The 57,671-nt window shown below is 62.8% G+C and carries 48 protein-coding genes (1 of these 48 running past the window's edge); 30 read left to right on the top strand and 18 right to left on the bottom strand.

Translation table 11 applies throughout. The features are described from left to right. Together J5J06_14585 and J5J06_14580 are read left to right on the top strand one after the other, a co-directional pair. A protein-coding gene (locus J5J06_14585) for a hypothetical protein (protein ID MCO6438319.1) crosses the window boundary here: on the top strand, nt 1-685 show its 3' end. Its footprint begins 1,151 nt before the window's first position; only the last 685 of its 1,836 coding nucleotides appear in the window; its start codon lies beyond the left edge, outside the window; the stop codon is at nt 683-685. A gap of 783 nt (nt 686-1,468) precedes the next feature. Further along, on the top strand, nt 1,469-2,251 hold the full coding sequence (locus J5J06_14580; protein MCO6438318.1) for a hypothetical protein: 783 nt from the start codon (nt 1,469-1,471) through the stop codon (nt 2,249-2,251). A 279-nt stretch (nt 2,252-2,530) separates the two neighbouring features. Here J5J06_14580 and J5J06_14575 read toward each other — a convergent pair whose 3' ends face one another. After that, nucleotides 2,531-3,379, bottom strand: a complete 849-nt coding sequence (locus J5J06_14575; protein ID MCO6438317.1) for a hypothetical protein — start codon at nt 3,377-3,379, stop codon at nt 2,531-2,533. Nucleotides 3,380-3,879: 500 nt separating this feature from the next. On the opposite strand from J5J06_14575, the gene J5J06_14570 reads away from it, so the two are divergent. The 5 genes from J5J06_14570 (at nt 3,880) to J5J06_14550 (ending at nt 7,613) form a co-directional block, all read left to right on the top strand. Beyond that, nucleotides 3,880-4,338, top strand: a complete 459-nt coding sequence (locus J5J06_14570) for a hypothetical protein (GenBank protein MCO6438316.1) — start codon at nt 3,880-3,882, stop codon at nt 4,336-4,338. Between the two features lie 17 nt (nt 4,339-4,355). Then, nucleotides 4,356-4,841, top strand: coding sequence for a GNAT family N-acetyltransferase (locus J5J06_14565; protein MCO6438315.1), 486 nt, complete (start codon nt 4,356-4,358; stop codon nt 4,839-4,841). A gap of 139 nt (nt 4,842-4,980) precedes the next feature. Beyond that, entirely contained in the window at nt 4,981-5,637 is a 657-nt protein-coding gene (locus J5J06_14560; protein ID MCO6438314.1) for a helix-turn-helix transcriptional regulator, read from the top strand. Continuing rightward, entirely contained in the window at nt 5,637-6,479 is an 843-nt protein-coding gene (locus J5J06_14555) for an SRPBCC domain-containing protein (protein MCO6438313.1), read from the top strand. The genes J5J06_14560 and J5J06_14555 overlap by 1 nt, the downstream gene beginning before the upstream one ends. 294 nt (nt 6,480-6,773) lie before the next feature. Next, nucleotides 6,774-7,613, top strand: coding sequence for an SRPBCC domain-containing protein (locus J5J06_14550; protein MCO6438312.1), 840 nt, complete (start codon nt 6,774-6,776; stop codon nt 7,611-7,613). A gap of 94 nt (nt 7,614-7,707) precedes the next feature. Here the strand turns inward: J5J06_14550 and J5J06_14545 are convergent, their stop codons facing one another. Continuing rightward, complete coding sequence (locus J5J06_14545; protein ID MCO6438311.1) at nt 7,708-9,306, bottom strand: clan AA aspartic protease; 1,599 nt, start codon at nt 9,304-9,306, stop codon at nt 7,708-7,710. A gap of 163 nt (nt 9,307-9,469) precedes the next feature. Here J5J06_14545 and J5J06_14540 point away from each other — a divergent pair, with 163 nt between their 5' ends. Beyond that, nucleotides 9,470-10,210, top strand: a complete 741-nt coding sequence (locus tag J5J06_14540; GenBank protein MCO6438310.1) for a methyltransferase domain-containing protein — start codon at nt 9,470-9,472, stop codon at nt 10,208-10,210. A gap of 169 nt (nt 10,211-10,379) precedes the next feature. Here J5J06_14540 and cls read toward each other — a convergent pair whose 3' ends face one another. Genes cls through queA form a run of 3 tightly spaced genes read right to left on the bottom strand, consistent with a single transcriptional unit; the run spans nt 10,380 to nt 13,851 of the window. After that, nucleotides 10,380-11,816, bottom strand: a complete 1,437-nt coding sequence (gene cls, locus J5J06_14535) for a cardiolipin synthase (GenBank protein ID MCO6438309.1) — start codon at nt 11,814-11,816, stop codon at nt 10,380-10,382. A 45-nt stretch (nt 11,817-11,861) separates the two neighbouring features. After that, entirely contained in the window at nt 11,862-12,698 is an 837-nt protein-coding gene (locus tag J5J06_14530; protein ID MCO6438308.1) for a sulfite exporter TauE/SafE family protein, read from the bottom strand. Nucleotides 12,699-12,726: 28 nt separating this feature from the next. Beyond that, nucleotides 12,727-13,851 (bottom strand): tRNA preQ1(34) S-adenosylmethionine ribosyltransferase-isomerase QueA, encoded by a 1,125-nt coding sequence (gene queA / locus J5J06_14525; GenBank protein ID MCO6438307.1) that lies wholly within the window; start codon nt 13,849-13,851, stop codon nt 12,727-12,729. Between the two features lie 95 nt (nt 13,852-13,946). On the opposite strand from queA, the gene J5J06_14520 reads away from it, so the two are divergent. From J5J06_14520 to J5J06_14510, 3 genes are all read left to right on the top strand, one after another. Beyond that, nucleotides 13,947-14,882 carry a hypothetical protein gene (locus tag J5J06_14520; protein ID MCO6438306.1) on the top strand — a complete coding sequence of 312 codons (936 nt, stop codon included), beginning with the start codon at nt 13,947-13,949 and terminating at the stop codon, nt 14,880-14,882. A 192-nt stretch (nt 14,883-15,074) separates the two neighbouring features. Then, entirely contained in the window at nt 15,075-15,410 is a 336-nt protein-coding gene (gene trxA / locus J5J06_14515; GenBank protein MCO6438305.1) for a thioredoxin, read from the top strand. Nucleotides 15,411-15,651: 241 nt separating this feature from the next. Next, nucleotides 15,652-16,206, top strand: a complete 555-nt coding sequence (locus J5J06_14510; GenBank protein MCO6438304.1) for a hypothetical protein — start codon at nt 15,652-15,654, stop codon at nt 16,204-16,206. Here the strand turns inward: J5J06_14510 and J5J06_14505 are convergent. Then, nucleotides 16,203-16,493: a twin-arginine translocase TatA/TatE family subunit gene (locus tag J5J06_14505; GenBank protein ID MCO6438303.1), complete on the bottom strand. Its 291-nt coding sequence runs from the start codon at nt 16,491-16,493 to the stop codon at nt 16,203-16,205. The two genes, J5J06_14510 and J5J06_14505, sit on opposite strands and share 4 nt — an antisense overlap. Nucleotides 16,494-16,818: 325 nt before the next feature. Between J5J06_14505 and metG the strand changes: the two genes are divergently transcribed. From metG to rplU, 5 genes are all read left to right on the top strand, one after another. After that, on the top strand, nt 16,819-18,555 hold the full coding sequence (gene metG / locus J5J06_14500) for a methionine--tRNA ligase (GenBank protein ID MCO6438302.1): 1,737 nt from the start codon (nt 16,819-16,821) through the stop codon (nt 18,553-18,555). A 49-nt stretch (nt 18,556-18,604) separates the two neighbouring features. After that, nucleotides 18,605-19,063: a hypothetical protein gene (locus J5J06_14495; GenBank protein MCO6438301.1), complete on the top strand. Its 459-nt coding sequence runs from the start codon at nt 18,605-18,607 to the stop codon at nt 19,061-19,063. A 36-nt stretch (nt 19,064-19,099) separates the two neighbouring features. Further along, on the top strand, nt 19,100-20,878 hold the full coding sequence (locus J5J06_14490) for a carbamoyltransferase (GenBank protein MCO6438300.1): 1,779 nt from the start codon (nt 19,100-19,102) through the stop codon (nt 20,876-20,878). A 57-nt stretch (nt 20,879-20,935) separates the two neighbouring features. Next, nucleotides 20,936-21,094: a hypothetical protein gene (locus J5J06_14485; GenBank protein MCO6438299.1), complete on the top strand. Its 159-nt coding sequence runs from the start codon at nt 20,936-20,938 to the stop codon at nt 21,092-21,094. A 160-nt stretch (nt 21,095-21,254) separates the two neighbouring features. Continuing rightward, nucleotides 21,255-21,572 (top strand): 50S ribosomal protein L21, encoded by a 318-nt coding sequence (gene rplU / locus J5J06_14480; GenBank protein ID MCO6438298.1) that lies wholly within the window; start codon nt 21,255-21,257, stop codon nt 21,570-21,572. Here the strand turns inward: rplU and J5J06_14475 are convergent. The 3 genes from J5J06_14475 to J5J06_14465 all read right to left on the bottom strand — a co-directional run bounded on the left by J5J06_14475 (nt 21,547) and on the right by J5J06_14465 (nt 27,294). Further along, on the bottom strand, nt 21,547-21,960 hold the full coding sequence (locus tag J5J06_14475; protein ID MCO6438297.1) for a hypothetical protein: 414 nt from the start codon (nt 21,958-21,960) through the stop codon (nt 21,547-21,549). The two genes, rplU and J5J06_14475, sit on opposite strands and share 26 nt — an antisense overlap. Before the next feature lie 494 nt (nt 21,961-22,454). After that, nucleotides 22,455-24,959 carry a cache domain-containing protein gene (locus tag J5J06_14470; protein MCO6438296.1) on the bottom strand — a complete coding sequence of 835 codons (2,505 nt, stop codon included), beginning with the start codon at nt 24,957-24,959 and terminating at the stop codon, nt 22,455-22,457. Between the two features lie 238 nt (nt 24,960-25,197). Continuing rightward, nucleotides 25,198-27,294, bottom strand: a complete 2,097-nt coding sequence (locus J5J06_14465) for a chemotaxis protein (protein ID MCO6438295.1) — start codon at nt 27,292-27,294, stop codon at nt 25,198-25,200. Between the two features lie 482 nt (nt 27,295-27,776). On the opposite strand from J5J06_14465, the gene J5J06_14460 reads away from it, so the two are divergent. From J5J06_14460 to J5J06_14420, 9 genes are all read left to right on the top strand, one after another. After that, on the top strand, nt 27,777-29,120 hold the full coding sequence (locus J5J06_14460) for a carbohydrate porin (protein MCO6438294.1): 1,344 nt from the start codon (nt 27,777-27,779) through the stop codon (nt 29,118-29,120). A gap of 171 nt (nt 29,121-29,291) precedes the next feature. Beyond that, a complete protein-coding gene (locus tag J5J06_14455; protein MCO6438293.1) occupies nt 29,292-30,743 on the top strand; it encodes a carbohydrate porin in 1,452 nt (483 codons plus the stop codon). Nucleotides 30,744-30,856: 113 nt separating this feature from the next. Continuing rightward, nucleotides 30,857-31,066, top strand: a complete 210-nt coding sequence (locus J5J06_14450) for a hypothetical protein (GenBank protein MCO6438292.1) — start codon at nt 30,857-30,859, stop codon at nt 31,064-31,066. Between the two features lie 242 nt (nt 31,067-31,308). Further along, the gene (locus tag J5J06_14445) at nt 31,309-31,911 is read left to right on the top strand and encodes a M48 family metallopeptidase (GenBank protein MCO6438291.1); all 603 of its coding nucleotides are present in this window, start codon (nt 31,309-31,311) and stop codon (nt 31,909-31,911) included. A gap of 225 nt (nt 31,912-32,136) precedes the next feature. Beyond that, on the top strand, nt 32,137-32,307 hold the full coding sequence (locus tag J5J06_14440; GenBank protein MCO6438290.1) for a hypothetical protein: 171 nt from the start codon (nt 32,137-32,139) through the stop codon (nt 32,305-32,307). Nucleotides 32,308-32,709: 402 nt separating this feature from the next. After that, entirely contained in the window at nt 32,710-33,744 is a 1,035-nt protein-coding gene (locus J5J06_14435; protein MCO6438289.1) for a hypothetical protein, read from the top strand. 201 nt (nt 33,745-33,945) lie between these two features. Then, on the top strand, nt 33,946-35,265 hold the full coding sequence (locus tag J5J06_14430) for a PQQ-like beta-propeller repeat protein (GenBank protein MCO6438288.1): 1,320 nt from the start codon (nt 33,946-33,948) through the stop codon (nt 35,263-35,265). A 583-nt stretch (nt 35,266-35,848) separates the two neighbouring features. Continuing rightward, nucleotides 35,849-40,432: a hypothetical protein gene (locus J5J06_14425; GenBank protein ID MCO6438287.1), complete on the top strand. Its 4,584-nt coding sequence runs from the start codon at nt 35,849-35,851 to the stop codon at nt 40,430-40,432. 112 nt (nt 40,433-40,544) lie between these two features. Further along, the gene (locus J5J06_14420; protein MCO6438286.1) at nt 40,545-41,153 is read left to right on the top strand and encodes a hypothetical protein; all 609 of its coding nucleotides are present in this window, start codon (nt 40,545-40,547) and stop codon (nt 41,151-41,153) included. Between the two features lie 80 nt (nt 41,154-41,233). On the opposite strand, the gene J5J06_14415 is transcribed toward J5J06_14420, so the two are convergent. The 3 genes from J5J06_14415 to J5J06_14405 all read right to left on the bottom strand — a co-directional run bounded on the left by J5J06_14415 (nt 41,234) and on the right by J5J06_14405 (nt 42,349). Continuing rightward, nucleotides 41,234-41,473, bottom strand: a complete 240-nt coding sequence (locus J5J06_14415; protein MCO6438285.1) for a hypothetical protein — start codon at nt 41,471-41,473, stop codon at nt 41,234-41,236. A gap of 149 nt (nt 41,474-41,622) precedes the next feature. Further along, complete coding sequence (locus J5J06_14410; protein MCO6438284.1) at nt 41,623-41,868, bottom strand: hypothetical protein; 246 nt, start codon at nt 41,866-41,868, stop codon at nt 41,623-41,625. A gap of 343 nt (nt 41,869-42,211) precedes the next feature. After that, on the bottom strand, nt 42,212-42,349 hold the full coding sequence (locus J5J06_14405; GenBank protein MCO6438283.1) for a hypothetical protein: 138 nt from the start codon (nt 42,347-42,349) through the stop codon (nt 42,212-42,214). 383 nt (nt 42,350-42,732) lie between these two features. Between J5J06_14405 and J5J06_14400 the strand changes: the two genes are divergently transcribed. The 3 genes from J5J06_14400 to J5J06_14390 all read left to right on the top strand — a co-directional run bounded on the left by J5J06_14400 (nt 42,733) and on the right by J5J06_14390 (nt 47,305). Next, complete coding sequence (locus J5J06_14400; protein ID MCO6438282.1) at nt 42,733-43,017, top strand: hypothetical protein; 285 nt, start codon at nt 42,733-42,735, stop codon at nt 43,015-43,017. Nucleotides 43,018-43,213: 196 nt separating this feature from the next. Next, complete coding sequence (locus J5J06_14395; protein ID MCO6438281.1) at nt 43,214-44,851, top strand: hypothetical protein; 1,638 nt, start codon at nt 43,214-43,216, stop codon at nt 44,849-44,851. Nucleotides 44,852-44,872: 21 nt separating this feature from the next. After that, nucleotides 44,873-47,305: a serine/threonine protein kinase gene (locus tag J5J06_14390; protein MCO6438280.1), complete on the top strand. Its 2,433-nt coding sequence runs from the start codon at nt 44,873-44,875 to the stop codon at nt 47,303-47,305. 178 nt (nt 47,306-47,483) lie between these two features. Here J5J06_14390 and J5J06_14385 read toward each other — a convergent pair whose 3' ends face one another. Both J5J06_14385 and J5J06_14380 read right to left on the bottom strand, forming a co-directional pair. After that, nucleotides 47,484-47,828, bottom strand: coding sequence for an RNA-binding protein (locus J5J06_14385; protein ID MCO6438279.1), 345 nt, complete (start codon nt 47,826-47,828; stop codon nt 47,484-47,486). Between the two features lie 233 nt (nt 47,829-48,061). Beyond that, a complete protein-coding gene (locus J5J06_14380) occupies nt 48,062-51,073 on the bottom strand; it encodes a hypothetical protein (protein ID MCO6438278.1) in 3,012 nt (1,003 codons plus the stop codon). Between the two features lie 194 nt (nt 51,074-51,267). Here J5J06_14380 and J5J06_14375 point away from each other — a divergent pair, with 194 nt between their 5' ends. After that, on the top strand, nt 51,268-52,812 hold the full coding sequence (locus tag J5J06_14375) for an AbgT family transporter (protein MCO6438277.1): 1,545 nt from the start codon (nt 51,268-51,270) through the stop codon (nt 52,810-52,812). A gap of 74 nt (nt 52,813-52,886) precedes the next feature. Further along, nucleotides 52,887-53,636, top strand: a complete 750-nt coding sequence (locus tag J5J06_14370; protein ID MCO6438276.1) for a hypothetical protein — start codon at nt 52,887-52,889, stop codon at nt 53,634-53,636. Nucleotides 53,637-53,651: 15 nt separating this feature from the next. Here J5J06_14370 and J5J06_14365 read toward each other — a convergent pair whose 3' ends face one another. From J5J06_14365 to J5J06_14350, 4 genes are all read right to left on the bottom strand, one after another. Then, nucleotides 53,652-54,647, bottom strand: coding sequence for a serine/threonine protein kinase (locus J5J06_14365; protein ID MCO6438275.1), 996 nt, complete (start codon nt 54,645-54,647; stop codon nt 53,652-53,654). A gap of 478 nt (nt 54,648-55,125) precedes the next feature. Then, the gene (locus tag J5J06_14360; protein ID MCO6438274.1) at nt 55,126-55,722 is read right to left on the bottom strand and encodes a hypothetical protein; all 597 of its coding nucleotides are present in this window, start codon (nt 55,720-55,722) and stop codon (nt 55,126-55,128) included. A 222-nt stretch (nt 55,723-55,944) separates the two neighbouring features. Continuing rightward, nucleotides 55,945-57,081 (bottom strand): carbamoyltransferase HypF, encoded by a 1,137-nt coding sequence (locus J5J06_14355; GenBank protein ID MCO6438273.1) that lies wholly within the window; start codon nt 57,079-57,081, stop codon nt 55,945-55,947. Continuing rightward, a partial coding sequence (locus J5J06_14350) for a CBS domain-containing protein (protein ID MCO6438272.1) occupies nt 57,081-57,671 on the bottom strand: 591 nt, incomplete at its 5' end. The genes J5J06_14350 and J5J06_14355, both read right to left, overlap by 1 nt.

Here is a 57,671-nt window from a genome sequence, read left to right as displayed (position 1 = left end):
CAGCTTCGCCGCGCTGGGGCTCATCGGGCGGTTCGTCACCTCGGCACTGGGGAGCACCCGCGCGACGATCCCGCGCTTCCGTGTGAGTTGGCCCGCGACGACGGTCGCGGCGTTGTTGGTGCTCGTACACGGGCTTATCGCCCCGGCCGCAAAGCCCTTTCGCGCCGCCATGCCCCTGGGACCGCAGCGCATCACCGGGCAGCTCGAAGTCGGCGCAGCGCTACCCAACGACGTGGAACACAAGGACGTGATCATCGTCAATCCGCCGAGCGCCTTTCACATCGGCTATCTTCCCGTCCGCCGTGCCTTGGCGGGCGACCCGATCCCCGCCCACGTTCGCGTCCTCGGATCGAGCATGGACGGACTGACCCTCAAGCGACTCGACGAGCGCACGCTGGAAGTCACGCCCGAAGGCGGCTACCTGAGGAGTCCCTTCGACCGCGTCTTCCGCGGTCCGCAGGTCGCGTTCAAAGGGGGCGAGCACATCGAACTTCCCGGCGTGACGATAGAAGTGGGAGAACTGAACGGCGAGGGCCTCCCCGCGTCGGCCACGTTCCGTTTCTTCCGCCCGTTGGAAGACGCCTCGCTCCTGTGGCTTCAATGGCACGACGGCCGGTTCGTTCCCTTCACCCCGCCCGAAGTGGGCAAGAGTGCCACTCTTCCGGCACCTGTGCCGAAGTGGTAACGTGGGTATCCGCGTGGTTGAGTTTGTCATTCGCGAGAATCGAAAGTCCCGCAGGGTTCGCCATGCGGACCATCTTCGTAGGGTGCGTCCCCGACGCACCTCTTCTGAGCCGCAGGCTTTTGCCTGCGCAGTCCGTCGGAGTGGGGGGCCGTCAGAATCGGAATGAGTACGGGTCGAAGGAAATGCATTTGGATTGATGCCAAGGAATGCAGAGAGATTTGGAAAGAGAGAATCGCGAGGTTCTTAGCCTCGTACAGGCATTGACAGGCTGTGTCTCGTGGAACATGCGTCAGGTCACGCTCGAATTGCTGCCACAGGGAGGCACTTTCATCCGCTTCGTACTCGAACGCGATGATCCTGACGATCGAGAAGAGATTGACGAGATAGTCGCCGACTTTGCGGACTATGCTGGAGGTAAGGGTGAACTAAGAGTCGAGATAATATGCGATCCTCGACCATTTCGCGAGCTAGAGCAGCCCGGCCGAGTAGTATATTGTCGCAAGGAGAGGTGAAGTTCTCCCAGCCCAAATCCTTGAGCCAGTCCCGTAGGGCCCGCGGTTTGCATGCCTCAATGATGTACCGTCTTTCTTCCGGCCTCTGCCCTCCGACCTTGGGCCATCGCACTCGCAAGCGCGATACGCACCTTGGCTACACCCCGAAGGGGTATAAGATCATAGCCGTGGGCAAGCGCAGCGCCGCCCACGGAATGCAGTGCATTCCAATACACCGACCCCGAAGGGGTCCTACCGGACGCGCCTGAAACGAAGCAACGGTGAACCGGAGTTGTTATCTACCGAATCAACCTCGTTCGACACATGGTCACCGGACTTCAGCTCGTCCGGCCAGCAGAACCCGACATGGACCCGCGCCGTCACCTGCGGCCAGGTACTGTGCAATTCCATGGAGCGCGTCGAGTGGGCGGGGGGAAACCCCGTGCAGGTGCTCTTGTGTGAGCAATGTGGCTGCGCGGGTTGCAACAGCCACGGCTATGTGCAAATCACGCGATTGAGTGACTCGATCATCTGGACACGCCCGGTCTTTGACTCCGACATCGGCGGTGCCTATCGCTGCCTTGATGCGCTCGGAGGAAATGGTGCAATCCACGTTCCCGAGACAATATGGACGGAATGGCAGCAGCGATTTGATTCCCTTCCGGACCTATCCGTATTTCCTCGCACGACGCGATCCGAACTGATCGACGCCTGGTTGCTGGAGATGCCTCCTTGTTATCGCGCTGCCGAGGGCGTTTCGGCTGGTGACCTGACCGTGTCGCCGCTGGCCCGCGCACGACTACTGATCCCGAACGCGCGAGATCGGCTCCTGGCCTGCACTTCGATGGATGTTCCAGCGGCCCAGCGCTTGCTGGATCGGATTCTAAAGTGGGCCGAGAGCGGACCCGCAGCGCCGATAGATGGCGCGATTCGACGTCGTGATGTCGAAATGGAAGCGCTTTATCTCGACGGGCATGGAACCGAAGATTGGCACGCGTTTGCTATCGCGGGTGGCAACGTCTATTTGGCCTTCGGAGCCGACTGGGTGCTTGATCCCCCCGTGACGGACCACTGAATTCGTCCGGCTGCTCCAATCGCTGGCCTTCTGTCCCCGTAAGCGGCCGACCCGACTGACTGAATACGCCAACGTTTAACTGCTATCGAGCAGTGCTCCCTCAGTTTACAACCCTGACATCTTCCGTCCTCGCGCAATATGACGCTAGCCGTCCGTGTTCATAAGCTAATAAGTAACGTGAAAGCCTCGCGCAAAGCGCAGCGCATGTTATCCTCGAGATCGTCGCGCATCGAGATCTGTTCTCAACGACTTTGGTGCCCCTATCGTAGCCGATCGCAATCAAGGCGATCTTGCCTCTGACGCAGATCGTTCGGGGACGACATCCTTGGGCAACTTCGCTCGAATATGCCAGACAGGCGGGGACTCGGCGGTGGATTCCTGCAACAGCAGCGTCCAAATCTGATGGACGCTATCGAAGACGCGTCTGTCCTGCGGAAGCTCTTGTCGGTCCCGCCATGATCCAACCCAAAACGTATCAAAAACAAGTTGGCCTTGCCCTCCGTCGGTTTGCCAGGAGACCGTCAGAATGGCAACGTCATCCCCCGCCCAGGCAACATCGGTTGCGGGAATCGGCAGTTCCGACAGCCGGTTTGCCAGTTCCAGTACATTTCGTGTCTGGGGCCGGATGGGATCTCGTTCAATGGCGTAGGGTGCAACGGCCGCGCCAACGGCTTGAATCGAGTCCTTCACCCAATCGCATAGGACGTCACACTCCGGCCATTGTCCCATATCAACCGTTAAAGCCCGCTTCCAATAATTCGTCACGAATCGCACGCGGCCGTCCTCCAGACGCAATAGAGCGGACGCGAATTTTCCAAAAACTTCGCTGTCTTCACTAATGATGACCCACTCGCGAGGTCGCAAACTGGCTATGCGATAAAGAAACTCATCAGTGTCGTTCACGCAGGAGTCCGCGATCCGGAGTACCTCCGCGCGAAAATCGTCATGAGACGGCAATATGACCCATCGATGAGCATTCTCCGCCGTCAAGACCCAATCAACCGCGGGGGACGCACAGCCGACGCCGGCAAAGACGAGCCACGTCGGGAGAAACATGCAATGCCAGACACATCGAAGCCGCAGAATGCGTCGCTCCAGATGGATACCGCGTTCATTTTGTTTTCTCATTGCTTCCCTCCTTCCGACGCTTGGGCGGGATGTCTGCACCGCCCTCGGGGTCGCATATATCCTCTTTTCTATCTTGATCGCATTTTCGTGGGAGCCGCCCTGCGGACCAAGTTTAGATCCGTTGCCTCGGGCCCCTGCGTGGACTGGGTTATGAAAGCCATCAAGCAAATCATACCGTCGCGCAAACACTCTGCCGCGCGGCGTTTCGACAAGGCGAAGCGTGCTGCAATACTCCAACCCGCTGCCCGACCTTTGGCGTCCCGGGTTCTCCTTACAACCCTGACATATCCCGCCCTCGCGCAATATGACGCTCGCCGTCCGCGTTCATATGCTAATCAGTAACCTGAAAACCTCGGCCAAGGCACGGCCGGGGAGAGGCAGTCCGGCGGACATCCTCCACACGCGTGCCGAGCCGCAGGCTCCAACCGCGCGGCCTCGCGACCGCCGATTGTGATCGACGAACTCGCACGTATCCGAGAAACCCATTGGAAAGGCTCAGCATGACCTCACAACAAGAGAAACAATTCACGGAAGCATTGATGAAACTGGAGACGGCATTGGAGAAACCCGTCATCCCCGGCGAAATGGAGTCGTGGGCCCGTGACGTACGGAACGAGGCGGCTTCCTTCGATCACCTGCTGCGCGAACGCGTGGCCGGCGCCCACGCCGAGCTCTATGCAAGCATCACCGATGAGGATCAGGGCTTGTTTCGCCGCGTCGAGCAGTTGCGACAGGAGGATTTCGACATCCGCAACGCCTACGACGCGTTCCTTTCCGAGGCGTCCACGTTGTGCGAGAATGCTTCCCGGGCCGAGCCGCAGGAGGCACCGGCAGAAAGTCGTATAGCCCAAATCAGTGACAACGGCTTGGCACTGGTGATCCGTATCCGCAAGCAGGAACTGGCGCTGCGGACGTGGCTGGTGGAATCGGCCTTCCGCGACCGCGGCGTGCAGGATTAGCGCTCGTTCGAAACCAGATGAGTGATGCGATCATAACCATTCGCCGGGCCGCGAGTTACGACCACGAGGCCATCACGCGTTTCAACATCGCCATGGCCCTGGAATCGGAGGGAATGAGGCTCGATCCCGCGACGGCCGGGGAGGGCGTCCGTGCGGCGCTGAACGATCCGCAGCGCGCAATCTATTATGTGGCAGAACTTTCTGGCAGCGTCGTCGGCCAGACGATGGTCACGCTGGAATGGAGCGATTGGCGCAACGCCTTCTTCTGGTGGATTCAGAGCGTCTACGTCGAGCCGACCGCGCGGGGCAAGGGCGTGTTCCGGGCCCTCCACACCCATATCCGCGACGAAGCCAAATCAAGCTTAAACATCTGTGGTTTAAGGCTTTATGTTCACACCGGGAATCGCGGGGCGCAGGCCATCTACCGTCGCCTGGGGATGACGGAATGCGACTACCGGCTGTTTGAGGAGTCGTGGCCGCGTGGCGGTCGAGCGTCAGTCTGAGTTTATCTGATAGCTTTCCGCTTTACATTTGAGTGTGTCCATAAACGGGCGCTTGCCCGGCGTCGCGCTCGTTTTCGCGCATTTTTTGAAAAATAGAATTGTCTTGACAAATTTTTTTGTCAAGACTAATTTCCCTGTCATGAGTGCTCTGCCGGTTCAGATTCTCGACTCCGTTGACCAGGCCGCCGCGCTGATGGACCCGGCCAGAATTCGACTCTTGCGCGAACTGCGCGAGCCGGATTCCGCGTCCGGATTGGCCAAGCGCACGGGTCAACCGAGACAGCGACTTAACTATCACCTTCGCGAACTGGAACGCGTCGGACTCGTGAAGCTGGTGGAGGAGCGGCGCAGGCGAAACTGCACGGAGCGCATGTACCAGGCGACGGCGCGGGCGTACCTGGTCAGTCCGGAGGCGCTTGATCACTTTGGGCGGGAGCCGGAAGTCGTTCAGGATCGATTCAGTTGGGCGTACCTGGTGAGCCTGGCCGCGCGAGCGGTGCGCGATCTGGCGGTGCTGCGTCGGCGGGCGGATCGCGCGGGAAAAAAGCTGGCGACGCTGGCGCTGGATGCGGATGTGCGGGTGGCTTCGCCAAGGGAGCTCACCGAGATCATGGAGGGGCTGACGGCAGCCATCCAGGCCCTGGCGAAGACGTACCACAATGAGAGCGCGCCGGGCGGGCGGACGTTTCGGGTGATGGTCGGGGCGTACCCCGCGATCACGCGCGACGAGGAGGAGAGCGAAAACGAGGGCGGCGATGAAACGGCGCCCGCAACCCAGAGGCCGGAGGAGAAGTGATGAGTGCGAGTGCGAAGCCGAGAACGTTCGAGATGTCGCTGGATATCGCGGCGCCCGTGGAGGATGTATGGAAGGCGTTGACGGAAGCGAAGGAACTGACGCGATGGTTTCCGCCCGAGGCGCGGGTGGAGCCGGGAGTGAACGGTTCCGTGTATCTCGCCTGGGGTGAGCAGGCGCCGTTCGTCTGGAACTGCAAGATCACGGCGTGGGAGCCGAATCGGCACGTGCGCTGGTCGGAGGAGCTTCATCCGGGCGGGGACAAGAGCCGCGCGGCCGTGCCCGTGAGCATGGATTTTCACCTGGAGGGAAAAGGCGGGTCGACGGTGCTTCGGCTGGTGCATTCGGGATTCACCACGGACAGCGCGTGGGACGCGTACTTTGACGGGATCAGCCACGGCTGGGCGTTCGAGCTGCGTTCCCTCCAGCACTACGCGGAGAACCACTTCGGGCAGGATCGGCGCGTGGTGTGGGTGCGGACGCCGGTGGCGGAGAACTATGCCGGGGACACGGCGCGGCTGATCGGCGAGAAGGGGGCGGTGCTTCGCGGGCGCCTGGAAGGGCTCAAGGCGGGCGATGGGTACGAGGTCGAGCTTGTCGATGGTGACGACACGTTGACACTCAAGGGCCGGGTCGTGCGGATCGGGCTGCCCCGGATTTTCGCGGGTACCGTGGACAACCTGAACAACGCGCTTTTCCGCTACGAGGTGGAGACGTGCGGGGGAACGGGGCCGCATGCATGGTGGTGGCTGGCGACGTACGGCCTGCCGGAGAAGACATTTGCGGATGTCGATCGCCGCTTCCGGGCGGCGGTGGAGCGTGCGTGTCCGGCGGGGGTGAAGTGAATGGGGAATGCGGAAGGAGCGGTTCGTCCGCCCGCTGGGCGGAAGGGAGGAGGCACGGAGCCACGAAGCCACGGAGGCACGGAGGCACGGAGGCACGAAGGCACGGAGGAAGAGGACGGCACCCGTTGAAGAGGAGCGTCGGGGGACGTGACCCACGGTGACGAGAAGAGGTGCGTCGGGGACGCACCCTACGAAGATAGTCCGCACGGCGGACCCAACGCGGAAGAAGAGGTGCGTCGAGAGGCGCCGTGCCGTTGACGAGGCGATTCTTAAATCAACCAGGGGGTGAACCTGATGTCGTCGAGTAACCGTGCGTTTGAGATGAAGGTCGAGATTGATGCGTCGGCCGAGGACGTGTGGAAGGCGCTGACCGATGCGAAGGAACTGGCGCGCTGGTTTCCGCTCGAAGCCCAAGTGAAGCCGGGGCTCAATGGCTCGATCTTTCTCTCGTGGGGGCCGAACTGCCAGGGAACCGGGGAGATCACCGCGTGGGATCCGCCGCGACACTTCCAGTGGACGGAGCCATCGCACCACTTCGAGTGGACGGAGTCGTTGCCTCCCGGTGAGGGAGGCAAGGTGGTGCCGGTGTGCGTGAATTTCTACGTCGAAGGCCGCGGCGGGCAGACGTCGGTTCGGCTGGTTCACTCCGGAATCGGTGCTTCGGAGAAGTGGGACGCCTACCTGGATTCGATCACGCGCGGGTGGAAGTTCGAGCTGCGCGGCCTGCGGCATTACCTGGAACACCATCGCGGAAAGGACCGCGACGTGATCTGGATTCAGCGGCGGGTGCGCGGGGAGGCGAGCGAGATTGCCGCGAAGGTGATCGGGCCACAAGGCGGCATTCTACGGGGAGAGGTGTCGGGGCTGGGGGAAGGTGACCGGTACCGGCTGTCGGCTCCCGATGACGCGTCGATCGTGTTTGAGGGCGAAGTGCGGGTGAACGGTCTGCCGCGGTCGTTCTGCGCGACGGTGGAGAACCTCAACAACGCGTATCTGCGGTTCGAGGTCGAGGGCGGCGGGGATGAGAATGAGGTCTGGCTTTGGTTGTCGACGTACGGCGTGGATGCGGCGACGCGAAGCGCCATCGAGCGAGCGTGGCGATCGCGGATTGAGGAGTTGATGCCTGAGGAGTGAGTTGAAGAGGTGCGTCGGGGGACATACCCGACGATCAAGAGAAGAGGTGCATCGAGATGCACCCTACTGGAAGTTCCTGCGGCCTGATCCCCGACTACAGGCCGCAGGAACTGTCCGCGATGCCGTTGCCGCTGTAGCAGCGCATGAAGGCGGCCGCTTCCTTCAGATCGAGATCGCCGTCGCCGTCGCCGTCGGTGTGGAAGCAATCCGGACTGAGGGCGACGCCGGGCCCGCCCATGCAGAAGTTGAAGAGTTCGTAGTCGTCCTCGGCAACGTGCTTGCTGAGGTTGAAGTCCCCGTAGGCGAAGGGGATGGGGTCGGAAACGAGGAGGAAGCCGCCCGAAATCTGGGGGACCGGCGGGTCCGGCGCCAACATGACATTCCGATTCGCAAAGAAGTTCATGCCGAGAATACCGTCAATGTCAACACCGCCCGGCCCTACATCAATGTCGAGAACGATGAACGGGGCCTGCGAAAACTCAAGCGCACCGCCCAGGGCGTTGATTCTCACGTAGTCGAGGAAGTAGGCGGGGATGTTCGTGGCCAGGCCACCGATTCCACACACGTCGACGGTGAAGTCAGGCGTAAAAGGCAGGCTGAGTTGGGCTGCGAAGTTGCGCGTAATGACCGAGCTTTGTGCGCCCGTATCCACCAGTACTTTCATGGGGCGAGCAGGGTTATCCGGGGTGGACGGTCCCTCTCGTACGAGCAATTCCAAGTAGAAGCCACCTCCGGCCGGGAGAGACAAAGCAGTTGGGGACAAGAACGTCGGGGTAAAGGGGATCGCGTCTTCATCGAACGGATCGGGAAAGTAACTCGCGGTTGTAATGAACAGGCCGATGGCGCTCTCAAGGTCCAGCCCAATTTCGCGCGTAAACTCATATTCAGGCGACGGCGGTGGATCAAAGATGTCGAAAATGTGCACGTCAGGGCTTGTATAGGTCTCGCCTGCCACCGTGACGGAGCGCGGTGACTCCACAAGAATGGCGGTATTATAGAAGGCAATAAATGGCATGCCGATTAAGGCGCTTACAAGCTCTCCGAACCCGCAATCAATCGGCGGGGCGGCTAATCCGCAGACGTTTGAGTGACCTACCAACGCAGTAGTATCCAGAGTGTCGGGTGCGGTTACGGCGGAGAGCCCAGCGGCAAAAAACCCGATGGGCATAGTGACGTATCCGACATCGGTCCCACTTATGCCTGTCAGGTCAATAGGATTGGAGGTAAGGTTCTCGCCGGTGAGTCCCAAGCGCTGGGCCGCGCTCCCGGCAACAATCGTCCCGTCCGCCCCACTGTCGAGATAACCCACGACGAATTGCGGATAGGCGAACGGGTTAAGCGAATTCCCGACGTAGCTGGACTCCAGCTGGTGGCCGTATTCGTCGGCTCCGACGGGCATGCGAGCGTCGGAGGTCGCGACGGCCACGAGCGGAGAGAATCCGGCGAGGCGGGGTTGGGGATGCGGCAGGGGCGTGGCGAGGGGGCTTGACCCGGCCAGCGGCGACTTCTGCGGATCCCAGTGAATGCCGACGATGGTCTGCTTCCCGCCGAGGCGGATGTTCACGTCACGAGATTTCGAAGGCGCGTCGGCGGCAAATGCGGCGGCGCCGGGCAGACACAGCGCGGCCGTGGCGATCGCCGATGCGATGCTGCGGCGGACTCTATTGTCGAAACTGCGGATTGCGACCCGCATGATGCTCCCTCCCGGTTGCGGCGGGCGCGAGGCGCGGCCGAGGGGCGCTCGCGACCGTGTTATTGTAGGGCTGGACCAAGCGTCCCGTCCGGGTTATCGCTCTATTTGCGTTTTGGGGCGGGTTTCAAGGGCTAATTCGATTCTCATTGAAAAGTGAACGCTCATGCTTGGATCGATGACATTTCGGGGCGGGGTCTGGGTGATACCGGCGATGCTGGTGGCGGTGGTGGTGGCCGGAGGGTGCGCCTCGGCGGATCGGGGTACGGCTGCGGCGAAGGAGGCGAGTGTTTGGCCGGGGATCAATGATCCGTACTTCGAGGACCCGAGCGTGGAGACATGGGCGCAGCGGTTCGAGGTGGAATCGCGGGAGGTGTACGTCCAGCGTGGGGCGATCGTGGCGGCGATGGGGCTCAAGCCGGGGATGGAGGTGGCGGACATCGGGGCGGGGACGGGGGTGTTTACGTGGATACTGGCCGAGGAGGTGGGAACGACGGGGCGGGTTTATGCGGTGGACATCATTCCGGAGTTCGTGAAGCACGTGGGCAAGGAGGCCGGTCATCGCGGCATGCCGCAGGTGCAGGGCGTGCTTTGCAGCGATGACGACGTGGAGCTTGCGCCGGGGACCATCGACGCGGCGCTGATCGTGGATACGTACCATCACTTCGAGCATCCGTTGTCGACGATGCGTTCGCTGCATCGGGCGCTGCGTCCCGGGGGCGAGGTGACGGTGGTGGACTTCCGGCGGGTCGAGGGGGAGAGTCGGGCGTGGGTGATGGAGCACGTTCGCGCGGGGCGGGAGACGGTGATCGCAGAGATCGAGTCGGCGGGGTTCACATGCATTGATGACGGGTCGAAGTCGGGGTTTCTCGAGGAGAACTACCTGATCCGGTTTCGGAGGGAGTAGAGGGATTTCGGCATTCGCCGGAAGGAAGAGGCCGGGTGGGCAAGCTGTTGGTGCATCGAGATGCGGCCTACCGGCTCGAGAGCAGTGGCACACCGCAAAGCCGAAGAGCATGCCCACGAGGCGTGGGCATGGCACCCGAGGAAAAGGTGCATCGAGATGCGGCCTGCCGCTAGAGCTGGGGTGACAGGAGCTTGGCAGTCCCGTCGCGAAGGCGCTTCCACATGGGGCGGGTGTCCATTTCCTCGAGGGTTACCTGGTGGCATTTCGCGGCGTCCTCGTCGAGCCAGGCGGCCATCTGGCGGGCTAATTCCACGTCATAGGCTTCCACGTTGAATTCGAAGTTGAGTCGGAAGCTGCGGCGGTCGAGGTTGGCCGAGCCGAGCAGGACCCAGCGTTCATCGACGACCATGAGCTTGGTGTGGACGAAGGGCGGGGGGCGGAGGTAGACGCGGATGCCGTGTTCGAGGAGCTGCCAGAGATAGGCGTCGGCGGCCCAGCGCATGAAGATGCGGTCCATGTGGGAGGGGAGCAGGAGGGAGATGTCGACGCCGCGGAGGGCGGCGGTGACGAGGGAGGAGACGAGGGAGGAGGTGGGGACGAAGTAGGGGGTGGTGATACGCACGCTGGAGCGGGCTGCGGCGAGGGCGGATTCGAGGAGGAGGTGGATGATCTGGAAGTCCTCGTCGGGACCGCTGGAGATGCCGCGGCAGAGGGCGGGGCCGGCGTTGGGGAGGGCGTTGAAGTAGCCGTCGCCTTCGAGCGTTGTGCCGGTGGCGGTGGCCCAGTCCTCGATGAAGGCGTGTTGCAGCTCGGCGACGATGGGTCCGGTGAGGCGGAAGTGGAGGTCGTGGACGCGGCGGGGATCGCTGCGGTGGGCGAGGTGGCGCTTGGAGATGTTCATGCCGCCGGTGAAGCCGGTGCGGCCGTCGACGACGAGAATCTTGCGGTGGTTGCGGAGGTTCAGTCGGAGGCGTCCGAGGGGGAAGCGGAGGGGGTAGAAGGCGGCGACCTCGGCGCCGGATTTTTTCAGGCGGCGTCCCATGCGGGAGAAGACGCCGAGTGCGCCGATGCCGTCGATGAGCACGTGAACGCGGACGCCGCGATGAGCGGCTTGGTCGAGGGCGTCGGCGAATTCGTGCCCGACCTCGTCCCAATCGAAGATGTAGCTGGTGAGGGTGATGGTCTGCTCGGCGGAGGCGATGGCCTCGAGCATGGCGGGGTAGGCCTGTTCGCCGTCGAAGAGGGGTTCGATGCGGTTGCCGGGTACGAGGGGAAGGCGGGTGATGCGATCGGAGGCAAGGCGAAGGCCGTCGAGATGGGCGACGCTGTCGAAATAGACGTCCTCGTCGCGATCGTATTTGGCGGTATTCTCAAAAAAGAAGGGACGGTCACGACGGCCGAGATGCTTGAGGGCTTTGCGCTCGACACGATTGATGCCCACGACCCAGTAGAACCAGGGACCGACGATGGGAAAGGTGAAGCTCAGCAGCACCCAGATGAGGGCGCTGCGGGAGTCGCGCTTGAAGACGACGGCGTGGCCTGCCGCCCAGAGGCCGAGCGTCAGCCAGGCGATGGTGAAGATCCAGTAGCGCAATTCCTCGGACATCGGGAGGGGAGTCTACCGGCGCGCCTTCGCGGTGGTCCAGCGCGATCAGCCGGTGGTCGAGATGCCTGACCAGACGACACCGGCGACCATGCGCAGCGCCGCGGCCGCCAGAAGGATGAAGAAAGCGACCTTGACGAACCTGAGCGGCAATCGGTGGGTGAGTCGGGCCCCGAAGAGACTGCCGAGGATGGCGGTGGGAATCAGGACGGCGGCAAGCTGCAATGGAGAAGTCCAGTCGGAGTGATCGGTGGCATAGGCGAGGTTCTTGAGCGTGGCGCCGACGGCGCTGGTGGCGATGATGAGGGCCGCGGAGTTGGCGATGGCGCGGCGCAGCGGGATGCTCAAGAGGCGGCGCTGGAGGGGGACGGCGATGATTCCGCCGCCGACGCCGAGGAGGCCGGCGATCAGACCGGTGGGTACGGCGACGATGGCCGCTTCGCCCCAGCGGATTCGCGGGCGGCTTTCATCGGGTGACCGCGTCGAAATGTCCGCTCGATCGTGGGCGAAGAGGCGCGAGAGTTCGTATGCGGAAACGGCGATGAGGAAGATGCCGAACAGGGCCCGCAGGTATACCTCACGATCGCCTGCGAAGATGGGGAGTTCGCTGAGGAACACGCCGACGACCACGGCCACGAGGGCGGAGGGGACGATCCGCAGCACGGACCATCCGTCGAGCGCTCTTGCTCGTCGATGCTGGTAGACGGCGGGAACGACAACGAAGAAGTTGAGAATCATCGCGGCGGCCTGGTAGCGGTGCTGGTCGGGGCCGAGCACGAAGGTCAGCGCCGGAATGGCCACGATGCTGCCGCCCACGCCGAGCATGCCTCCGACCGTTCCGGTCAGGAGGCCGATGAGCATTTCGATGGTCAAGGTCCAGAACAACGAGCTACCTCTGTCGGGTGCATGGGGTTCACAGGATCAGCATGGCATCGCCGTAGCTGAAGAAACGATACGCGTTTTGGATTGCGTGGCGATAGGCTCGCCTGGTGAGCTCCACGCCGGCCAGGGTCATCACGAGGGCCAGGAGTGTGCTGCGCGGCAGGTGGAAGTTCGTCAGGAGCACGTCCACGGCTTTGAAGCGGTAGGGCGGATGAATGAACAGCGCGGTCGAGCCGTGAAGGTCGATCACATCGTCGGATTTCAAAGCCTGTTCCATGGAATCTGCCACGGTTTCCAGCACGCGTGCACTCGTGGTCCCCACAGCCACGACGCGACCGCCACGTGTCCTGCATGCTTGAATCGCCCGCAGCACGTCGGCGGAAATCTCGTAGCGTTCGCTGTGCATCTGGTGCTGTTCGATCCGCGAGGTCGTTAGTGGTTTGAAGGTCCCGACACCGACGTGAAGGGTCACGCACACGGAATCGATGGCGCGGTTGTTCAGCTCGGAGAGAAGCGCCTCGGTGAAGTGCAGCCCGGCGGTGGGTGCGGCGATGGAACCGGGATGGCGGGCGTAGACGGTCTGGTAGCGCGAGCGGTCCATTGCGTCCTGCTCGTCCGGCTCGGTTGAACGGCGGATGTAGGGGGGTAGGGGCGTACCACCGACGCGGGCGAGGGTAATTTCCGGCGGATCGGTGACGTCGAGCTCGACGCGCCAGTGTCCCTCGCCAAGGCGGGCGAGCAGGCGCATGGATGGCGAGGGAGTCACCGCGGAGACGAATTGAAGAACTTCGGCTTCGCGCAGCCGGCCGCCGCCCTGGAGCATGACCCGCCATCGGCCGGGGGCTTCCTCTTCGACGAATAATCCCGGCAGCCGCCCGCCGGTTTGCCGTTTGGTCAGGAATCGGGCCGGCAGAACCCGGCTGTCGTTCAGAACCAGGAGGTCGCCAGGGGAAAGCAGTGCGGGCAGATCGAGGATGGACCGGTCGAGCAGATCGCCGGTATTGCGGTTAACAACGAGGAGGCGGGCGTCCTCGCGACGGGCGGGCGGATGCTGGGCGATGAGTTCGTCGGGCAGGACGTAGTCGAGATCGTCGATGCGAAACGTCTCCGCGGAGGTTGAATCGCCTGAGGGTGATCGCGGAGGCGCGTGGTCCATGATGCGAGGTTGTGGGGGGATGGCGGTCCGGCGTCAAGGGAGGGCTCTCGCGTACGCGTGGTCGATGGTCCGGCGCCATGCTACGATCGGCCGGCATGAAGCGGTGGGTCAACATCCACAGCGGGCCCGTGGCGTGGCTGATTTACGTGCTGGTGCGGTGCGTGATCGCGCTGATGCAGTGCTTTCCGATCGAGTGGAACCTGCATACGGCGCGGCTGCTGGCTCGCTGCTGGGCGGCGATTATGCCCCGCCACCGTGAACGGGCGGTCCAGCACCTTCGCATGGCGTACGGATCGTCTCTTCCGCACGGTGACATCGAACGACTGGCGGATGCGTGCCTGGCGAGCACAACGATGTTCGCCGTCGAGGTGCTGTGTATGCCGCGTCGGATCACGGCCTCGACGTGGGCGCGCTACGTGCGACTGGTGAACTTTGAGGGACTGCTGGAGCAGATTGTCAGCGGGCGGGGGTGCATTCTGGTTACGGGGCACTATGGCTCGTTCGAGTTGCTGGGGCACGTCATGGCGGCGCTGGGGTTGCCAGTGACGGCGGTGATGCGTCCGCTGGACAACAAGTATCTGAACGGTTGGCTGGTGCGGACGCGGCGGCTGCGCGGGCTGGAACTTCTCGACAAGAAGGGCGCGGCGTTGCGCTCGCGGACGGTTCTCGAAAACGGGGGGATGATCGGATTCATCGGGGACCAGGACGCGGGGCGCAAGGGGGTGTTCGTGGATTTCTTCGGGCACGCGGCGTCGACCTACAAGTCGATCGGGCTGCTGGCGATGGCGACGCGCCGCCCGGTGGCGATCGGATGCGCCCGTCGCGTGGGGTGGAAGGCGCAGTACGACTTCGTGGTGCAGCGGGTGATCATGCCGGAGGAGTGGGAGGCGCAGGATGATCCGCTCCGGTGGATCACGCAGGCGTACACGGCCGGTATCGAGCAGTTCGTTCGTGAGGCGCCGGGGCAGTATCTGTGGATCCACCGCCGATGGAAGACGCGTCCGAAAGCGGAACGAAGCGGGCGGAATTGACCATTTTTCCGCACGAATCTAGAATCCGACCCTGCTGCGGGGCTGGGGGCCACGGGTTGCGGCGGCGCGATTCTGCAACCCATGGTGGTGACGCAGCATCAGAGAGGACGAGTTTCGAGAAGATTTGTCTGTCCCATTTCCGGGGCGCAAAAGGCTTTGTGAACCGACAACCGAAAGGTGGAAAGGTGGCCAATGGCTGGCGGAAACACGCTTCAATTCACCGATCAGAATTTCGAAACCGACGTACTGCAGAGTGAGGCGCCCGTGTTGGTGGATTTCTGGGCGGAGTGGTGCGGGCCCTGCAAAGCGCTGGGTCCGGTCATTGACGAGCTTGCCAACGACTACGAAGGCAAAGTGAAGGTCGGCAAAGTGAACACGGATGAGAACTCGGGGCTGTCGCTGCGCTACTCGGTCAGCGCGATTCCGACGGTGATTCTCTTCCATAAAGGCGAAATCGTGGATCGGTTCGTCGGCCTGAGGAGCAAGAAGGATTTCAAGACCCTGCTGGACCGGGTCGTGTCCGTCTAGGCGGGGATTCAACGGCAGGTTGAGGAATTCGTGTCGAGACATGCGGATCCGCGGGCCCTGGGGCTTGCGGGTCCGTTTTGTTTTAGGGTGCCTTCCGCGGGCGGGAGGGGTGAATCCACGTGTCCCGATAACGGCCGTGACATGTTTTTGCTTTCGCGCTTAGAATGTTCCTGGCAGGGAGGGCGGTCCGGGGACGTTGCCGCCGCTCAGCGAGGGGAAGGCCGTGTCACGCGGATCCATTATGGTTGAGCATCAGAGCAACACGCTGCGCGATCTCGTCCGGCACGTGGGTCGCTACCCGGAAGAGGCGTACCACTTCGTTCGGGAGGGTCTGGGCTTTGCGGCCGAGCGCACCCACGGCGAGGAGACGGAAGCCCATCGCCTGCTTCAACATTATCTTGTCGTTCACCAGTTGGATTGGAACGATCTGATCGCCCAATATCACGCGGGTCAGCTTCCCGAGGGGGTGGTCGGTGCCATCGACGCGGCGGGAGGCTGCGAGAAGCTCAATCGCCATGTCAGCGGGCGGGAGCTCTGTTGGGGGCTTCGCGACTTCGCCGTTCTGCGCTGGGGGATGATGGCCCGCTCAGTGCTGGAATCGTGGAACATTCGCGGGACGAAGGACTTCGGGCGCATCGTCTTCGGGTTCATCGAATTCGACATGATGCAGAAGCAGGATTGCGACCGGATCGAGGACTTCGACAGCGTATTCGAATTCGGCGAGGCCTTCGATCAGGCGATCTGCCTGGACAAGCCGAATCTCGGGCCTGACGAGGGCGAACCGGAGGAGTCCTAATCGCGATCGGAGCGGTCCGTGGGGGTAGCCGCGGCGTGGCTGTGCTCGTGTTCGTCCCGGGGGCGGTCGCTGCGCCGATCATCCGGCAGTTGCTCGACGCCACGGGATCGGGAGGATGACGAATCGGGACGCTTGGACTCCGTGTCGATGTCGTCCTGGACGTCGCGGATGCCGCGCTTGAATTCCACGATGCTCTTGCCGACGGAGCGGGCCACTTCAGGGAGGCGGCGGCCGAAGAGCAGCAGCGCCACGATGCCGATGATGATCCACTCCGAGCCTCCGGGCATCCACACCGCAAGTTCAGGGCAAACGTTCATGACAGTCCGGCCTTACCATTGACGGTGAAGTGAACGTTACGGCCGCCCGTCAAACGGCCGATCGGCGATTTCAGCACTCCCTGTCGGGATCGAACGCCGAGGCGTGATCACCCATCCTGGTCGAAGATTATAGCTCCGTGTCGATTGATACGTCAAAAGACGCTGTATTATCGTCACTTGCAGGGGAGCACTTGGGCCGGTTTCCTTGTCACGCGCCGATCGAAGGTTACAATCCGCCCCGTTCGCAACTGGTTGGGCGCGATCCGCCGCGCTACGTTACTTCCGAAAGGTCATCATGGCGCAACGTCGATTTCTGGTCACGGCCGCGCTTCCCTATTCCAACGGGCGGCTGCACGTAGGGCACATCGCCGGTGCCTATCTTCCGGCGGATACCTACGTCCGATATCTCCGCGCCACGGGTGCGGACGTTCGGTTCATCTGCGGCTCGGACGACAACGGCGTGGCAGCACTGAAAACGGCGCGCGAGGAAGGTCGGCCGGTGGAGGAGCTCACGGCGGACTACAATCGGCGCCAGCTTGCGGACTTCACGGGGCTGGGCATCGAGTTCGACATCTATGGAGGAACGCACCAGCCGGACTACGTTCGCACGCACGAGCAGATCAGCCAGGATTTCTTCCTGAAGATCCACGCCAAGGGGCTGTTTACCAAGCGGTCGGTCAAGCAGTTGTACGATGAGGAGGCGCGGCAATTTCTGCCGGACCGCTTCGTGCGCGGCGAGTGTCCGCACTGCGGGTCGGACAAGGCGTTCGGTGACCAGTGCGAGGGGTGCGGGCGATCGCTGGACCAGATCAGTCTTATCAACCCCGTCAGCGTGATGTCGGGAACGAAGCCGGAGCTGCGCGAGACGATTCACTGGTACCTGCAACTCGACCGCTTGCAGCATCGGTTGTCGGAGTGGCTCTCCGGAAAGCGCGATAGCGCGGGCGGCGTCCCGTGGCGGCCGACGGTGCTGAACCAGTCGCTGGGGCGGATCGAGGCGGAGGGTCTGCCTGAGCGGGCGATGACCCGCGATCTGGAATGGGGCGTACCGGTCCCGCTGGACGACCCCGACGCCAAAGGGAAGTCGTTATACGTCTGGTTTGACGCGCCGATCGGCTATGTCTCATTCACGGCTGCGCTGTGTGAGCGACAGGGCGAGGGGGCGGAGGCGGCCGATCGCTGGTGGAAGGACCCGGACTGCAAGGTGGTTCATTTCATCGGCGAGGACAATATCGTCTTTCACGCCATTACCTGGCCGGCGATGCTGCTGGCGACGCACGATTCGGACAGTCTCCAGGGCGAGCGGGGGGAGTATCAGCTTCCGTACAACGTGGTGTCCAACTCGTTTCTGAACATCAAGTTTCCGGGGCGGGACGAGGAGAAGATCAGCAAGAGCCGAGGGACGGCGGTGTGGATCGAGGACTACCTGCGGGAGTTTGATCCCGACCCGCTGCGCTACTACCTGACGGCCGTGGCTCCCGAGACGGCGCGGACGGCGTTTGACTTTGAGGATTTTCTGGCCCGCAACAACGGGGAGCTGCTCAACGCGCTGGGTAATTTTTTCAATCGCACGATCACCTTCGCCCACAAGTATTTCGAGGGGAAAGTGCCAGACGCGGGGCAGCGGTCAAGCGAGGACGTGGCGCAGTGGGAACGTTGCGGCGCCGCGGTGGAGCGCACGGGGCAGGAGCTGGAGTCGTTCCACTTCAAGGCGGCGCTGGGTGAGGTGATGTCGCTGGCTCGCGCGGGGAACGCATATTTCGACCTGACCAAGCCGTTTCAGTCGCGCAAGACGGACATGGCGGCCTGCGGGCGGGCGATCAACATCTGCCTGCAAACGGCGCGAACGCTGACGACGCTCATGGCGCCGTTCCTTCCGGCGACGGCCGAGAAGTGCAACGGGATGCTGCGGATTCCGGGCGACTATCGTCGGTGGGTCTCGGCGACCGATGAAATTCCGGGCGGCCATGCCCTGGGCGAGGCGCAGATCCTGGTCCGCAAGCTCGAGCCCGAGGAAATCGGGGCCGAGTGATCGGCGGTCCGGGGGGGCCAGGCCGATTCAGGGAAGTTATCTCAGCGACATGAGCACCTTCACGGTCAATCGCCATCCCGGTCCAACGGAGCTACGCAGGTTCGGCTGGGCGATGCTCGGCGGATTCGGCGCCATCGGGCTGATTCTCTGGGTCGTTCCGGGCGTGCGGATAGAGGGTTGGGGCGCGCTGGCGTGGGCCGGTCGCAGTGGACAGCTCGTCGCGCTGGCCCTCTGGTCGCTGGGCATCGTTCTCTGCGTGCTTGGCAACGCTGCGCCGGGTGTTGCCAAACCAATCTATGTTGTGTGGATGTCCGCGGCCGTGGGCATCGGGATCGTGATGTCTACCGTTCTCCTGACGCTGATGTTTTTCGCGCTTCTGCCGATCTTCGCGCTGATCGTTCGCCGCAGTGATCCCATGCGCCGCCGGCTGGAGCCGGGCAGGGCGTCCTATTGGGAATCGTACCCATCCCGGGAGCCGACGCTGGAGCGCATGCGACGGCCTTTCTGACAGCCCGCAAACCGACGCCCACAGCAGAGTGTAACCGTGAATATTCTGGGAATATCCTGCTACTACCACGACTCCGCGGCGGCGCTGGTTCAGGACGGCAAGCTGATCGCGGCGGGCGAGGAAGAGAAGTTCAACCGCAAGAAGCACTACCAGGGTTTCCCGGTTCAGGCCATCGCGTATTGTCTAAAGGCGGGGGGCATCGGCATCGACGAGGTCGATCACATCGGGTTCTACGAGAAGCCGCTGGTCAAGTTCAACCGCATCCTGGAGTGCATCCTGGCGACGTGGCCGCGCAGCTACGCCGCGTGGCTCAAGGCCCTTCCGCTCTGGCTCGGTCATCGCCTGCACATCGGTCGCGAGATTCAGAAGCTGCTCAAGACCGACAAGGACATCCTGTATTGCGAGCATCACCTTTCGCACGCCGCGAGCGCCTTTCTGGTTTCGCCGTTCGAGGAGTCGGCCATTCTGACCGCGGACGGCGTGGGGGAGTGGACCACGACGGCGTGGGGTTTGGGTCGCGGCGCGCAGATGGAGATGATGAGGGAGCTGCGTTTTCCCCATTCGGTGGGACTGCTGTTCAGCGCCATCACGGCCTATCTCGGGTTCCGCGTGAACGACGCCGAATGGAAGGTCATGGGACTGGCCCCGTACGGCAAGCCGAGGTACGTCGACCAGTTCCGCGAGATCGTGGACGTCAAGGAGGACGGCAGCATCCGCCTGAACCTGAAGTACTTCGCCCACACCTACTCGACGACGCGGACGATCAGTGCCGCCTGGGAAGGGCTGTTCGGGCGGCCTGCGCGCGATCCGGAAACCGAGCTCGACGACTTTCACCGCGATGTCGCCCACAGCGGGCAGAAGATCATCGAAGAGATCATGGTCCGCATGGGGAGGCATATTCACCGCGAAACGGGGATGGCGAACATCTGCATCGCGGGCGGCGTGGGGCTCAACTGCGTGGCCAACTGGCGAATACTGAATGAATGCGGGTTCAAGCGAATTTTCGTCCAGCCCGCGGCAGGCGACTCCGGCGGGGCGTTGGGCACCGCTTTCTACATTCACAACACCGTGTTGAATCGGCCGCGGACGTTCTGCATGGAGCACGCCTTCTGGGGTCCGTCGTACTCCGATCGGGAAATCAAGGCGGCGCTGGATCGTCATGACGCGGACTACGATCAGGTTCAAGATGAAGAGGAGTTGTTGTCGCGGACGGCGAGGCTGATTGCCGATGGGAAGGTCGTTGCGTGGTTTCAGGGCCGGTTGGAGTTCGGTCCGAGAGCGCTGGGCGCGCGATCGCTCCTGGCCGATGCGCGCGACAGCAAGATGAAGGATGTTATCAACGCCAAGGTGAAATTCCGCGAGGCATTTCGACCGTTCGCCCCGGCCGTGCTCAAGGAGTTCGCCCACGAATACTTCGATATGCCCGAGGGTATGGACGCGCCGTACATGCTGCTGGTTCCGCCGGTGCGGGCGGACAAGCGGGGGGTGATTCCGGCGGTGACGCACGAGGATGGAACCGGCCGGGTGCAGACGGTGACCGAAAACGAGCACGGATTGTATTACCGGCTGATTCGGAAATATTACGAGTTGACCAGTGTGCCCGTGGTGATCAACACGAGCTTCAACGTGCGCGGCGAGCCGATTGTCTGTACGCCGGATGATGCGTGGCGGACGTTCGTGAACACGGGGATTGACGCGCTGGTAATAGGGGCTTTCATCGTTACGCGGAAGCCGGGCCGGGTGGATTACGATGCGGGTATGCGTCGGAGCGTGGAGCTTGAAACGGGGTCGTTGCTCGATGGTGTTACGCGGTAGATTCTGAGAGGGCTTCCCGGGGAAGTGGGGGAAAGGGGGCAGACAGGGCAGGCGCGTATGGCGAAGCAATCGTTGGTTCGCGAGTTCTTTCTGTTCATCAAGCAGGAAAAGAAGTGGTGGTTGATTCCGCTGCTGGCGGTCCTGCTGCTGGTGGGCGCGTTCCTGGTGTTTGCGTCCTCGTCGCCGTTGGCGCCGTTCCTGTATCCGCTGTTTTAGGGCGGGGCTCCCGGTTGGGGGCTCGCGGACCGGTTCCGGCCTTGACGGCGTCGGGGATCGGGCGCACAATGCCGGGCTCGCTTCGTGGAGGAGCGGAGGCGGGGATCCGGCGCGGGTCCCAACGGGCGGCTTTCAGGGCTGGAATTTCGGAGTTTGTTCCGTGTACGCGATCGTGAGCGACGGTGCCCATCAGTACAAGGTCCACGAGGGCTTGATGTTCGAGGTTCAGCGGAAGGACCTTCCCGAGGGCACGAAGAGCATCGAGTTCGATCGCGTGCTCATGGTCGGGGACGTGGACGGCGGTGCCAAGATTGGGACGCCAACGGTTCCCGGTGCCAAGGTTACGGCGTCGGTTGTCGGCGAGATCAAGGGCGACAAGGTCATCATCCAGAAGTTCCGCCGCCGCAAGGGCTATTCGGTCAAGACCGGCCACCGCCAGCGTTACCTCCAGGTCAAGGTCGACAAGATCGTTTTGTAACGGTCTCTTTCTCCGTGAATTGATCGCCGATCGTCCGGCCGAGTGCTTTGTGCCGGTGCGCAGCGGATGATGCTGATCGCCGCCGGCGGAGCCCGTCTTCCTGCACATTCGCCTTACGACATCCCACCATGGCCAGGTTCGGAGCGCAAGGTCTGGCGCGCACGACGCGGTAGATGCTTTCGTTGCGATCGGCGTCTTTCAGGACAATCAATTCGCCGGGTTTCAGGCGTGCGCTCCGCGCGGTGATGAAGGAAGCACCTCCCGACGAACGGGAATCGAGCCAACCGATCATGTGGATGCGTCGGCCCAGGCGCTTCCAGAACATGCGGCCCGCGGTTGCGATTCGGTCGGCTTGGCGCCGTTCCTTCTGCTGTGTTCCTATCATCATTGTCAGAATCTCCTTTCATCCACGCTTATGGATTCGGCCCACTGCGCGTATGTCGGCAGCGCCGGCCGAGCATGCAAGTGAATAATCAGTCAGGGTAAGTCGGACGGGGCTCGCTCGCGGGCGCCGAAAAATCAGCGTAATTTGGCCTGTGGGCCGCGGATTTACGGGGCGAGGCGCAGGCGATCGGACGCTTCATCGGTGCCGTCCGAAAGCGCAGTATTGCATGCCGGTCACTACCGCCGCAAGGCGATTAATCCTGAATCGCAAAAACATTCCGATACAGGGCGACGCGCTGGATAGAGACTCGCCGGCGATGTGCTGAATGGCAGTGATTGGGAAGTGAGTGGAAACCTTCGACCCGACGCAGCGGGTGCAAGAACCGAGCGGACGAGATGGTTCACGCGCGGGCGCAACCCAAAGCAAAGGCCCGGTTGAGCGACGCGAGATGATTCACGCCGGTCAGCCGGGCCCGGGATTCTCGAGTCAGGACCGAATCAGAAATCCTGGATGTTGCCGTCGCTCATGTCCAGAAAGTTATCGTTTGCGCTTCCGGCTTGCTTCGAAGCCTGGGCGGTTACGGGTGCCGGCGCGTTCCCGCGCTCTCTTGTGCCCGTTGACGACGGCTTGCTCCGGCCGAGCGCACGGCGGCGGACGAGGTTCTTGTCTTTTTGGGAATGCGGTGACCCGGTGTTCGGGGCCTGCTTCTGCAGGGCGTTGCCCCCGACCAGCGTCGCGAGTTCGTTGACCATGGAGCGCACGGCTTCGGCCTGGGCGGCCAGTTCCTCCGCCGCGGAGGCGGATTCCTCGGCGCCCGAGGCGTTCTGCTGGGTGACCTTGTCCATCTGGGAGACGGCGGTGTTGATCTGGTCCACGCCGCGGCTCTGCTCGTCGCTGGCCGTGGCGATGCCGTTGATGAGCTCGGAGACCTTGGCCACGTCGCCGGTGATGGCGCCGAGGGATCTGGTCACCTCATTGGCGACCTGGGTGCCTTCGCGGACGCGGCCGACGGAGTCCTCGATGAGGCTGGTCGTTTCGCGCGCGGCCTGGGCGGCGCGCTGGGCGAGGTTTCGGACCTCGTCGGCGACGACGGCGAAGCCCTTGCCGTGTTCGCCGGCGCGGGCGGCCTCGACGGCGGCGTTGAGGGCGAGGAGGTTGGTCTGGAAGGCGATTTCCTCGATGACCTTGATGATCTTGCTGATCTGGCTCGAGGATTCATCGATGGAGGTCATGGCGGAGTTGAGCTTGCCCATGGTCCGGTCGCCCTCGTCGGCGGCATTACGGGCCTGGGCAGAGAGCTCGTTGGCCTCGCGGGCGCTGGCGGCGTTGGTGCGGGTCATGGCCGCCATCTCCTCGAGGGCGCTGCTGGTTTCCTCGAGGGAGGAGGCCTGCTCGCTGGCGCCCTCGGCAAGCTGCTGGCTGGCGCCGGCCACCTGTCCGGCGGCGTCGTTGACCTGGTCGGCGCCTTCGCGAAGCGCGGTGACGGTGCGCGTCAGGGTGCGGATCAACCCGCGGGCGATGAAGAGGGCGAGGAAGATGCCGATGACGACGGCGGCGACGCCGGTCATCATGATGTAGCGCCCGGTGGACTCCGCGGAAGCGACCAGTGCCTCGTCGGTCTCCGTGTTGGCGTGAATTTCTTCGCGGGCCTTCTTCAGCAAGTCGCGGATGCTCGACAAGGCTGGAGTGGACTTGTGGGTGAAGATTTCGCCTGTTTCCTCCACGGCCCGGACGAGCTGGTCCTCCGCTTCTATGGTGTCGTGAATCTGCGATTTGACATCGTCCAACGCCGGTTTGACGATGTCTTCGTAGACGCGAATGGCCTTGACCAACTGATGCTCGTTCATCAATCTTTCTATATCCACGGCCGCGCGATGCAGGCGCTCGTGCGGTTCGCGGATGGCCTCCATGGCCGTCTTGAACTCCGGAAACGACTGCATCAGTCTTGCAGTGGCGGGGTCACTGAGAAACTTGCCGAACTCGCACCTTGCCGGGTCCATCTGTAACCCGAGTTTGAATTCTGCGTTGTCGGCGAATTGCCTCATGCGGGCCACGGTCTCGTCGTCGGCGTCCTCCACGAAGATGCCGCTGCCCACGATCCATCCCCACGGTGCATAGGCGCGTACGTAAGAGACTTTCTCTGTGGGCTCGTTGGTGGCCGGATGAGGCCAGTAGTAGACGACGAAGCCCTCGTGATCCTTTTCCACCTTTCGGACCATGTTCATGAACAAGGGAGTGCCCTGCGTGTCCGTGATTCCGGTGAGGTCCTGGCCGTCGAGTGCCGAATCGATGGGATGCATGATCATGCGCGGGTGCATGTCGTTCACCCAGACGTAATCGGCGCCGTCTGTGCCGTAGCGCATGGCTTTCAAGGTCGCAAGCGCCCTCTCCTTGCGGACCTCCTCGCTGCCGATGGACTCGTCCTCGGCGATGGCCTCGATAATGGACATCGCCTGGTCCACCGCGTCCTCCCGCCGCTTGGTGTAGCCATTCACTTGGGCTTCGGTGATCAAGGCATGGGTCAGGCCGGCCACCCACTGGATGTGGTCGTCCATTCGATCCGCCAGTATCTGGGCGAGGCCCGGATGCCGCAGTCGATACGTTCGTTCGATTTCAACGGCGGACTCGTGCAGTTGGCGGTGAGGCTCCTCCATGCCGTTCAGAATGGGTGCGAGCGTCGGAAACGACGCGAGCGCTTCCTTTCGGCCCTCACCGTAGAGCCACTTTCCCAAGCCGCATTGATGGTCGTCGGTTTCGAGATGAAGCTCAGAGCTCTCGGCGTTTGTAATGAAGTCGGAAAGTTTGGCCGTCCAGAGCAGGTGATCGATTTCCCGCTGGGCAAGTACGGCATCGAGATGGTTGCCCTTCGTGACGCCCTTCGCATCGTGGAGCAGATGGTCAACGCCGAAGTAGGAGAAGGCCGCCAGTGCTGCCAAGAGCACGAGTACTACCGTGAAGCCCAGGCCGATCCGTTTGCCTATCGTCATGTTCTGAAGGGACATCTGGAGTTTCCTTAGAGAACCGGGGTATTCGGGTTTGTCATGCGGTTGCACACCGGGCGACGGCAGCCGGCCGGTTGCTGTTCGTATCGGAGCGCTCATTGCGGGTCTTTACTACCTCGTTCTTCAGGCACGAGCCCTTGAGCATGGCTGCAAATAAAGAAGCGCGTCGCACGGTGGGGTCGGGGAAACCACCATGCGGCGCGCTTGAGGTCCGAGAAGATCGAACCCGGTTCTGGTGCTAGAACTTGGCCAGCTCCGAATGCTCGCTCATATCCAGGAAGTCCTCACTTTTATCTTTGGGGTTCTCCGTGGCGTGATCGCTGCCCGTCTCCCGGTGCTGCGGTTTCGCGCTGACCTTCGGGTGCAGGCGCGCGGCCAGGGGGTGAATGTGCTTCTTCGGCGCCAGACTCATCGTGGCGTGCCGCGGCCTGCTCATGCCCTGGTCACCCTGCGATCCGCGAACGAGGCCGATCAGCTCGTCGACCAGTGACTTCGTCGAAGCAGCCTGGGCGCTCATTTCCTCGGCGGCCGAGGCGGATTCCTCGGCACCGGAGGCGTTCTGCTGCGTGACCTTGTCCATCTGGGAGACGGCCGTGTTGACCTGGTCGACGCCCTGGGCCTGCTCCTTGGTGGCCTGGGCGATGCCCTTAATGAGCTCGGTGACCTGGGCGACGCCTTCGACGATGTTCTGGATGGCTTCCGTGCCCTCGCGCGACTTGTTCACGGAATTGTCGATCAGGCCGGTGACCTCGCGCGAGGCCTGCGCGGCGCGCTGGGCGAGGTTGCGGACCTCGTCGGCGACGACCGCAAAGCCCTTGCCGTGCTCGCCGGCGCGGGCGGCTTCCACGGCCGCGTTGAGCGCCAGGAGGTTGGTCTGGAAGGAGATTTCCTCGATGACCTTGATGATCTTGCTGATCTGGCCGGAGGAATCGGCGATGGCGGTCATGACGAGGTTGCCGTTGTCGGCGGCGCGGTGAGCCTGCGAGGCGAGATCGTTCGCCCGCTGGGCGTTCTCCGCGTTGGTGCGGGTCATGGCGGCCATTTCCTCGAGGGCGCTGGAGGTTTCCTCGAGCGAGGAGGCCTGTTCGCTGGCGCCTTCGGCGAGCTGCTGGGACGCCGTGGAGACCTGTCCGGCGCCGTCGTTGACCTGCGTGACGCCCTCGGTGAGGCCTTCGATGATGCGGTTGAAGGTGATGGCCGTTTCGCCCAACTCGGCGCGGCTGAAGGACTTGAGGCCCTTGAAGATCTCCTTGAACGGGGCGGTGATCCCACGGGTCAGGACGAGGGCGATGATCACGCTGATGATGGTAGCAATGACCAGGCCGCCGATCATGACCGTCGAGGCCTGCGTCAGATTGTCCTGAGCGCCGTTGGCGATTTCGTCGGTGTGCTCGATGCCCGCCGCAGCAACTTCCTTTGCATGCTTCAAGACTTCCTCACCGGTGGTCGTGCGTTCAACAGCGACTTTTTCAAGCTCCGTCCAATGGGAGAGGAGACTGGTCATAGCGGCTTTGTAGTCGTTGGCGGCCTGTTGTGTGGCGTCGATCCGATCGTGATCGACCTTCATATGGGTAATCTTGCGCAATGCTTCGAACTTCTGATTCATCTGCTCAAAATTCGGAATGGCCTCTTCGATCACCTTGGGATCGCGTTTGGCCTGGGATTTGAAGCAGGCCAGGCGCGTGGCGTTTCCGAGGTCGATGATATCGTTGACGAGCGTGATCTTCTCGAGTCTCTCCAGGAGGACATCCGTTCCCTTGTTTTCAGCGACTTCGGCAGGTGCGGATTCACCGGACTCGGCATGGTGCGTGCCCGATGCGCGAATTTCGGTCATCATGGCCTCGTTCTGGCCGGCCAGGAAGTCGAAACAATTCTTCATGTAAGCCTGGGCCGAGGAGTCAAGGTGCTGGCGGTCGTCTCCGAGTGCTTTGACCTTCTCTTCAGTCTGCTCAACCAGTTCCCGGTACGTCTTGACTCCGTCTCGAAGGTCCTTGACGTCTTGTTTGAGCATCATGAGGTGAGGCGAGTTTTCCGCGAGTTCGCCGGCGACGGTAAGTTGCTTTTCGACTTCGGCCAGAAAGGATTTGCCCTCCTTCAGGAAGCGGTCTTCCTCGGTGAATCCGTATCCGCGGATGTTGTACATGGTCATGAGCGAATTGCGCTCGATCTCATTGGCAACGGCTACTTCGGGAACGTACTCATCGGCGAGCTTGGTGGCGTCGTCCTGGACGCCGTGCATGCTCCACACGGCAAGACCTCCGAGCGCCGAAGACATGACGATCAGAAGGGCGAATCCCCCGATGATCTTCGTACTGAGTGCCATCTTCTTGAACATGGGTTGCCGTCTCCTCAAAGATCGAAATGTGCCGCTCGCTCAGCCGAACCGGCCGTGAATCCGCACGTTTCCTTCCGCCGCGCAAGTCAGCAAATGCCGCCGAGGCCTGAGGTGAAACAGCCCGGAAGTGCGCGGCGGCCTCTTCAACCGCAAGGCGAGGCAGGCCCGGGGAAGATCGTCATCGATCAAGCCCGTCTTCAGCGTGCCTCCGCGGGCCTATCGGCGGGGCTGAACGGGCGCTTTATCTGTATTGGGGGGCGGATTTACCCTCAAGTTAAAGTGGCGACAAAATGGGGCTTTCGGCGCGGTGCCTGTGCGCAACCCGCCTGGGAAATCGAGTCCGCTTGGGCGAGATTTCCGGTCGAAGATCACTCATCCCCTTCGATTAAGTTCCCGAAGAGACACGACACCAGACGTGCATTTTCGCGGCGCCGGCGCCGGCGGCCGGGGATGCAGGAGTCTACACCGACGGATGGCTGACCATGCGACGCACTCGATGGTATTGGGCGCCCGCCGCCATGGGCCTTTTCTTTCCGACGATCGATTCCCGCGCGGATGAACCGCAGCCGGAGAAACCGACCCCGGAATCCGCCGAGGTGACGAAGACCGTGGAGGAGCCGGCGACGTCGGCGGCCGAACCGCCTTACATCTGGCAGGCCGAGACGATCACCGGCGACTGGGGGGGCGCTCGCACGAAGCTCTCAGACGGCGGCGTGGTCATCGAGCTGACCAGCCAGACGCAATTCATGAACAACCTGAAGGGCGGCCTGGAAACGCACAACGGCCACGACTTCGCCGGGACGTACGACCTCAACCTGCTGCTGGACTTCGAGAAGATGTTCTCGCTGAGCGGGGCGGAATTTTTCTTCCGGGCGCACGGCTCGTACGGCGGCGAGGACTCGGATTTCGATGCGGAGAAGATCGGGGGCCTGTTCGCGACCAACAATGATGCCGGTCCGGAAGAGCCGATTTTCGTGGAGAAGTGGTGGTGGCGGCAGCGATTGCTGGATGATCGGATCGAAATCCACATCGGTCGCCTCACAACGGACGACATCTTCGACTTGAACGACGTTACCGGGGGAGAGGACACACAATTCCTGAACGGCGCGCTGGTCATCAACCAGACGATTCCGCATCGCAACGGCCTGGGCGTCACGGCCGGCGTGTGGCCCACAGACTGGTTGAACATCGTCGCGGGCTTCGTGGATGCCGACGCCGGGGCCACGCGGACGGGATTCGACACGGCGTTTCACGGGCCGAATCGGGCGGTGGCGATGGCCGAACTGACTCTGGCGCCGGAGTGGGTCACGACATGCGGCGTATTCACGGGGCATTATCGTTTCGGAACCTGGTATGACCCGTCGCCCAAGGAGCATTTCCGGTGGATTCCCGGCAATGTCGAGGCACCAACCAAGACCGGCGACTTCGGATTTTATTTCGGCGCCGATGAGCGCGTCTCGAGGGAATCGGCGGATCCGGAGGACGAGCAGGGACTCAGCATCGGGGCACGGTACGGTTTTGCCCACGGCTACGTGAACAGCCTGGAGCACTTCTGGTCGATCGGCGCGCACTACGTCGGGCTGATTCCCGATCGTGACAACGACGTCCTGGGATTGGCGGTGGCGCAGGGCCTTCTGTCCAACGACTATGAGCGGTGGGTCGAACCCGAAGCCGGGCAGGAGACCGTCATCGAGACCTACTACGCTATTCACCTGGCACCGTGGTGCGTCTTGACGCCCGACTTTCAGTACGTCGTGGATTCCGGCGGAAAGGACGACGGCGACGATGCATTCGTCTTCGGGCTACGGCTTCGCGTGTTCTTCTGACGCAGCGTCGAAGCACCTGTTCACTAAGGGTTTTCCCGGCGTCAGGCGGCATGTCTAAGGGCCAATCGCGCGGCGCCCGATAATAGAACTGAACTGAGTTGACTGAGATTGATCCGACCGCGGCGAGTGGGAAGTCCGGTTGAAGCACACGTGTTCCTTGCGGGCGAGCAGATGAATCTGAGATGGAACGAGTTGCTGCAACGATGGTGGGTGGCCGGGGTCGCAGGCTGCATGAGTGTGTCGGCGTGGGGGCAGGCCGAACCGAATCCAGCGGCGGGAGATCCTTCGTCGCAGAGCGCGGCGGAAGTTCGAGCGGATGCCTCAACGCCGTCGGCGACGGTGCAGGCGGAACAGCCCAAGTCGGAGGAGACCGGCGGCGCCGAGCCGACGGAGGCTTCGCCCGCGCCTGGCGAATCGAAGTCCGCTCCTGCGTACGACGTCTGGACCGCCAAGCAACTCACCGGTGACTGGGGAGGCGCCCGTACGCAGCTCAAGGAATCGGGAATCGACATTCAGCTGACCAGCCAGACGCAGTTCATGGCGAACATGAAGGGCGGACTGGAAACCGCCAACGGGACGGATTTCGCGGGAACCTACGATCTGACCCTGCTGCTTGACTTCGAAAAGATGAAATGGATCGACGGCGGCACGTTCTTCTTTCGCGCCAAGGGCAGTTACGGCGGTGAAGTCAGCGACTTCGATCGGGAGAAAATCGGCGGGCTATTCCGTACCGACGGCGACGCCGGACCGGAGGAGCCGATCTTCGTGGACAAGTGGTGGTGGCGACAGCGCCTGCTGGACGACCGCATCGAACTGCGCGTCGGACGGCTGGTTACCGCCAAGGATCTCTTCGACGAGAACGCCGCAGCCAACAGCGAAGACATCCAGTTTCTGAACACGGCCCTGGTGACCAATCCCACGATTCCCCACCGCAATGGTCTGGGTCTCTACGCGAGCCTCTGGCCGGTGGACTGGCTGAATCTCCGTGCCGCGGTGGTGGACAACGACGCCCGACCGACACGCACGGGTTTCGATTCGGCCTTCCACGACGAGGCCCGCTTCGCCGCGTACGCGGAACTCGGCCTGGCCCCGAAATGGATTTGCAGGGGCGACATTCTGCCGGGCCATTATCGATTCGGCACGTGGTACGATCCGCGCACCAAGACGGAATATCGCAACACCCTTGGCGGTCTGTTGGCGCGAAGGGTGCAGACCGGCGATTACGGATTCTACTTCGGCTCGGACCAGATGCTCTGGAAGGAGCAGGATGACCCCAAGGACGAGCAGGGACTGTCGGCATTCGCCCGTTACGGATTCGCGCACGAAGACCGCAACCTGTTCGAGCATTTCTGGGCCGTCGGCGCGCAGTATCGCGGGCCCATTCCCGGCCGGGATCGTGACACCGTCGCCTTCGCCGTCGCGCAGGGAATCCTGTCGGACGACCTTCGCCGGGCGACGCGTCCGCGTGCCGACAGCGAGACGGTGTACGAACTGTATTACGCCTATGAATTGGCGCCGTGGTGCGTGCTAACGCCCGACCTCCAGTATGTGGTTAACCCGGGCGGCGACGACAACGACCGGGACGCGTTTGTCTTCGGCCTCCGGCTCCGCGCCAGCTTCTGATGCGAGGAATGCCCGCCGGTTCGCGTGGCTGCTTTTCAATGCTGCGGCGCCGGCAATGGGCTCGATGATGTTCAGGTGATACCGGCTTTCTTGTGGATTCGGGAGAACGTGCGATGGTCAATGTTACAAGAGGTGGCAAGGTGCGACGCGCCATGCTCGCGGTCGCCGTGGCGATGGTGGGCACGACCTTCGCGAGCTGCACGCTCGGCGATCTGCGGAACAACGTGGTCGCGGGAATTCTCGGCTTCGTGGAAGACTACACGGCCGACCTGCTCGGCGAATTCGTGCCGGCACCGGGCGAGTTTGTCGGTACGGCCGATTGACGAAGGAAGCGCTGCGGCGTGACGACCGCGTCGGTCGTCTCACGGAGTGGCTGTATCTCCGTGCGCCACGGGATTCCCTTTTCGGACTCAGGGATATTCCCGGGGCTTGGTCTTTGCGCGCTACCGGTTGCGGAAGGTCGATCCAGCAAAGGGGGATCGTTTCGATATCGTAATCGTTAAGGGTGAAATCCGGCCGTTGGTCTTGCCGGACAGGCCCGCCTGGGGTGCGGGCGCACCCTGGCGTGAAGCGCGTTCTTGCCCTCATCCTCATTGCGGCGGCACTCCCCGTCAACGTCGGTTGCCGCTGCATGTCGGGCCCGATGTCGCACGACACGGCATCGCCGGATCGGGCGGAAGCGCTGGCCGGTTCTCGGGCGGCGCGCAAGGTCGAGGAACGGTTCGGAGGCGTCATCCGTGACGCGTCCTTCGAACACCGCGCGGAACGGATTGCCCAGCGCTTGAGGGAGAGAGCGGTGGATCCGCCACCGCCATGCCGGGTCCGGCTGCTGGATAGTGCCACGCCCAACGCCATTTCACTTCCCGGCGGGCGGATTTACGTTACGCTAGGTCTTTACGAACGACTTCGCAGCGACGCGCTCCTTGCCGCGGTCATCGCTCATGAAATGGCTCATCTTGCCGCGGGCGATCACTTCGCCGAACGGTCCGCCGGGGCGGACGCCGCATTGGCCGTGGAAATCCGCGCGGATGTCCAGGCTGCGCGGTATCTCATTGCGGCAGGTTTTGACGCGGACGCCCTGATCGACCTGCTGGAGATCATCCGTCACGACCAACCCACCTCCTGGGCGGATGCCCGGGTCGCCCGGTTAGCGGCGCTAAGTGGATAATTTCGTCCGCGAACAACGCAAGTCCAGTCGCCTGTGCAAATCGTCCGAAAAAAGACCGTGAGATGTGTTTCTCACCGTTGAAGGTCTCGCTCGCGTATCATCGGGTTTGACCCGTCTGATTCAGGGCGCTACCGTTTCTAGTGAACTAACTTGTCAGAGATACCAGCGATCCAGATTCGGGCCATTCCATGGCGTTGAATCGCTACCTAACCGGAGAGCGCGGCAATGAAGAAGATGGTGACACGCTGCCTGATCGTGGCGATGCTGTTCGGCTCGTCGTTCATCGTTGGATGTCAGTGCGGCCAGGAAGCGCACCCGGAGATGCTGACCGGACAGCAGCAGCAGGTTGAGCATGAGCGGCACGCGAAGGGAATCAGCAGCCACTCCGCCGACTGACGGGAAGCAATACACCATCCCACGGACGAGTCGAGGCGCAAGTCCTCGACCCCCAGGTCAGCAGGCACCAAAGACGCCTGGCCGGGCATCCGGCAATCCTTCAACGCCGCCAAACGAACGCCGCTTCCCGGCGCATCGGCGAATGCCGGCCGCGCATTTCGAGGCGGACACACAAATCCTGACCACCTCTTGCCGAATCCAACGCCCGTCCGGTGTTCTCCTCCGTTAGACTTGCGTTGAACGCAGGGCGATCCTTGCAACTCTGTAAGGCAAAACGCAGGGGCCGCTCCTTTCAGCCCGCGCCCCGTTTCGCCGCACCGGGGGCGCGGTTATCCTGAATGTCGTGCGGTCGACATCGTGTGCGATCGAAGAACCTCCAAGACGGATGATCAGGGGAGCATTATGCGACTTTTTTCTTATCGGAAGACGTGGGTGGTCACGGCGTGCGCTTGTCTTCTGGGCCTTGCCGCCGGTCAAGCGCTCGCTGAGTCTGTGACCATCGAGCGGAAATTCAAACCTGGAGCCAAGCACTACGTCGAAGAGAGCGCAGACATCACGCAGAAGATGCCCGGCGGTCCCGCGGGTCCCGTGGAGACGACGATGACGCAGGTTGTGGGCATGTGGGAAGAGGTGAAGAAAGGCGAGGGAGATGCCGTCTCCGTGGTCATGACGTTTGACCGGTTCAGCCAGAAGGTTAATACGCCGTTCATGGGCACGCTGGCCTACGATACCGACGCTCCCGACGCCGCGGATGCTTCCCCCATGCTCAAGCCCGTGTTCGATGCACTCATGGGGCAGTCCTTCACGCTGAAGGTCGGACCAAAGGACGCAATCGAGGGGATCAGCGGCGTCGACGAGCTTCAAAGCGATGTCTCCGAGAAAGCCGGCAATTCCATGGTCTGGGCGCAGATCAAGCAACAGTTCAACGCCGACTCGTTGCGCCAGAAATGGGGCGAATCGGCCATGGCCATGTATCCCAACCGCAAGATCGACGTCGGGGAAACCTGGACGTCCAAGACGCGTGAGCCCTACCAGTTCGGCACGATGATCACCGACTACACATTCAAGCTCGAGAAGGTGACCGAACGTGAGGGGAACAAGGTCGCCGTTGTGACCTTTACGGGCAAGCACAGTCTCGAAGCCCCGGCCGAGCCCCCGCCGGGACAGGTTACGCCGGAACTGTCCGGAGAGTCCACGGGCAAGGCGTTCTACGACATCGACGCCGGACTTTTCGTCGAGAACGAGAGCACGGCGAACATGGAGTTCCTGATCGGCCGGCCCGGCATGGAGGAGAAGAGCAAAATGGAGGCCGTGGCCAAGAGCACCTTGCGCTACCTGTCGCCATCCGAGAGAGAAAAGCAGGAGAAGGAAGCGTCGGCGAAGGCGAAATCGAATCAGGAAAAGAAGTCGGAGGAGTCAAAGGAGAAGAACGACTAGGGCTCGATCAACGTTGAGGAAGCCGATCGCAGGGGTGTACGGCGCGGGGGTAAGTCCAGGGGACGTGCCGGGCCAGGGCTCCGGGCAGCGATTTTCGCCGGTGTGGCACGTTCGTGGGAATGTCTCGGCACGGCCGGGCGTTGGGGACAGTACGCGACGCGAGTTTTGCCGCGTCGGCTTACCACTAGAGGAGTTTTGGTGATGGCAGGCGAGATGCAACCAGTACCCGCGATCGGTTTTCCCGGCAGATGCCCCAGCCTTCTGGGGATCGTGCTGCTGATCGGATGCGTCGCACCCGGAGCGGTCGCCTATGCGGGCGACGCCTGGCCGCAATGGGGCGGCGTGCATACGGACTTTCGCGTTCCGGGAGCGAAGATCGCGGACCATTGGCCCGAGTCCGGCCCCAAGGAGTTGTGGAAGCGCGATCTCGGCGACGGGTACTCGTCCATTGTCTACGACGGCGATCGCCTCTACACGATGTATTCGCGGCGCGAGAAGCTGGAAGAAAACAAGTGGGCGATGAACGGTAAGGAGGTCGTCGTCGCCTTGGATCCGGCCACGGGAGAGACGGTCTGGGAGTTCGCCTACAGCGTTCCCTGGGAGGAGGACATGGCCATGGAGTTCGGCCCCGGTCCGCACTCCACGCCGCTGGTCCACAGGGACCGTGTCTTCGCGGTGGGCTGCCTCGCCAAGCTGCACTGCCTGGATCGAAAGTCGGGCAAGCTGAACTGGAGCAAGGACCTGCATGCCGAGTATGAGGCTTCGCACCTCGGGCGCGGCTACGGCGCGAGCCCCTTGCCCTACAAGGATACGATCATCATTCCCATCGGAGGCGAAGGGAAGAGCATCATCGCGCTGAAGGCTTCGGACGGTTCCCTGGCGTGGAAAGCGCAGGACTTCGGTCCGACATATGCGTCGCCCATGCTGATCGACGTCGACGGGCAGAAGCAGCTCGTCGTCTTCACCGGCGCGGAGGTCTCGGGACTGGACCCCGACGATGGCTCGCTCCTATGGACGCACCCGCACCCGACGCAGTACGGCGCGAACATCTCGACGCCGGTGTGGTGCGATGGGAACATCCTCATCGTTTCGGCGGCTTACGGCATGGGGGCGCGCGGAATTCACCTCAAGCGCGAAGGCGACAAAACCGTCGCCGAAGAGCTGTGGTTCAGCCAGAAGATGCGCATTCAGCACGGCACGGCCGTGGCCAGGGGGGATTATCTCTACGGTTCGTCGGGAGATTTCGGCCCTGCGTTCCTGGCGGCCATGAACATCCGCACGGGTGAAATGGCGTGGCGGGACCGCCGGTTCTCCAAGGCCAACGTTCTGCTGGCAGGCGATAAGCTGATCATTCTGGACGAAGACGGCAAGCTGGCATTGGCCCCGGCGGCGCCCGAGGAGCTCAAGGTGCTCGCCGAGTTTCAGCTTTGTGATCGGAATGCCTGGACGGTTCCCACGCTCGTGGGAGATCGCCTTTTCGTTCGCGACCGGAAGTACATCCGGGCGCTCGATCTGGGGTAGGCGAAATGGGGATCTTGCGGCCGATCGTGCCAGCGGCGAGTTTCGGAGCAGGGGTACCATGACCAAGTTCGGGTTTGCGGCGGTCATTCTGGTGGCCGGGGGAATCGCAGCCAAGATGGGGTTCGGGTGAGGGCACCCCATCAACTTGCTCGGTACGGGCATGATGCTGGCGGCGGTGCCGTTGTTTCTGGTGGGGGCATCGCGAAATAACCGCCGGCCGTAAAATCAACCACTCCGAAGCAATCGCATATCCCTCGCGGATTGTGTCGATTAACAATCATCCGCATCGAGCTGACGGACTCGAGTTCCACTGCGGCTTCGCGGCGATTCGATCGCCCGTTCTCCGGAAGAGCGGCCGAAGGCCAGCCAGTCCGGAGGAACCGCCTGCGTTTGTGCGCTCTGGGAACGCGAGTTCGGGCGGCGCCGCGCCCGCTCAGGATGATCGTACTTCCATTGCTACCCGCAGTTCGCTACACTACAGCCGGGGTGACATTCACGCATTGGGGAAGACTTCTCGCAACAAACGGCCCGGCAGGCTGTCGATTTCCCGCCCAGCGAGCGAGAAGAGCAATCGAGCGCATTTATGAAACAGGCAGGGTGGATTCTGGGGATCATCGTTCTCGGCTGTTCGGCGTTTCGCGCCAATGCTGACTCGATACCGCGCGGCGTGTTTGTCGCCATCGTGGACGCCGCGGGTGAACCTGCCGGCGGCGTTCGGCTCGAATGGGTCGCGGCCCGGGGAACAATGGCCGAGTCCAGACCAGTCGGACCCGCGACCTGGTTTGTCAAACTGACCGGTGGCGATAAACACGAAGTTCGATTGACGCGCCCCGACGCTACGTCCGCACTGGTCCGGCTTGCCTTGCCCGATTCCGCGGAGACCGGCCTGCTCCTCCAGTTCCTCGATTCCGGAGTCCGCGTCGAATGGGGCACGGTCGACGCCGTGCGCGAATATGCGGCATCGCATTCGGCCGGTCCGCCGCAGCGTTTCGAATCGAATTCAGCAGTAGTAACCGGCGGCAAGCGAATCGACTCCTCCGCGGGGGTCGGCCAAGCGAACGTCGGTGACGACTGTGACCCGCTTGCCACGGTTTACTTCAACGGTACGTACGACACCACCGATCCCGATTTGTTCGCCCTTTCCGCCGAGCGCCGCACCAACGGGACGCTCACCCGCTGGGTCGTGGACGACGTGCTGCTGGAGGGCGATTCGACTATTCGGGGCGTGCACTGGTGGGGGAATGAAGCGACGCAGTTCAACTGGAGCGGTGGCGCCGACTATATCGTGTTGGACAGCACGGGTGGGCAGGGATCTCCCGGGGCGGTCGTCGCCTCCGGATTCGGGGTCAGTGCGACCCGTTTCAACACCATGGACGGACCACTCTTCGGCGATCCCATCTGGTTCTATTCCATCACCGGGCTCGATTTGCCCCTGACACCGGGTACGTGGTGGTTCGGCGTTCGTACCGTGCAAAACTTCCCATTCGGGGGGCAAGGCTGGTGGGTGACTGCGACTGGGCCAATCACCGGCAGCGAAGCCTTCATCGACTACGGCCCCAATGCGCCGGCGTGGGAGCCCGCCTCGAGCTTTTTCGGCCGGTCCTTCGATGTGGCTTTTTGCCTCTCCGGCGAGGTCGGTCCGTTTCCCTTCGGTTCGTGCTGCGATAATGCCACCGGTGTCTGCGAGGATTGCGCGCAGGGTGGCTGCGGTGCCGGGTCGCTGTTTTTTCCCAATCGATCCTGCGCCTCGCTCGATCCGCCCTGTGGAGAGTTCACGGGGGCCTGTTGTGACTTGGAAACGGGGCTGTGTGAAGAGGTAACTCCCGCAGAGTGCAGCGCAGCGGGTGGTCTCTATGGGGGCGATCGCACGACATGCGCAACGCCGAACATCTGTCCGTGCACCGTGGTTTGCCCGGCGGGCGCCGACGTCGAAGCGGAACCGGTCTGCGGCGGAAATTACGTTGACTCAACCAATCCCGGCTGCGATACGATCGATGCGCCGCAGTTCACGCCGCTTGCCTGCGGCCAGACGATCTGCGGCACCAGCGGGACATTCGTCGGGGAATTGCCGTGCGTGGTCGACGACGATTGTCCCACGGACCAAACGTGCAGCGGGGACACGTGCAGCGGCGGTCCGTTTGCGCTCCGCGATACCGACTGGTACGAGGTTGAGGTCGATGCCGAGATGAGCCTTCGGCTTCTGCTGTCCGCCGAATTTCAGTCCGCCGTTTTTCTGATCGACGGGCGCGGAGGATGCGACGGGGCGGAGACCATAGCCTTTGTCCGCGAAGCCACCTGCGAGGAACTTACGCTGAGTCGCTGTCTGGCTCCCGGCACGTACTACGTTGTGGTCGCGCCCGATCGTTTCACCGGCGTGGCATGCGGCTCGGACTATATGTTGTCCGCGGAATGCGGGGCGTGCGCCGTTGGAGCGTGCTGCTTTCCCGACGGCTCCTGCCAGCCGGATCAGCCGCGCAGCGCATGCGAAGTCGCCGGGGGGCGTTATGCCGGAGACAATTCCAGTTGTACCTCCGCCGCCTGTGCTCCCACGCCACCCAACGATGAATGCCCGCAGGCGAATAGCATCGCATTCGATACGCTCTTTTTTGGAAACAACTTCCTGGCGCGCGATGACGATTTCCCGGCGTGCGGCACGTCCGCGCCGGATGCCGGCGTATGGTTCCGCGTGACGGGAACGGGCAGCCGGTTGACGGTCAGCACGTGCCACCCCGAAACCAACTTCGACACCAAGCTCCAGGTCTTCTGCGACTGCAGCGGGCTGGGCTGCATCGGAGGCGTGGACGATCCTTCGGACGCGCCGGCCGAGTGCATTCTCAACGGGCTCAACCGCAAGGCACGCCTCTCGTTCTGCTCCATCGCCGGGCAGGAATATTTCATCCATCTTGGCGGCGTCTTCGACGATCGCGGCACGTACGGACTCACCGTGTCGGAGGAGGGCCCCTGTGGCGACGCGACGCCCTGCAGCGGCGCATGCTGCGTGCTCGGAGCCTGCGCAGCCACGGAGGGGGCGGCCGACTGTCTGTCACGGGAAGGGCAATGGTACCAGGGAGAGACCTGCCCGGACTTCTCCTGCGCGCCCGCGCGGGCGGAATCGTGTGCGGACGCAACGATCATTGACAGTGGGTCATTTCAATTGACGACCGACCTTGCGACGGCCGAGGCCAACGGTCCCGCGGGTCCGTGCGCTGTTCCGGGCGCGAATGCCATGCAGAATGACGCATGGTTCCGATATACCGCGAGCGAGGATTGTCTCCTGATGGCGCGCGCCGAGAGCGTTGCGGACGGCGACGTGTTGCTGGCACTGTACGAAGGATCGGATTGCGGTTCGATCGTGCCCGCTGGGCCGACGACATGCGAAGAGCCGCGTACCTCCGCCGCAGAACAGATCGTGCTGCATGGCGGGGAAAGTGCGTGGATCCAGATGGGCGACGCCGGCCTGATCCGCGGTGGAGGGCTGACGACGCTGACCGTGGAAGGCGTTCCTCTCGCGGCGGTGGGTGCATGCTGTCATGCGGATGGCACCTGCGACCTTCTCCAGGCCGAAGCCTGCGCGGCCGGCGGCGGCGCGTTTCACTCCGCGGTGTCGAGCTGCGATGAAGCCTCGTGCCCGACGCCCAGCCCGAATGATGAATGCGAGGAGGCGATCGACGTCGGACCGCTCCCCGCGTCCCATCGCGTCAGCAACAAGAACGCCACCGGGGCCGATGTCTGGTTTGCGGTGCGGGGGAACGGCAGGACGCTCGTCGCCGAGACCTGCGGCGCGGGTTCCGGGGTGGCCGACACGTTTCTGGAGGTCTACTGCGACCGCTGCGAGGCACCGTCCCTCATCGCGGGGGATGATGATTCCTGCGCTCCACACGCCGCGCTCAAGTGGTGTTCCGCACCGGGCGTCACTTATCTGGTTCGCGTCGGCGGAATCGACGCAACCCGCGATCGCGGCGAAATCCAACTGGGCGTGCGCGAAGAAGCCAACTGCGCAGACGCGGTGGCCTGTCCGCGGACCTACTGCATCTCGCGTGCCGTTTCCGCCGGCGGTGCGGGAACCTCGGCCGTGGTGCTCGACCGGAGTACCTTGAGCGTGGACTCCGCCTGCGCGCCCTATACGCGCCACGCTACCGAAAGTGCCATTTCGTTGACACCCGGTCGCCGCGCCCGGATCGCCGTTCGTGTCGGCGGCTGCGGGACCGATCGGATCGAGAGTGCCGCCGTCGCCGCCTACATCGACTTCAATCGGGACCTCGATTTCGACGATCCCGGCGAGAGGGTGCTTCTGGGTGATCCGCGGGGATCGCGTGGTGAACGAGAAATTTCCGGTGTTTTTGAAGTTCCCTGGTCGGCGGTGCCGGGGCTTTCCCGCCTGCGCGTCGTGGCCGAGACCGGGGCCGGATCGCCTCCTTCGCCATGCGGCTCCTACCCTGCCGGCGAGACCGAGGATTTCGATCTGACCATACTTCCCGCCACGAATCTTTCCGCCGGACCCTGGGATGACCTGGACGACGACGGCCTTCCCAACTTCTGCGACAACTGCCCTGACACGCTCAATTCGGAGCAGGAAGATTCGGACGCGGATGGATTCGGCAACGCCTGCGACGAATGCCCGGGATTCGACGACGGAGCGGATCAGGATGCGGACGGCGTTCCTGATGGGTGCGACGTCTGCGAAGGTGGCGATGATGCGCTCGATGCCGACGGCGATACGGTTCCCGATGGGTGCGACAATTGCCCGTCCGTGGCTAATGTCAATCAGGACGACCGCGACGCCGATGGCGTTGGCGACGTCTGCGACAATTGCCCCGGCGTATCCAACCCGGCACAAGGCGATTCGGACGACGATGGATTCGGAAATGTCTGCGATACGTGCAACGGATTCGACGACAGCCTGGACGCCGACGGTGACGGGGTGGCGGACGGGTGCGATCAATGTCCCGGTGCCGATGACCACGCGCCGGGGAACCTGGACGATGATGACGGCGACGGTGTCGTAAACTGCGCCGATCTGTGCCCCGGCATCGACGACGGCGCCTTTGCGCCGCAGTGTCTCACGGAGATCCCTGCGGTCTCCACATGGGGAATGATCGCACTGCTTCTCCTGGTTCTCTCCTCCGCAAAGATTCTCTTCCACTCTCCGGCCGACGGTCGCCGGTGAAGCAGCATCGCCGGGCGGAACGACGATGCTCGTCCCTTGACGCCGCCGCGAACGGTTCTGAGAATCGATTCGCGAGCGAACCGTCGAATAGGCTTCAGCCAAGGAGAGAAGCTTGCCCGAAGAAACGGAGATCAAGTCTGCCGCGAGCCCCAGCCGCGGATCGACCGACTGGCTGCACATCGCCTTGATGCTGGCCAGCGGCGCGCTGGCCGTGCTGGTTTTCCTGCTTGCCCGGGAGAATCTGCATCTCAAGGATGTGGTGACGCGCCTCGGGCAGAATCGCAATCTCCCACCGGCGGACGTATTTCGGCCCGGCGAGCAATTCGCGGCTCCCGCGCTCCTGGATGCGTCCGGCCAAGCGCGCGTGCTTCCGGACGACGGCCGCGCGAAACTGCTCCTGGTGTTCAATCCCGATTGCCATGCCTGCGAGGAGGAGCGTCCCGTCTGGCAGCAGCTTCTCGAAGATCCTGCTTTGCAATCTGTAGATGCCTACGCGGTCATGCTGGATGCCAATGCGACGCCGCCCCCGGAGTGGTTCGAGCTTTCCGGTGCGGAGCTGCTCATGTCGCCCGGTTCGAACGCGGGCTCGCTGGAGAAAGTGCCCAGTACGCCTTCCGTGCTGCTTCTCGATGGCGCCGGGAGAGTGAACGCCTTCTGGGTCGGGACCATCACGAAGGATCGACGCGACGAGATTCTCTACCGACTCTCGCTGCTGCCATGAGGCTGCTCGAAAAAGTGGAGGCGTGACCGCAGGAATCGGCCACGCCTCCTCAAGTCAAATCCGGACAAAATGGTCCGTGCTTACATCGTCTCGCCGCCGTAGGGCACGCAGCCGGTGGCACAGGCGACATAGGCATAGCAGTCATTGCTGTACACCACGCCGTTGTCGCAGATCACCGGATCCCAGACATCCAGGCAATAGATGCCCGTGCGGGGGCAGCCGCTGCCCGGACGCGGGGGCTTCTTGCCGTACGCCATCGTTCCGAAGGCCAGCGAGAACACCACGCCGGCCAACGCCAGACCGCCAACGAACTTCTTCATCTGCAATCCTCCCTTTCCAAGACGCACTGCACCCACACGCGAGAACGCACCGGCATTCGCGCAACGTGAAACCCTGGCCATGCGAACGAAACGCACGCTGCCCGCGATCGCGAGGCGTTGCGGTTTCGCACTTCGCATAGATTCTCAGATCAGAAATCGACGGGGATCGGACCGCCGTCTCCGTAGGGAACGCAGCCCGTCGCGCAGGCGCGATAGGCATAGCAATCATTGCTGTAGATGTTGCCGTCGCTGCAGATGACCGGGTCCCAGACATCCGGGCAGAGAATCGGCCTGGGGCAGCCCGAGCCACCGGGCTTCTTGGCATAAGCCATCGTGCCCACACCGACCGCGACGACTACACCTGCGAGCAGCGCAGCAGAAATGATTCTACGCATCTCTCAAGCCTCCTGTTTTGCGAACCATGACGGCATCCGACGGGAACGACGCATGAACCCGCGCATACCGGGATTTGTGACAATCTTTTACCTGACCGCGTCTCCGCCTGTCAAGGCCAAACGGCCGGCGCTTGCGCTCCTGAAACCTGCGAGCCGGCCGGATTTCCCGGCTCACTCGGCACCCCCCTCCTTGACCGGCGACCATGCCGGGCGATTCGAACTCCCGGGGGCCGGCGCCGATCGCGCAGAGCGAGAATCGCAGGCAGGCTGCAAGCGCCCGGTCAGCGATCCACGGGCGGGCGAACCAAGGACGGGCAGGAATACAACCGTTGCACCGCGCCCATCAGCCGCTGCCATAGATGCCGATGATCCAGAGAGGGAAGAGTGGAGGAAAGAATAATCCCAACAGATAGCCGATCACCCAGAAGCTGAGATGAATAAAAAGACCCGATGCAATCGTATCGCCACCTACTTGGTACATTTCTTCCTTCCTTTCTTTGGCAAGGAAGCACAGCAGGTGAACCAGCGCCACTCCGGCGCAGGCCCGAGTCCAAGGAAATGTCCTAGTCGCGGCTCCTGGATTCCGGCTTCCGCCGAATCGACAAGCTCGTTGCTGCCTTGCCACCCGTCAATTCAACGCCCCAACCTCACGCTTCAAAGCCGGCGGTGCCACTCGAGGAAAACGACTGGTCATCCCGTGTTCGCCGAGGTTTGTGCTTCAGTTTCTACTTCGCCGCGTTTCCAACTGTCAATGACGAGTTGCCGCTATTTGCGTTCCTCAAGCCTGCGACCCGACCGCGTTTGCTCGTTTGTCTCGGTGTCCTCTGCCTTGACCGCAGGCGGCCGCGGGGGATACTTATTCCCGTGGCCGAGTACTCGAACTATCAAAAGAAGCTCATCAACCGCTATTACGATCGCCGCGACGAGATCATGCTGACCCGGCTCGGCGAGATCGTCAGCGAGCTCTTCATTGCCGAATCCGACGCCAAAGCCGGTCAGCTCTGGAAGCGTGCGGAAAAGGCCATGGCCAATCTAAGAATCCCGGCGTCCGTATCCGGGCATATTCTGGCGCAACGCGACCCGGCCTTGCTCGCCCGGCACCTTCGAACATGGCTGGATGAGGCCGCCCGCCAGCGGTCCGGGCGGTAGCACCCGAGCCCGCACGGGTGGCGGATGGCCCTGGCTCCCTTACTTGCCGAATAACCGCTCCCGGTTTCCGAATAAAGGGGCGACACCAGCCGTCTGGGCGAGCCGAATCTGGCCTGTATCAGGCGAGCCCAGTCGGTTTTTGACCCTTCGGGGCCCGGCTTTATGATCGGGCCTCGACGAAGTGGGGAGATCCGGGATGTTCGGCCAGTTGTTCAACTTTCGAGTGAAAGCAGCGGAAAAGGCCCTGCGTGAAGGCAGGCTGGAAGAGGCCTTCCGCCTGGCTTCGTCCGAGGACATCCGCGGAGATCGGCGTGGCGCGGCCGTGCTCGCGACACTGGCGGAGCGCTTTCTTGAGCGCGCCCGAGAACACTACAGAGCGGAACGATTCGCTGAAGCTTTACTTGATCTCGATCGGGCAGAGGTCGGCGGCGTACTTCATGACCAGATCGCCGAACTGCGTCAGCAGGTTCAGACGGTGGCGGCGGAGGTGTCCCGCCAGCAGGGGGTTCGGCGGAACCAACTCCTGGAGGCCCGGCGGAAGCTGGATGCCAACTCTCTCGCGGCCGGTCAGCGCGCCCTGGAACCGGTCAGCGCGGATGATCCCGAAGCGGCAGGCCTGCGAAACGAGATTGCGCAGCGCACAGGAGAAGCCCAACGGCAAGTCGCCAGTGCCCTGGAGTTTCTCAGGCTGGATCGGCTCGCCGAGGCGGCGCAACGTGTGAAGCGCGCCGCATCGCTGGACGCGCGGAATCCAGCCGTGCTCGAAGCAGAGAGGCAGCTCACGGAGGCTGTTGCAAGCCAAGCTCGTGAAGCGGTGCTCAAGGGGCTCTTGCAGGGTGCCGAGGCGCAGCTTCGACTCCTGACGGGGTTCAGTAATCTCCCCCGTTCGATTCGTGACTTGCAGGACGTGCTGGACCTGGCTCGCAAGGCCGCCGACGAGATCCGCCGCTCAGATTGGACTTCGGCCCGCCGAACGACGCTTCGGCTCGTGCGCCTGCTTCCGGACGCTTCCTGGGCAAAGGAGCAGGAGGAGCTCGTCCGTGCCGCAACCGACGCCGTCACGGCGCTGCAATCCGGACCATTGGGTGAGTTTGTTCAATGGAGTCGCGCCGGTGCGTCGCCCCCCGTTGCCAAGAGTCCGCCGCCGCCTCCGGGCGCGCGCATGCATGAGACGCTGGCTCTGCCGGGGCGAAGGGAACTGGCGGACGGCCGCGATGTCCGCACGTCCTCCCCAGGGCATCTGCTCCTGCTCGTGGACGGAGGCGGCAGCTACCTGCTGGTTCGCGGCGCTCAGGCCTCGGTGGGCAGGGCCGCTTCGGCCGAACCGGCGGACATCCCCCTGATCAGTGATCTCGGGGAACGCACGACGAACATCGTTCGCGTTGAGGATGACTACTTCCTGATGTCCACCCGCGAGGTCGATGTCAACGGGCGCCCCACACGGCATCATCTGTTGCGCGACGGCGACCGGATCGTGTTCGGCAAGAGGGCGAAATTGAACTTCGGCCTGCCCAGCCGGCGGAGCGGGTCGGCCGTGCTGGATCTGAGCGATACGACCAAGATGCCCAACGATGTTCGCCGCGTTGTGCTATTTTCCGGGCACGCGACCATCGGCCAGGGGCCGACGGTTCACATCGGCTGCCGGCATGCGGGCGTTCCGCTCGTGCTGTTCGAGCGGAGCGGCTCACTTTGGGTCCGTCCCAAGAATGATGGACACGTGGCCGGCGACGCGATTCCCGTAGAGCCCGGCCAACCGGTGGAGCTGTTCGGTGTCAGTTTCGTAGTGCAACCCTGGACCATTCGGACCGGCACGACGCCCGGTCCTACCGCCTGATGAGGAAAGCGACGGCCTGCGATGCCCTATACCTTCAAACACGGTGATCGCCCGCTCGATGATTTCACCATCCAGCGTGCCGTCGGGACCGGCGGATTCGGCGAAGTGTACTACGCCCTGAGCGACGGCGGGCGGGAAGTGGCCCTGAAGTATCTCAAGGCCAACCCGGAGATCGAGCTACGCGGCGTCACCAACTGCATCAACCTGAAGAGCCCGCACCTGGTGAGCATTTTCGACGTGAAGAAGAATGCCCACGGCGAGTACTTCATCGTCATGGAGTATTGCTCCGGCCCTTCGCTGCGCGATCTGCTCATCGCCGAGCCCACGGGATTCGGTCCGCAGAAGGCGGCGTTTTTCTGCCGCGAGATCGCCAAGGGGCTGAGCTATCTTCACGATCGCGGCATCGTTCACCGCGATCTCAAGCCCGGCAACATCTTCTACGACGACGGCTACGTGAAGATCGGCGACTACGGCCTGAGCAAGTTCATCAGCGTCTCGCGGCACAGCGCCCAGACGGCGAGCATCGGTACGGTTCACTACATGGCGCCGGAGATCGGCAGCGGCAACTACTCCCGCGGCGTGGACATCTACGCCCTGGGTGTGATGCTCTACGAGATGCTCCTGGGCAAAGTTCCTTTCGACGGATCGACGATGGCCGAGGTGCTGATGAAACACCTCACCAGCCGCCCGGAACTGGATACGCTGCCCGATCCATTCGCCCACGTGATTCGTAAGGCACTGGAGAAAGACCCGCGCGATCGCTACCAGACGGTCAACGAGATGACCGACGATCTGCTCGCCGTCGAGCAGGTCCGCGAGAGCCTCGCGGGATTCAGTCTGCAGAGTCTGGATGACGCGGTGTTGCGCGGATCGCCGGATCGAAGTCCGTCGCCGATGCCCTCGCCGAATCCCGCTCCGCGCGGGTTCTACGGGAGAGGGGATGCCGGTTCGGTGCCCGTCGCTCTTCCCGACCGCGTGTCCAAGCGTATGGAGCGTGTTGCCCGGCGCATCGATAAGAAAATGGCCAAGCTCGGCGGGCAGCGTGACGGAGGCAGCGCCAAGGACGCACCGCCGCCGGTCCCCGACTGGGCGGCAGGGAGAAATGGTGCTTCGCCGGGCCCGACTCCCATTGCCCTGTCCACGCACGAGCAGCGCAAGCGCATGCTGCTTTCGTTGCTGATTACCGCAGGAATCGCCGCGGCCGTCGGCATTGTCGCCGGTTCGAATACGAGTCATATCGAGTTCGGCCTGGCCGTTTCCATGATGACCCTCGCCATGTCCGGCGGGGTATTCCTGGCCGCCGTGGGTGTTCGCTGGTTCGGAGCCGATGAAGGTCCTACGTGGACCCGGCGCTTCATCAACGCCGGTTCCTGCGCCTTGCCCTTGTTGATCGGAATGCTGCCCGCGCTGGCAGGCAAATACGATGACGAAGGCCTGGCGATGTTCCTGGCCCTGACGGTCGCCGCCGGTTTTGGTGATTGGAGTGCGCCGCTTCGCCGTCCGAGCGAGAGCGACTTGAACATCGGCTCAGTATTCTGGGCGGGTCTGATGACCATGATCCTCGGGGCGATGATCGGCGGCATGATGAACGTCGCTCAGACGGAGGTGGCCATGTTTGGCGCGGGCGGGATCGCGGCGGCCACATCGATCATTGTACACATCAACGCCTGGTGGATGGGGGGACAGGCCCAGCGCCGTCGCCGGTGGAGCGCGTTCCCCGGCGCCCCGGAGGGACCACCATTCGAGTCCGAGCGGGGACATTTGCATTCGCCGGTCCGGGCGGAAATGGATACGGTAGGTCTGAATCGCTCGGCCATCCCCGCGGTTGATCCGTCCGGCAGCGTTGCCCAAGCGGGCAATTCATCTTCGCCCATCGACACGCGCCGGCAGGGAAGTGAGATCGAACCTGCACCCGATCCGTATGAGGGCCGATACCGCTGGGGCATCACCCGTGGGTTCTGGGGCCTTGTCGCATTCGCAGCCATGAGCCTGGTCATCGTATTGTCCATCTCTCTGGGCATGATCGGGGGGCTTCACAAGGATGAAGAGACAGCGATGATCCTGGGCATCATCGGCTCCGGCCTGGTGATGTTGTTCGCCCTGCGCAAGACGACGCCGGTACACCGGCCCGGTTTCTGGCGAGAGACAATTCGTCCCGCGATCCTGACCGTGCTGGCGTTCGTCATCGGCGGGCTGATCACCGGCATCAGCCGTTACTGGGGATGCGCGGAAGTCGGTCAGGAGGGCTGCGTGGCGATGGTGTCCGGCCTGGTCATCTGCTCGATCACGCTGCTGGTGATCTTCTTCTTCACCGGCGGCGATCCGCAGCGTCGCCACCCACCGCGGCATCGTGCGGCGCAACCGTTCCTGAAAGAGTCCGACTCCGCTCGTGGCGGCGTTGCAAGACAGGAGGCTGGTCTTCCGGTGGGGACAGCCGAGCAGGAGCGCGATTGAGCGAAGCGCTCTGTCTGCAAAAAAGTACCGCCGGATGAGAGGCGTTGTGGAGCTTCTCATCCGGCGGATTATTTTTGAGTTCTTATGTCGCCCGAGTTCGTTTCTTCGGAAGCAGCGCGCCTACCTCCCGAAACCGCTCGTTGGCATCATCGACTCACATGCTCTCCTGAAAATGCGCCTAGTACCGATCGCGATCGCCGCGACCGCCCCGGCCGCCGCCGTAACCACCCCGGCCGCCGCCGCCACCACCGTAACCACCCCCACGACCCGCACTCTGGCGAGGACGTGCCTCGTTGACCGTGAGCGTCCGGCCGCCTTGCTCCTGGCCGTTCAACGCATTGATCGCCTCCTGCGCCGCGCCGTCATCCGGCATTTCCACAAAACCGAAACCCCGGCTGCGACCGGTCTCCCGGTCCATGACCACGTTCGCGGAGCTGACTTCGCCGAATTCCGTGAACATCTGGCGCAGCTCCTCGTCGGTCACGCCGTAGCTCAAATTCCCAACATAGATATTCTTGGCCACTTCGCTCTCTCCAAAATCCAAAAAAAAGGCATCAGCAACGACGGTCAGTCCTCTTCAGCTACAAACCCAGAAGTGGCCTGCCGATCACAACGCGGGATGCCGGCGCGCGGCAACCCCACTATTCGCGGGGGAACTCTAACGCAGAACCGGACTTTTGTCCAGTTGGCGGCCGGTCGTCCTCGCCGCCGGGAGCCCCCAGTCATTATCGCCATTTGGCTGCCCCGAACTTTCCATCATGGCGCCAAATCGGACTCCTGGGGAGGCACGGGACATGGGCCCTGCCCCTGAGGCCCCGGCGCCCCAGGCACCGTATACGGGTAAAACTCCTTGCCCGACCCCACGCTGAACGCATTGACCGCCCGAAGCACGTCCGGTCCGTTCGTGACCCGGTCCGTTTCCTCGGGGTTGATATCCGTCCACGTGAAGCTCGGCGCGGTCGGAACCGACGAAGCCGCCTGGAGCGCGGCGCTGATGTCGAACCCGCTCACGCTTCCATCGGGCGGCGTCCAGGAATTGGCCGGCGTGACCGGCGTCGTCCCCGCATTGCCGGCCGCACTGAACTGCCCCACGATATCCGCCCACCAGCGCCCATTGGTCGGCATCGGCGCGGTCGAGACGACCAGCGGCGGCGAGAAACTCACGCCGTCAAGTGTGGTGCGGACCTCGTAGCTCTGTCCGGGGGCGATCATGCACCCGCCGACGTGCACCTGCGGGATCGAAGCGTAGTCGTATAGCGGCGGGAAAGGGTCGGACACAAGGAACGTCAGTCCCTGGCCTTCGATCTGTGCCGGGGAAACCCGCGGTGTGCTGATCCCCCAGGTCTCTCCACTGCCCACGTGCGTGACTTCATACCCGTGCTGCACGCCCGCCAGAATCGGGTTGGGCTGGAAGCTGATGTACCGGTTCTTCACGGCGCCGTCCGGATACTCGTCCAGCGGCAAAGGAGGCGGGTCGACCCCGTTGATCAGGACCACGGATCCCGGCTGGGGAATCTGCCCGAACACGACGCCCTGGGCCGGGTCGACGCCCGCCGTGACATCGATCCAGTTGCTTCCGTTGAAGAAGAACATGCGGATGTCCTCTTCATTCCCGTACACCTGGTTGGGCAGGTAGGGTACGGCGAGGTCGAGCGGATTGGTCCCGAGCACGGCCGTGGCATGCAGGTTCCAGTACGGACGGTGCATGCGCACTTCCTCGGGGTGCGGCGGATCGGGGAAGGCATCGATGCGGCTGACGATCAACTGGCCGCTGGTGAACGCATTGGGAATATTGAGTTGGAATGATCGATCTGCATGCCAGGATCGCTGCGTCGGGGCGAAATCCAGGATTTGCGGTCCGCCCGGCAGAATGGGCAGATCGTTGACCTCGTCGACGTGGATGAACACTGAGCGTGTTCGGTCGCTGCGATAGTCGTCGAAACTGACCGACGCCACCGAAAAACTGTACGGCGTATCGGTGGACAAGCCCGGTATCGAAATCACCGGCAACGGCGACGAGGCCACCACCTCTCGGGTGTAGTTGTTGTACACTTCAAAGCCAATGACGGACGGATCCTCCGGGGGCTCGAAGGCAAGTATCACATCCATTGTTCCCGGCGCGAGATTCGCAACGGACGCGTGAACACGCGAAGGCGGCAGGGGGGACTCGTTCGTAAGGCTGACTACCGTGTACCCGTCGACGGGCGGCAGGGCCCCGTTGGTAATATCGTTGTTGCCGTCGGTCGTGAGTGTGATGACTCGTTCCCGCTCCGCGACCTTATCCGATCCCGTATACGTTACGACGATGCTCTGCCCGTTGGTCAGGTCATTCGTCGATGTGCCTTTCCAGACGGACAGGTAACACTTGCCATCCCCGGCCACGGCGACGGAAGTCATCCATCCGGCCGGCAGCCCCGTGACCTGGTATTTCGTCGGATCGCAGTCATCCACACGGATGTGCATGTCCTTGGGCTGCTTTTCGGGATATCGTGAGACCGGCGGGAAGTAGACATTGTAGGTGATCTTCTTGCCGTTCTGGCCCAGATCGTCCAGGCTCGAAGTTGCGGAGGCGTCCGGACTCATGGAGATGAAACCCTCGACCGTGCCGGAGGTGCCATCATAGTTGTGTTCGAGCTTGCCGTTTCCGGCCGGGTCGGTGAGCGTCATCTCATCCACCATTCCCGTTTGCGGGTCCATAAACTGCACGGTTCTTGTGGCTCCGGTTCCCGTGATCCGCCGCACGGTGACGAAATGGCACTTTTTTTTCCCGCCCTCACGCCAGCAGACGAGAATGAGAATGTCCTCGCCTTTTTCAAATTCCCCATCGACGTAATCGAATGCGCGGATGTCATTGCCGGACAAAGTCCCTTTGGCCACGAGTTGGCCCTTGTGGGCCCCCGGTTCATTCGTCTTGCCCTTTTTCTTGCCTTCGTTGACCAGCTTGTTCATGGCTTCCGTGAGCTTGGCCAGATCCGTTCCCACCCCACCCATGTTCGTCATGGCATCCTTGCGAAGCTGCTTGATGAACTCCTCGTCCGAGTTCTTCTCGTCGCGCGTCTTGAGGTTGGGGAATCCGTTGTTCCGCCAGAATTGCAGGCATGATGCTGCGGCCGTCGGACCGCATTCGTCGGTCCCCAGTTGTGTGATCAAGGGAACGTCATGCAGATCGCTCAGTGGCGGATCGCTGGCCCCGGGCGTAACCGGAGTGCCGCCCGCAATCAGCGTTGGGCTCGTTTCATCCATCGCCGAGCAACCGGCCGTCACATTGTCGATGAGAATCGGCTCCTGGGGGAAACCCAGCCCACCTTGCAGCGTGAAGGCCACGGTGACGTTGTCGGCGCAGCCCGCCGCGGAGAGCTTGTACGTCTGCCAGCCCGCCGCGACCGGGATTCGCCGCGTGACGCCGCCGAGCTGAACGGTTGCCTGGTCGATCGAATCTTCGGCAGGATAGTACGCCTGGAACTGAATCGTGCAGTGGGTTCCACCGGCGGAGCAATTGAATGTCTGGTAGATCGCGCTGAATTCGCATGCGAACGGGCCGTTCCTCGTGCCGAGATGAGCGGCCTTCTCTCCGCAGGTCGCCGCCTGGTCCGGCGGGCAGTTGATTCTCGCCGCCGTCTCGCACCCGGCGGACGGCGCCGGCTGAGATTTCCACGGCGATGTGCCGCTCTCGAAATCCCCGTTGGAGAAGGGCGGCGCCGCTTGGGCTGGGATTGTCTGGAAAAGAAAGACACCAAAGGCAGCGGCGATTGCATTCGAAGCGCGCATGGCAAGAACTCCTTGCGAGATGCAGGATGAACTGCGGTGAACTGGCCCGATGCACGTTTTGTACCGCCACTTTGACGGGGGTTGCAACCCTTTCCGCGTTTGCACTACATTTCTTCCGCTCCCAGGAGCCGGGGAACGTTATCGAACTCGCGAAATGACTTCCGGGTTTTCGCACCTAAAAAGGCGAGGCAAGCATGGCTGACGCTACCGTAATCCGAAGAGGCGGCCTGATGGATACGTTTCTCCGCGTTATTGAGCGCGGTGGGAATGCCCTGCCGCATCCAGCCACACTTTTTCTGATCTTCGCGCTGGTCGTGGTGCTGATGTCTGAAGTCGTTTCCCGCTTCGGGCTGGAAGTCACCCATCCCGGAACCGGAGAACTTGTTCGCCCCGTCAGCCTCCTCAACGTCGCGGGACTGCACCGCATTCTCACGAATCTGGTGACCAACTTCACCGGATTCGCACCGCTGGGAACCGTGCTCGTCGCGCTCCTCGGGATCGGCGTGGCCGAGTCCAGTGGGCTGATCGCCACGATGATGCGACTGGTCGTACTCTCCGCGCCCAAGGGACTTCTCACTCCGGTGATGGTTTTTGCCGGCATTCTCTCCAACATGGCCAGCGAGATCGGGTACGTGCTTCTTGTCCCTCTGGCTGCGACCATTTACCAATCCGCCGGGCGCAATCCGCTCACGGGGATGGCCGCCGCATTCGCCGGCGTCTCCGCCGGGTACAGCGCCAACCTTCTGCTCGGCACGATCGACCCGTTGCTGGCCGGTCTGACCCAGGAGGCCGCGCGGATTCTCGAGCCGGCGCGCGAGGTCAGTCCCGCCTGCAACTACTATTTCATGTTCGTTTCCACGTTCTTCCTGACACTGGTGGGATGGTGGGTAACCGATCGAATCGTCGATCGACGATTGTCGGGCACCACGGTGGGACATGCCGAACCGTCGGCGGAGACCTCGCAGGCGTCGAGGCGCCTCACCCGGGATGAACGTCGTGGGATGTGGTTCGCGACGTTCGCGGCCGCGTTGTTTGCCGCGGTGTTGCTCTGGGGGACGATTCCTGCCCGGGGCTTCCTTCGCGACCCGGAGGACTTCAGCCTGCTGCATTCGCCCTTCATGTCCGGCATCGTCGCCTTCATTTTCTTCGGCGGGGCCGTGTGCGGGCTGGCCTACGGCATCGGCGCCCGCACCATCCGCAATGATGCGCAGGTGATGGACGGCATGGGCAAGTCCATGGCCACGCTCGGCGGATACCTCGTCCTCGTCTTCTTCGCGGCGCAGTTCGTGGCGTTTTTCAACTGGACCAACCTCGGGATCATTGTTGCCGTGGAAGGAGCCGAGGCGCTGAGGGCATCGGGTCTCGGCGGTCCGGCGCTGATGGGCTGCTTTGTCGTTCTTGCCGCAGGCCTGAATCTCTTCATGGGCAGCGCCTCGGCCAAATGGGCGATCATGGCTCCGGTCTTCGTGCCCATGTTCATGCTGCTGGGCTATCCGGCGGAAATGACCCAATGCGCTTACCGCGTCGGCGACAGCGTTTCGAACATCATCTCGCCGAGTATGTCCTACTTCGCCCTGATCATCACCTTTTTCCAGCGTTATCAGAAGGACGCCGGCATCGGAACGCTGGTGGCGACCATGCTGCCGTATTCCGTGGTGTTCCTGATTTTCTGGAGCATTCTGCTCGTGCTGTGGCTATTCCTCGGCTGGCCCCTGGGCCCGGGAGCACCCACTACCTGACTTGCGGCATGCCGGCAGCCCTCGCGGGCGGGAACCGACGCACCTCGCTACAATCCCGCGGAATGATAGAAGCTTTGCCACGAAATGAACTGCGTCTGGTGGACGATCCCGCGCTGTCCGGTCCTGCGAACATGGCCCGCGATGAAGCCCTGATGCTGCGTGTCGGGGCCGGAGAATCGCCGCCCACGCTGCGGCTGTACCAGTGGTGTGAACCGACCATCTCACTGGGGTATTTTCAGCGCTTTGCGGAGTACGAGGCCCTGCCTCCGCCCGCCGGCTCGTTACCGGTGGTACGCAGGCTCACCGGTGGGGGCGCGATCCTCCATGATCTGGAGCTGACGTATTCCATCGCGTTGCCGTTGTCGCATCCGCTGCTGGCAGGGGGGCCGAACCGACTCTACGAACTCGCCCACGATGCCGTCATCGCGTCACTCGGCCATGCCGAGACGGCTCCGGCGCGATGTGGCACGACCGACGATTCGACCGCCGGGCGCGGGCCGTTCTTCTGCTTCGCCCGCCGTCATTGCTTCGACGTGCTGCTTGCCGGGGAGAAACTGGCCGGCAGCGCCCAACGCCGCACGCGAACGGCTGTTCTCCAGCACGGCTCGATCGTTCTCGACAACCGTTTCGGCCAGCAGCCGACCGCGCGGGTCGGGTTACCGTTCGAAGCAGCCGTTGCCGAGCTTCGGCGGGATTTCGCGCATCACTTCGCCGTGCAAACCCAAGCGATCATCATCAACGGGGATTGGACGCCGGAGGAGTTACCGGCGGCGGAAAGTCTCTTCGGAAAGTATGCCGGCGAGGAATGGACCCGGCGGACCTGATCGATGGCAGGGGTGTTACTCCCGCTCCTCGCCTTCCAGCCATTCGTCAATTTCGCCGACATCAATTCCGTTCTCGGAGGCGACGCCGATGTCGTCGACGATCGTATCGTAGAGCGTGTCGTCCGCGTGCTCCGTCGATTTCTTCTCGGCGAGTTCTTCGATGCTTGCGGCATCGGCCGTCGCCGGCTGACGCTCGATGATGGCCTGGATCAGCCCGATGCGCTCCAGCACCTTGGTCATGTTGGGAATGCGCTTGGCGGGATCGGTGTGGCAGCAATCTTCGATGAATCGGACGACCGGGCGAGGCAGGCCGTCCATCGCGGGCGTCCGCACCTGCTCCAGCCGAACGCCGGCCAGGCTCTGCGAGTGCAGGAACACCGTCTGGTTCATTTCCGTGGGAACCGGTTTTCCGGTGAGCACGCGATGCAGCGCGGCGCCCAGACCGAACACGTCCGTTCGCTCATCCAGCGTGCCGCGCTGCGCCTGCTCCGGAGCCATGTAGTGGATCGTGCCCTGGATCTTCGACTTGGCTTCGCCCAGTCGAGAGCTCTGACCCAGATCGATCAACTTCACGCTCTCATCGGGTGTGATCAGGATATTCTCGGGCTTGAGGTCCGCGTGGACCCAACCGGCCCGGTGCATGGCGTAGAGCCCCTCCGCCACTTGCCGGAAAAGGGCAAGAAGTTTCAAGAGCGGACGCCGGAATGCGTGGTCCGACATCGACATGCCGTTGACATATTCCATGAAGAGGATCGCCCCGCGGACGCGGAGACGCTGCCGCATGATGCGCAGTTCGTAGATTTTTCGAATGACGGGGTGATCAATCGAGGAGCCGATCAGGTGCTCGGCCCGGAGCAGGTCAACAAAACTGTTGTCCTCGGGGCGGACAATCTTGACGATCTTGACGGCATAGTCCTTACCTGTCCTCATGCAACGGGCGAGGTAGATGCGACTCTGGGCGCCTTCCCCCAGCTTTCCCAGTACGCGATAATTGGGAATATCGAAGCTCATGGAGCTCCACCCCCGCTGACGTCCCCGGCCACGGAGTCGTGTCGACTGACCCGCGAATGGGCACGAACAGACCCGCGCGCGCCGAACCGCCGCCAGGCGAAACGAACGCAATGCCGAAAGTTGCCGCCTGTTGCGAACAACAGGTGCAGGTCTTACCTCGAATGACGATACGCACTTGCCGCGGTCCCGACCGGAGTATCAACTCCGGCTATTCCTACGGACCGCAAACGTGTCCCGATGCGAATGTGCTGGTTCAAGATGGGCAGGCGAGGCAATGAAAGGCGACTTTATGGATGATTTCGATTCCAACGGGTGCGCGGAGTCAATCGAGCCGCGCGATAATCAGATCGCCTGACCTCCTCGAATCAGCAACCGCGCAACTATAAAAAGCGACAACTGTCGGGTCAACGCGGCGCCGGCCGGATGAGCATGACGCTCCTGCCTCGCCGGCGCCGCGGACCCGGGAAATCCCGATGGCTTACGATCGCTCCGTCTTGCCGCGGCTATCCCGAACCGGGGCATTGGGCTGTCCGGCGATGTTGATCTCCGCGGCCGGGCCGTTTACGACCTTGCCCGGCGACCCCGGACCCGTGATCAACGTGGCTTCTTCCGTCGTGTCGACGGTGATCTTGAACTTGCCCTTGGCGTCCGGCGATGCCGCGAGGGTGAACGTGGCCAGGTAGGCCGTCTTGCTCGCCGGAATGCTCGAGGTCCCTTCATAACGGATCGCGACGACTTCGCCTGTTGCGGGGGCGGTCGTGTTGATGACCCGACTCCCTCGGAACAGGAAGTCGGAGCGATTCTGGTCGACCACGATGCCCTTGAGAATCAGGTTTCCGGCATCGCCGCCCTTGACGTTGAGCTTCAGCTGGTAGCCGGAAACGTCCGCGGCGTTGGCCACAAACACATCGATCTTGAATTCGCCGCCGGGGGTTAACGTTGTCGTCGAGGTCTTGAAAGTCAGAACAGCAGGCTTGTCGACCATGGGCTTGATCGGCTCGGCGAGCGCCGTTGCGGCCAACGTGCAGAATCCGGCAAGAACAACCAACGACACAGCGCGATGCGATGAACGCATGACAAGACTCCTCATTGGCCGCCCGGTTGAACCCGGTTCGTCGGGACATCGTGGCGGTAGACTTCGTTATCGGGCCCCTGACGCGAAGCGCAGGAAACAAGATACCACTCCACATCATGCAGTCGAGCGAAATCCCGTAGGGACTTTAGTTGGGATCCGAAGTTTGATCGAAGCCGATCCAGAAAAAGCCACACTGAATCTTCGTCGGCGTTAGTTATTGCATTATCGGACGCCGCAGCCGGCCGCGGCTACGGCCTGGCCGACGGACAAACCCGCGTCCCCCGGCGAGAGACGCTCATGGATCAAGACTCGCCGGAAGCCGCCTCCGAGGAGCCTGGACTGAAGCTGAGTAACAAGGGTGCGGTTCAGCATGCACCCGCCGCTCAAGACGGCCGTGTCTAGACCCCGGCTCGCGGCGCTCTGGATCGCGACGGCTGCAAACATACTTGCGACGGTGGAATGAAATCGCCCGGAGATGCCGGCGGGGGCCGTGCCGGAAATAACGTCGTCGCAGATCGCCCGAATCATCGGCCGGATCGATATGTGCGGCCCCGAACCGTTCACGATCGTGGCAAACGGGTAGGGGTCTCCTTGCTCGCCCAGTCCGATCGATTCAAGGCGCATCGGCGCCAGGCCTTCGACGTCGTTGGCATCGCAACAGCCGACCAGAAAAGCGACTGCGTCGAAAAGCCTCCCGAGGCTCGAAGTGGGTGGACAGTTGAAACCACGCCGGAGCATGTCGCCGACCACGCGTAACGACTCGGGCTCGACGCGATCAAAGAGCGCGGCGACCTTCGGGTCGATCTCGTGCTCGTAGGCCTGGTCGACCAGGCTCAGCGCCGGGCGCCACGTTTGCCGCGCGGCCGCGTCGCCGCCGGGCAGCGGGAAGTACTCGATGTGACTGCAACGATCGAAGGCGCATTCGTCTCCACACAGCACCTCGCCGCCCCAGACGGCACCATCGGTCCCCCAGCCCGTGCCGTCGCAGATGATGCCCACGACCGGCGTCCTGACATCGTGTTCAGCCATGACGGCCACCATGTGGGCGTGATGATGCTGGACGCCGATTCGAGGGAAGGTTTGCGCCGCAGCCCATGCCGTGGAGGCAAAAGCCGGGTGCATGTCATGAGCGAGGACCAATTCGGCATCGGTGCCGAGTTCTTTCCAGGCCTCCGTCTGGGTGCGGAAACTCCGGAAGTTGGCGGCGTTAGAGAGATCTCCGTAGTCGCGGCTTACGTGGGCCTGCCCATCTCGCAGAAGGCAGATCGTGTTCTTCAGATCGGCGCCCAATGCAAGAACGGGAGGGCGTCCACGATCTGGAACGGGGAGCGTTAGAACGGCGTCGGTGGGAATGGACATCAGGGGTGTTCGGGAACCAGAACAACGAGGCCCGCATCGCGCAGACGAGCCTCCGCCTGACTCGCCTTGTTTCCCCGAAGTCGCAGGTAGAGGGTCGGCTCGGCGCCGTCCCGCCGCATCGGCGCGACGATGGCGCTGACAATATCATTGTCGAATGAGCGCAACGCCTGAAAGGCGTATGCGAGGTCCTCGCCGAGGGACGGCAGGGCGACCTCGATGCGCTCGCCTTCGACGCCCAGGCCGGTCAACTGGTGAAACGCGCCGACGACGTCGTAGCGGGTGAAGATCCCCACGAGCTTGCCCGCCTGGAGAACGGGGAGCGCGTTCAAGCGCTTCGACCAGAGGCAATGCACCGCCTCATCCACCGTGGCGCTGGAGGCGACCCAATCGGGATCGAAGGTCATGACCTCCGTGACCTGAAGAGACTCGCCGTCGCCTAGGTCGTATCGGTGCGCGCCGCGCACACGATGCTCCTCGAGCATGCCCACCAGCCGACCGCTCTCGTCCAGGACGGGCAGTTGATGAATGCGATGACGATCGAGCAAGGCGATGGCCCGGCCCAGACTCTCGTTACTGCGTACGGTAATGGG

This window comes from Phycisphaerae bacterium (assembly GCA_024102815.1).
In the GTDB taxonomy this organism is placed as follows: Bacteria; Planctomycetota; Phycisphaerae; order UBA1845; family UBA1845; genus JAGFJJ01.
Note: the sequence above shows the minus strand (reverse complement) of the source record. Positions and strands in the feature narration are given on the sequence as shown.

Excerpts from the sequence above, each read along its gene's own strand:
- J5J06_14575 (MCO6438317.1), bottom strand. The coding sequence starts at position 3,379 with ATGAGAAAACAAAATGAACGCGGTATCCATCTGGAGCGACGCATTCTG.
- J5J06_14570 (MCO6438316.1), top strand. The coding sequence starts at position 3,880 with ATGACCTCACAACAAGAGAAACAATTCACGGAAGCATTGATGAAACTG.
- J5J06_14565 (MCO6438315.1), top strand. The coding sequence starts at position 4,356 with ATGAGTGATGCGATCATAACCATTCGCCGGGCCGCGAGTTACGACCAC.
- J5J06_14560 (MCO6438314.1), top strand. The coding sequence starts at position 4,981 with ATGAGTGCTCTGCCGGTTCAGATTCTCGACTCCGTTGACCAGGCCGCC.
- J5J06_14555 (MCO6438313.1), top strand. The coding sequence starts at position 5,637 with ATGAGTGCGAGTGCGAAGCCGAGAACGTTCGAGATGTCGCTGGATATC.
- J5J06_14550 (MCO6438312.1), top strand. The coding sequence starts at position 6,774 with ATGTCGTCGAGTAACCGTGCGTTTGAGATGAAGGTCGAGATTGATGCG.
- J5J06_14545 (MCO6438311.1), bottom strand. The coding sequence starts at position 9,306 with ATGCGGGTCGCAATCCGCAGTTTCGACAATAGAGTCCGCCGCAGCATC.
- J5J06_14540 (MCO6438310.1), top strand. The coding sequence starts at position 9,470 with ATGCTTGGATCGATGACATTTCGGGGCGGGGTCTGGGTGATACCGGCG.
- cls (MCO6438309.1), bottom strand. The coding sequence starts at position 11,816 with ATGTCCGAGGAATTGCGCTACTGGATCTTCACCATCGCCTGGCTGACG.
- queA (MCO6438307.1), bottom strand. The coding sequence starts at position 13,851 with ATGGACCACGCGCCTCCGCGATCACCCTCAGGCGATTCAACCTCCGCG.
- J5J06_14520 (MCO6438306.1), top strand. The coding sequence starts at position 13,947 with ATGAAGCGGTGGGTCAACATCCACAGCGGGCCCGTGGCGTGGCTGATT.
- trxA (MCO6438305.1), top strand. The coding sequence starts at position 15,075 with ATGGCTGGCGGAAACACGCTTCAATTCACCGATCAGAATTTCGAAACC.
- J5J06_14510 (MCO6438304.1), top strand. The coding sequence starts at position 15,652 with ATGGTTGAGCATCAGAGCAACACGCTGCGCGATCTCGTCCGGCACGTG.
- J5J06_14505 (MCO6438303.1), bottom strand. The coding sequence starts at position 16,493 with ATGCCCGGAGGCTCGGAGTGGATCATCATCGGCATCGTGGCGCTGCTG.
- metG (MCO6438302.1), top strand. The coding sequence starts at position 16,819 with ATGGCGCAACGTCGATTTCTGGTCACGGCCGCGCTTCCCTATTCCAAC.
- J5J06_14495 (MCO6438301.1), top strand. The coding sequence starts at position 18,605 with ATGAGCACCTTCACGGTCAATCGCCATCCCGGTCCAACGGAGCTACGC.
- J5J06_14485 (MCO6438299.1), top strand. The coding sequence starts at position 20,936 with ATGGCGAAGCAATCGTTGGTTCGCGAGTTCTTTCTGTTCATCAAGCAG.
- J5J06_14475 (MCO6438297.1), bottom strand. The coding sequence starts at position 21,960 with ATGATGATAGGAACACAGCAGAAGGAACGGCGCCAAGCCGACCGAATC.
- J5J06_14470 (MCO6438296.1), bottom strand. The coding sequence starts at position 24,959 with ATGTCCCTTCAGAACATGACGATAGGCAAACGGATCGGCCTGGGCTTC.
- J5J06_14465 (MCO6438295.1), bottom strand. The coding sequence starts at position 27,294 with ATGTTCAAGAAGATGGCACTCAGTACGAAGATCATCGGGGGATTCGCC.
- J5J06_14460 (MCO6438294.1), top strand. The coding sequence starts at position 27,777 with ATGCGACGCACTCGATGGTATTGGGCGCCCGCCGCCATGGGCCTTTTC.
- J5J06_14455 (MCO6438293.1), top strand. The coding sequence starts at position 29,292 with ATGAATCTGAGATGGAACGAGTTGCTGCAACGATGGTGGGTGGCCGGG.
- J5J06_14450 (MCO6438292.1), top strand. The coding sequence starts at position 30,857 with ATGGTCAATGTTACAAGAGGTGGCAAGGTGCGACGCGCCATGCTCGCG.
- J5J06_14440 (MCO6438290.1), top strand. The coding sequence starts at position 32,137 with ATGAAGAAGATGGTGACACGCTGCCTGATCGTGGCGATGCTGTTCGGC.
- J5J06_14435 (MCO6438289.1), top strand. The coding sequence starts at position 32,710 with ATGCGACTTTTTTCTTATCGGAAGACGTGGGTGGTCACGGCGTGCGCT.
- J5J06_14430 (MCO6438288.1), top strand. The coding sequence starts at position 33,946 with ATGGCAGGCGAGATGCAACCAGTACCCGCGATCGGTTTTCCCGGCAGA.
- J5J06_14425 (MCO6438287.1), top strand. The coding sequence starts at position 35,849 with ATGAAACAGGCAGGGTGGATTCTGGGGATCATCGTTCTCGGCTGTTCG.
- J5J06_14415 (MCO6438285.1), bottom strand. The coding sequence starts at position 41,473 with ATGAAGAAGTTCGTTGGCGGTCTGGCGTTGGCCGGCGTGGTGTTCTCG.
- J5J06_14410 (MCO6438284.1), bottom strand. The coding sequence starts at position 41,868 with ATGCGTAGAATCATTTCTGCTGCGCTGCTCGCAGGTGTAGTCGTCGCG.
- J5J06_14405 (MCO6438283.1), bottom strand. The coding sequence starts at position 42,349 with ATGTACCAAGTAGGTGGCGATACGATTGCATCGGGTCTTTTTATTCAT.
- J5J06_14395 (MCO6438281.1), top strand. The coding sequence starts at position 43,214 with ATGTTCGGCCAGTTGTTCAACTTTCGAGTGAAAGCAGCGGAAAAGGCC.
- J5J06_14390 (MCO6438280.1), top strand. The coding sequence starts at position 44,873 with ATGCCCTATACCTTCAAACACGGTGATCGCCCGCTCGATGATTTCACC.
- J5J06_14380 (MCO6438278.1), bottom strand. The coding sequence starts at position 51,073 with ATGCGCGCTTCGAATGCAATCGCCGCTGCCTTTGGTGTCTTTCTTTTC.
- J5J06_14375 (MCO6438277.1), top strand. The coding sequence starts at position 51,268 with ATGGCTGACGCTACCGTAATCCGAAGAGGCGGCCTGATGGATACGTTT.
- J5J06_14365 (MCO6438275.1), bottom strand. The coding sequence starts at position 54,647 with ATGAGCTTCGATATTCCCAATTATCGCGTACTGGGAAAGCTGGGGGAA.
- J5J06_14360 (MCO6438274.1), bottom strand. The coding sequence starts at position 55,722 with ATGCGTTCATCGCATCGCGCTGTGTCGTTGGTTGTTCTTGCCGGATTC.
- J5J06_14355 (MCO6438273.1), bottom strand. The coding sequence starts at position 57,081 with ATGTCCATTCCCACCGACGCCGTTCTAACGCTCCCCGTTCCAGATCGT.